This is a genomic window from Mycobacterium sp. NGS15 (assembly GCF_059813245.1).
Window position 1 is genome coordinate 55,154 of the sequence record NZ_JCALEF010000005.1, and the last position, 54,373, is coordinate 109,526.

Sequence of the window (54,373 nt, forward strand, 5' to 3'; positions counted from 1 at the left end):
TCCGATCGTGTGCAGATAGAGCTGCGTGACTATCGAGACGTGCAGGGACAATACGACGCTATTGTGTCGGTGGAGATGATCGAAGCGGTTGGATTCGATTTCTGGACAACGTATTTCCAAACCATCGAACGATTGCTTAAACCGGGCGGCCGATTGGCCCTTCAAGCCATCACCATGCCCCATGAGCGAATGCTGGCCAGTCGTAACACCCATACCTGGATGCAGAAGTACATTTTCCCGGGCGGCCTACTTCCCTCGGTGCGGGCGATCGCCGAAACGACCACTGGTACCACGGATCTGCGGACCGTGGAGACGATGTCTCTGCGACTCCACTATGCCGAAACACTGCGGTTATGGAGTCAACAGTTCGCGGCTCGGCGTGAGGCCGTGTCGGCGTTGAGCTTCGACGATGCGTTCTACCGCATGTGGCAGCTGTACCTGGCCTACTCGGAAGCCGGGTTCCGCTCCGGGTATCTCGATGTCCACCAATGGATTTTCCAGCGGGGCCAACAATGAACTTTCTGGTCGTGATGGCGTGCTCGCTGGGTGCCGTGGTCGTTGTGCACGGTGTGACTTTCGTTATCGGCTACCGCATCGGGCGCTACAACGTGGTCGACGTCGCATGGGGTATCGGTTTCATCGCCGTTGCCGCAGTCGGCACCGTACTCGGCGGCGGTGACTTGCAGCGGAGGGTTCTGCTGCTGGTGCTGATCGGAGTGTGGGGAGCCCGGCTGTCCTGGCACATGCTGGTGAAATCGGCTGGGAAAGGCGAAGACCCACGGTATCGCGACCTGCTCGGCGGCGACTTCTCGGTGCCGCACGTGCTACGCAAGATCTTCGTGATTCAGGCCGCCGCCACGTGGCTGGTATCCCTCCCCATTCAACGCTCGGCAGTCGAAGGGCCTACCCCTGACTCGCTACGCCCGGTCGTGGCTGTCGGCATCGGGTTATGGCTGCTCGGAATGCTTTTCGAAGCAGTGGGGGATTACCAGCTGCGCCGTTTCAAGCAGGACCCAGCCAACAAGGGCAAGATCATGGACCAGGGCCTGTGGGCGTGGACTCGGCACCCGAACTATTTCGGCGATGCGTGCGTGTGGTGGGGGCTGTGGTTGGTCACCATCACCGGTTGGCAATCGTTGGCAACAGTGCCGTACCCGGTGTTGATGACCTACTTCCTGGTACACGCGACCGGTGGTCGCCGCACCGAGAAGGTGATGGCCGGACGGCCAGGATTCACTGACTACCAACGGCGGGTGTCGTTTTTCGTGCCGCGTCGCCCGAAACGCGGATCATCATGAACATTCTCCGCGATGCGTTTAGGCTCACGGGCGTGACCGGCGACCTGGATGTCCTTTTGCGCCGTGTCGCCGACCGCGATACCGCGGCGTTTGCCGCTCTCTACGATCACACACGCGCACGCGTCTACGGTCTGGTGTTGCGTGTATTACGCGACCCCGGCTACAGCGAGGAGACAACGCAAGAAATCTACCTGCAGATCTGGCGTTCGGCCCAAAGCTATGACCCCACCGCGGGATCCCCCCTAGCCTGGATCATGACCTTGGCTCATCGTCGGGCCATCGACCGCGTGCGCTCAGAGCAATCTGCGGCCGACCGCGAGTCACGCTATGGCGCCGCCACGATCGAGCGAGCTGTCGACGAGGTCACCGAATCGGTGATCCGTAACGAAGAACAGCGGCAAGTCACCGTATGCCTCGAAACGCTCACGGACACCCAACGCCAATGCCTGCATCTGGCCTACTACGACGGTTTGACGTATAACCAAGTGTCGCAACGGCTTGCCGCGAATCTGGCAACCATCAAATCTCGGATGCGTGACGCAATCAAGGCGCTGCGCCGATGCCTGGGGACACCATGACTGAACCCAACGATCTCATCACCGCCGCCGCGCCCTACGCATTGCACGCGTTGCCCGATGATGAACGAGATCAGATCGACCACTGGCTGTCGGCCGGCGCGACCGAACAAACGCTCTCCTTTACCGAGGAGGTGCGTGCCACACGGGAAACCATGGCGGCCTTGGCGGCAAGCACCGCGGTCGAACCCCCGGCCCGGCTTCGCCCACGACTACTCAAGATAGTGGCCCGGGACGCCGAAAGAGTTTCCAGAACAACAGATATCAACCGCTGGCGGGCGCCCTTGGTGGCGGTTGCGGCCGCCACCGCTATCGGGCTGGCCGCCGCCGGAATCGGCATCATCCTGCGACCTCCGCCTCCGAGTGCGCAGCAAGTCTTCACCGCAACCGACGTGCGGACCGTCACTGGCGCCATTCCCACCGGTGGTACCGCTACCGTCGTCTACTCGCGGCAGAAGAACACCGCAGTGTTGGTGATGAACAATGTCGCACCACCACAACCCGGCACCGTGTACCAAATGTGGCTGATCGGCGACCGCGGGCCGCAGTCCGCGGGAACGATGGATGCCCAGGCAGTCTCACCCTCGACTACGGCAGTCATACCTCGCCTCAACGACTCCACCGCACTGGCATTCACTGTCGAGAACGGCCGAGGTTCGACCACGCCAACAGGCCCAGTCATCGCGCAATTGGCGCTGAACCAGTAGCGGGCCGCGCTGCGGTACTGCGTGTGGGCTCAGTTCTCGAGGTTCTAGCGAGCCTTCTCCGCATGCTGCGCCTTCAGGCGTCGCTCTTCACGCAGCACGTTCTGATAGCTCTCGCGTTCCGCAACCAGCCACTCTGGCTTCTCCTCGAGCAGCTGATTGATCTGCTCGGTGGTGAGCGCACCCTCGACGCCGCCGCGGGAGAGACCGGAGATCGAGACCCCTAGCTTGGCTGCCACAAGGTTTTTTGGGTGCGGTCCATTCTTGCGGAGGTCCTTGAGCCACTGCGGTGGGTCCGCCTGCAGGGCCGCGAGCTCGGCACGCGTGATCGGGTTCTCCTGGAACTCTGCGGGTGTCGCTTGCAGGTACACGTCCAGCTTCTTCGCCGCGGTAGCGGGTTTCATGGACTGCGCGTTCGGCCTGCTCATGGGTGCAGCCTATCGGTAGCCTGAGGCGGTGACCCCGCGCTCCCTCACCCTCGGGTACGTCCCCGGCGGGACACCCGCGAAGTGGGCTCGGACCTGGGCGCAGCGTCACCCCGAGGTCCCGCTGCAGTTGCGCGCTGTCACCGTAGCCGATGCGCCCGCCGCGGTGCGGGATGGGACCGTCGATGTGGCGTTGCTCCGGCCGCCGGCTGACACGGCGGGGCTGGCCGTCATTCCGCTCTACGAGGAGGTGGCGGTGGTCGTGGCGCCGACCGATCACGTTCTCAGCGCCTTCGATGCGATAACCGCCGCAGACCTCGACGGTGAGCCGATGCTGCTCCCACTCGATGACGTCCTCGCTTGGGCGGGTGCTCCCGGTAACCCGGTCGATCACCGGCCCGAAACCACCGAGGATGCGATAGAACTCGTTGCCGCAGGAATCGGCGCGCTTATCGTTCCGCAGTCACTGGCGCGGCTGTATCACCGCAAGGACCTCACGTACCGGCCGATCACCGACGCGCCCGCCTGCCCGGTGGCGCTCGCTTTTCCGGAAGGGCCGCAGCCGGAACTGGTCGAGGAGTTCATCGGCATTGTGCGGGGCCGCAAACCCGGGTCGTCGCGGGGGCAGGATCCTCCCGCGCAGAAGCGCACCGCACGGGAGAAGACTCTTGCGAAGCAGGCCGCGCGCGCCGCGGCGGGCAAGCGTGCCAGCAAGCCGGGACGGGCCGATCGCGGTCGACGCTGACGCACTGTCGTCCCTCGAGTCTGAATCTCACGACGTTTTGCGGCCCAAAACCGTCGTGAGATTCAGACTGGTCAGTGATCTAATGGGCGCGTGAGCCCCGACGAATGGCTGGAAGCACTGCGTAAAGGGATGGCCGCGGTCGCCGCGACCCCGCCCGAGTATCTGGACCGGGCGGCGCTGTCCTGCCCTGGTTGGACAGCGCGCGATGTCGTTGCCCATCTCGGCGGAGTGCACCGCTGGGCAGTGGGAGTCGTTATCGGTCAAAAGATTCCGTACACAGATGTCGACCCGGACGCCCCGGCGGGGGAAGCCGTCATCGATTGGTACGCCGATCGCGCGGACAATCTCGTTACCGCATTGACGTCGAAAGACCTTGATGCACCGACGAAGTCGCCGTTCGGTGAACGGCCGGTGCGGTTCTGGTATCGCAGGCAGGCCAACGAGGTGGCGGTACACCGATGGGACATTGAGCACGCCTACCGCGGATGGGATGCCGAACCCATCGACGCAGCCCTGGCGGCCGACGGCATCGGGGAGTGGTCGGAACTCTTCACGCCCCGGCGTATCGGGCGCGAGGGCGGTACCCCGGAAGGTCTTCGCGGAGCGCGAATCCTCCTGGCAGCCAGCGATGCCGGTGACTCCTGGCTGCTGCGTGTGGACGCCGATGCCATCGGCATCGTGGACGAAGACGCCGTGCCGGACGCCACGATCACCGCATCCACGTCTGATCTGCTGCTTGCGCTGTGGCACCGGGTTCCATTGTCACGCTTGACGATCGATGGAGATGCCGCCCGTGTCGAGCAGGTGCTGGGTCTAATCCGGATCTAATATCGGCGGCGCGGGGCCTGATCGGCGTACCAGCCACGTGGAGACCGTGGCGATGAGCAGGAGTGCGAACCCGACCCACAGGGCATCGAGTCCGATGCGGTGGTACGTCGCGGCACCCAACACGGCGCCGACGGTCAGACCCGCCCACAGCGTGATGTAGCGCAGCCACACCCAGCGGGGCCCGCCGAAGAACGCATCGACGAGCCGCTGTCCGGCTTTCACGACGGTGCCGGTGATATAGGTGAGGCCCACCTGGACCTCGCCGGAACGCTGGAAGACCGAGTTCATCGCACCCATGGCCTGCGCCGTGACCAGCAGCGCAGCCACGCCCGCGCCCAGTTCCTGGGTGATGGACGCCACGGCCACGGTTGTCGAGGCGACCGTCAGCACGGCGACCCGCTCGTGTTCGCCGCTGACACGTGACGCGACGGCACCGATCATCACGCCGATGAAGAACATGGCGATCAGGCCGGCCGCCTTGTAGGCGGATTCCCATTGTTCGGTGGCCGTCGAGGCGGCCATCCTCGTCGTGTTACCGCTCATGAATGAGAGGAAGTACCCGCCTAGGTGTACGAACCCGATCGCGTCAAGAAACCCTGCGGCACATGAGAGTCCGGTGGCGAGCACCATCTCGCGCCGCCGGATTGACCACACGGCGAATCAGTGCTTGTGGCCGGGGCCCTGGGCCCGCTTGTACAAGACCTTGAGCAGGTTGTCGCGGAACATCGAGTTGTCCATCAGCTTGATGCCCTTGTCGCACAGCCAGGGATTGCCCAACGCTCGGTGCATGATGCGGCCGCGCCGGTACTCCCGGCCCCAGGCATCGTTCATCCGCTGCTCGTAGTTCGTGAAGTCTTGCGGTCCGGCGTTCTGTAGCGCCGCCACCGCGCATTCGCCCGCCGCCAAACCTGATTCGAGCGCCTTGGAGATGCCGGCGCCACTGACGGGCTTACCCGCGCCCAGCGCGTCACCGGCGAACAGCACACCCGGGCGCCATGGCGGCCACGTGGTGAATCCCATCGGCAGGCGCCAGGCACGCACGCCCTTGTTCTTGCGCAGCTCGGCCAGATCGGGCAGCTCCCACTCCCGGGGCAGCTTCTTCATGTAGGTATCCAGCACCTGGGCGGCGTTGACGTCCTGCCACTTCTTGTAGCTGTTGACGTACCCGATGCCGATATTGATCCGCGCGGCGCCGAGCGGGAAAACCCAGCCGTAACCGATCAGCGCGTCATTCTTGTGGTGCAACCGCAGGTCGATGTCGAGCATGTTGGAGTCTTCGCGGTTGGCTTCCATCTCGGCGCGGATCGCGATCGCGGTGTAGCCCTTGACCTCCGAGTCGAGGTTCATCGCGCGCTTGATGGGGGAGTAGGCGCCGTCGGCCACGATCACGGCGTCGGCCGAGATGGTCTCGCGGGATCCGTTGGCGGTCTTGACCTCGATACCCCTGACCACGTTGCCATCGCCGATCGGGCCCACCGCCTCGGTGGACTGGCGCACCTCGGCGCCCGCGGACTCAGCGTGCTTGAGCAGCAGGGTGTCCAGCTCGGGCCGGCGCACCACATGCCCGTGATCGGGCATGCCGGGACGCTGGGGGAAGGTGAGCTCCCAGACGCTGCCGCTATCGACGCGCACACCATCGACGCGGTGGAACTGGGCGACCTCATGGGCCAGACCCATCTTCTGCAGGTAACTCACCGCGCGGGCGGTCAGCCCGTCACCGCATGGCTTATCCCGTGGGAACTCGGCCTTGTCGACGAGAACCACGCTGGCGCCCGTGCGGGCGGCCTGCCAGGCCGCGGATGACCCGGCCGGGCCTCCGCCGACTACCGCAATGTCGTAGTGCTTCTCGCTCACGTATCAAATAGTAAGGGCCGCGAGTGCGTCTATTCGCCCTCGGGTTTGGTCACACCCAGGCTAGAACCGGCACGGTTCTCGTACGCACTGCGTGCGTTGGTGTCGATGTCGAGGAACACGCGGTCGGTTCCGGTCTTCTTGCTCATGAATCGGCGGACCTTGGTGGGCAGTGAATTGACGATCGTGGTCACCGCACCGAGTGGCTTCGGGACGGTGAGCTGGATGCGCGGTTTCTCGATGATCCGCACCACGGCCGCCGCGATGTCTTCGGGTTCGACGGGTTTCTGCGCGCCCGTCGAATCAGTGCCTGCGATCAATTCGGTGTTGGTGAAGGTCGGTAATACGGCGCTGACCTGGACACCTTGCGGCTCGAACTCGTCGCTCAGCGCACGGGACAGGCCGACAACCCCGAACTTGGAGGCGTTGTACACCGCCATACCGGGTGCCGCCATGAGGCCGGCCACGGATGCGATGTTGACGATTTGACCGCTGCGGCGCGCCACCATCTCAGGAAGCGCCAGACGGCACCCGTTGATGACGCCGTACAGGTTGACCTCCAGCATCGACCGGATCGCGCCGTCGCTCGTGGACAGGAACGGCCCGATCGGCATGACGCCCGCGTTGTTGATGAGAACATCGACCGGTCCGCCGGCACCGGCAGCCTCCAGAAAACGCTTGAACGAGGCGGGGTCGGTCACATCCACGGGATGGGCATCGACGTTCCCTTCTTCCTTGAGGCCCTCGACTGCGGCGCCGAGTGCCTCGACATCGCGGTCGCCAATCACCACCCGAGCACCCCGGCGCAGCAGTGCGGTGGCGGTGGCATATCCGATCCCGCGTGCGGCACCGGTGATGGCGATAGTTTTCCCGTAGATCTTGTCCCTGGATGAGCCCATGACCACGGACTTTACACGTGTCAAGTTTGCGTCACTAGGAATTCTCGCGATTGGGCTCGACACGCTTAACCACAACACGTTGTGTTGCACCGTGATGTCTCACCCCAGGGGTAGTGTCTGTGACACAGTCAGCGAATCCCGCGAATCTGTTTGACGTTCTCCAGGAGTGGTCTCGTGAGTGAAAAACTTAAGCTGGTCAGCCGGGTCTCGGCGATCAACTGGAACCGGGTTCCCGATGAGAAGGATGCCGAGGTCTGGGACAGGCTCACCGGTAACTTCTGGCTGCCCGAAAAGGTGCCGGTATCCAATGACATCCCGTCGTGGAACACCCTTACCGATCTCGAAAAGCAGTTGACCATGCGGGTTTTCACGGGCCTGACGCTGCTGGACACCATTCAGGGCACTGTCGGCGCGGTCAGTTTGATCCCCGACGCGATCACTCCGCACGAGGAAGCGGTGTACACCAACATCGCGTTCATGGAGTCGGTGCACGCCAAGAGTTACAGCTCGATCTTCTCCACGCTGTGCTCCACGCGCGATATCGACGACGCGTTCCGCTGGTCGGAGGAGAACCCGAACCTGCAACGCAAGGCCGAGATCGTCATGGAGTACTACCGGGGTGACGAGCCGCTCAAGCGCAAGGTTGCCTCGACCTTGCTGGAGAGCTTCCTGTTCTACTCGGGCTTCTACCTTCCGATGTACTGGTCGAGCCGCGCCAAGCTCACCAACACCGCCGACGTCATCCGGCTCATCATCCGCGACGAGGCGGTGCACGGGTACTACATCGGCTACAAGTTCCAGAAGGGTCTGGAGCGCGTCGACGAGGCCACGCGCACCGAGCTCAAGGACTACACATATGAGCTGCTATTTGAGTTGTACGACAACGAGGTTGAGTACACCCAGGACCTCTATGACGAGGTGGGGCTCACCGAGGACGTCAAGAAGTTCCTGCGCTACAACGCCAACAAGGCCCTGATGAACCTCGGATATGAGGCCATGTTCCCGCGGGACGAGACCGATGTGAACCCGGCGATCCTGTCGGCGCTCTCGCCGAACGCCGACGAGAACCACGACTTCTTCTCCGGATCGGGCTCCAGCTATGTCATCGGCAAGGCCGTGAACACCGAAGACGAGGACTGGGACTTCTAATGCCACGGGGTGGGCAAACCTACACGAGGCGCTCTGCTCACCCCGTGCCCACATTTTGCCCACAGTCTCGGGCATTCACATTGGATAGGGGGAGTGCCGGGCGATCGAGCCGGAAGGAGCGACACGCACCCACAACACATTGTGTTGCGGCCACTTACGCGCACCGTCGCTTAGGCTAGAGACCAGGCGAGAATGACCGGACGTGTCACCAGGTTCGTGGACCGTCCGGTCATTCTCGGATTGGATAGCTAGTACAGTTCCGCCCCGGTTTGGCGGCCTGTCCTGGTGACCCGGTTGGGCGAAGTGGTTCGAACGTTGCGAGCGGCGGCCACTTCGCTCCCTTTTTAGTTTTCACGGCAACGTCTACTTTGTAGATGTTGTCCATAGGCTAGCCCACTGATCTAAAAACGTGGGGACGCGGCAAAACTGTGTCAAACCGTGTCAAACCGCATCAAACCGTGGATGTGGACACCACGGAGGCGTTCTCGTGTCGAACGGTTCCAAAAGACGGCTGCCTACGCGGGCGTTGAATGACGGCGCGCATCGTTCAATGCCCGCGCGACTGCCTCTAGATCATCATCGAATAGGTCGGCATAGACATCCAATGTCATGGCGGCGCTGGCATGTCCGAGCATCTTCTGAACGGCTTTGACGTTCGCGCCCGCCGACACCGCGAGACTGGCTGCGGTGTGACGCAGATCGTGTGGCGTCATCCGGGGCACTCGTGATGCGGTGACTGCCTTGGCGAACCATCCCGAGGTCGGGTGCGGGCGGCGCAGGTGCCTGCCGTCATCTCCGGGCCACAGCAGGTCGTCACGGGCCTTGCCTTCACATTGAGCGGCCAAGTAGGGCAACAGGAACTCAGGCAGGGGCACGGTCCGCTGTTTGTGGGCCTTGGGTGTGCCGACGTGGATCTCGCCGGCGGACTGGACGGCGTTCTCGGTGAGCCTAGCCCGCTTGCGCAGCACGTCCAGACCGCGCACGCGCAACCCGATGGCCTCACCCCACCGGACGCCCGTGTATGCCAGCGTCAGTACCAAACTCTCGTATTCGCCGCTGGCAGTCGCCAGCACGCCCACCTGCTCATGGGTGAGGTAGACAGGTGGCTTCCGTGTGGTGCGGGGGAGGGCCGCGCCCGCGGCAGCGTTGCGGGCGATGAGGTTGTCGCGCACAGCGTCAGCCAGGATGCGAGACAGCACGTAGTGCGTTCTCTTCACGACGCTTGCCCCGGCAGGTCTCATTGTCTCTGTGCCGCGCCCAATTTCCGCAATCCACTGTTGCACGGCAGTGGGTTTGACGTCACCGATTGCGACGCGGCCCCAACGTGGTTCCACCCGGAGTCGCCATGCAGCTTCCATGACGTTGTAGCCGCTCGGCTTTAGATGCCCCTGCTGGCGTTCTAGCCACGCTTGACCGAGTTCACCGACCGTCACTCTTGCATCGGCCGGCGCGACGTACTCGCCCCTGAGCTTGGATACCTCGACGGTTGACGCGAATGCCTCGGCGTCGCGTTTCGTCTTGAAGCCACGCTTGTCGGTCTGGCGATGGTCCGGGGTGCGGTACCGGACGCGGTAAAGCGTTTTACCCGAAGTTGTTTCGTACCTACTTATCGTCGCCATCGATCTCCGGTGCTGTCGGTTCCAGCAAGAAGGCGGAAGGCGGCAGGACCCGCTTGTTCTTCTCGAAGGCGTCCCACATTCGCTTACGTAGCCAGTCGGGCAGTGCTAGGGCCCAGAAATCCAATAACGAGGTGGTTCCTGGGAGGGGTTGTGCGGCCGTCAACCATGCCCAAACATGTTGGACCTCCCAGGGTTCCGACATCCCGGTTACCTCAACAGAGCAGTCGGCATGGGAGCTGTTTGGCATCAGCAGGGTTGCAGGGGAAACGCCAAGCGCCATAGCAAGAGCCGTCAGGTCATCCACTCCGACGCGCCGCTTTCCTTCCTCGATGTTCCTAAGGGCAACGGGCGTCAACTTCCATGTGAGCGCTTCGAGACGTTCTGACAGCTGAGTCCACGTCAGGTTTTGATTTGCGCGTAGGCGCTGGACGTTCTCGCGAACGGTCTCGGCGGTGTTTCCAGTTTCGGGTGCGCGGCCTGCCATCTCATCATGATGACACACAAAGTTTGACAGTCAATCACCGAACCTTGACAACGTGACCTCACTGTGATTATCTCTCGATTGAGTGACAAAGTTTGACACTCAATCGATAAAAGGAGTCATTGTGTTGGACGAAACAGCGACGGCCAGGGAAGTCGCCGCCTATTTGCACACCAGCGACGCTGGTCTAGCGCAGATGCGCTATCGGGGGCTCGGGCCGAAATTCGTCAAAGTCGGGCGCAAGGTCATCTATCGGTGGGCCGACGTCCGGAAGTACCTGGATGCCAACACCTGCCAGCGCACCGACGATCCGCGAGGTGCGGCCTAATGCGGGCCTATCCGCAGGACTGCCATGCGGATTTAGGTCTCATCGAGAACGACAACACCGATGAAATGCGAACTGCTCCAGCTGAATCCGGTGTTAGAGCACCGGGCCGGAGCAGTTCTGAACACCCACCCATCCGTTAAGTGAAAGGACGTTCGAAGATGACTTTACCTGCAACGACCGGCGGTTCGGTAGGCCCGACACCTTCTCCGTGGGGGAGACAGGCGCTGTGCTGCACGTGCGGAAATCTGCGTACGTGCCGACGGCCCCGGAATTACCGGCAGGAGAACTACTACCTTCGGGGCCCGGTGGATCGGGATTGGCATCGGGAGACTGCGGACCTCAAGTGCTCAGCGTGCGGCCGGGTCACTCGTCACGCTCTGCTGGTCCGCAACGATGTTTTTCGGGATCATGCCGAGGAGCTACAGCGGATCGCGTTGGGGGGTACGTCGAAGTCATGGGTCGAACCCGACCGTATTCGTGAGAAGTACCGTATGGGCAGGCAGGCAAATCCCTACCGCAGTCACCTGGCCTTCCAGTGCGACATCGAGAAGGCTGATCTGGAAGGCACTTTCGCGGTCACGGCACTCTGCGGCGAAATCGTTGATCGGTCGCCAACGAACAGGGCGCCCGTGGCGATCGATTTTCTGCCCAGACGAGTCAAAGACCTATCTGACTCCGGCGATAAACAGATCGAGCCACGTCTCGGCGAAGTACAGCGATACGACCAGGATTGCCCGCCGGAGGGTTGGGATGTTCTGGATTGCCCGGACTGCCTCCGGATAGCCAATGCTCAGCGTCTTAAGCGGCGTCGAGTAGCGCTGCTGTCCAAGCTCCTCGAGCTGTCGAGTCGCACCCTTGATTTGGACGCGTCTACGGTCGATCGGCTTCTTGGGATCACTGAGGAGCTGTCGTGACCGCCGACGCAGACCGCTGCCAGCGGTGCAATCGGCCGATCAAGGCCGCGCGGTCGGTCAGCCGCCAGTGTGGACCGGCCTGCTGGCGCCGGACAGCTGGGACCTTTTCATCGGAGCCGATAAAGAGCGAGGTAGATGGGTTGAGTTCTTCGGTCTACGCCGCGGAATCCCTATTCAGGGTTGACCCTGAAATGGCTGAACTGGAGGAACGTGCACGACGGGCTTTTGAGGCCTCGTGGTGAATGGCAAGGAGGTGGAGGCCCCGGTGATCGCGCCGGGGCGCTCGCCCGCCTCCTTTGAAGTCAGTTGGTGGGCCGTACACGAGTTCATCACCGCTGTTGTCCGGCAGGCGAATACCAGCTTGCCGATGGCAGGTACCCCGGCGTGGTGTGCCCTGGCCGATGGTGATCCGTGCAAGCTGCTGGCGCTGGCTGTCGCCGGTGAGCATCACGTGCTCCGTATCGAGCTCGGCCAGATCGCCTCATCTGAGGCGTCGAAATCTGTTTCCGCAGCTGCTGATTGGGGTCGCATTTCAAATGCAACCCTTGCCGGTCGCGGCCCGAACTACATCCCCCGGAAGAGGGCATCTTGAACAACGACGAGTTCTTCACCGCGACGACAGAACTGCAGACGATTCATCAGTGGGCGCGCGCTCGGTATGCCGCACCCTGGGCGGTGTTCGGTGCGGTGCTGCTGCGGGTGGCGGCCACCGCTGAACCGGACGTGCAGCTGCCGGGGTTGATTGGTGGACGCGCCAGTCTCAACCTCATGGCGGCGTTCGTGTCGGCTTCCGGTGGCGGTAAGGGCATCTCGGACAAGGTGGCCCGCCTGGCCTGGCCGGCGGACATCATGGAGCAGCCGATCGGATCCGGAGAGGGCCTGGCTGCCACGTTCAAGCGCCACGATAAGGAGGATGAGAATTCCGATCCGCCGACGACGCGCGCGATCCTGAACGTCCCTGAGATCGACACCCTGGCCGGGCTCGCATCGCGTCAGGGTTCGATCCTGCTGGCGCAGCTCAAGAGTGTGGCGATGGGCGAGCAGATCGGACAGGCCAACGCCTCAAAGGCCACCAGCCGCATCGTGCAAGCGCACTCCTACCGTTGCTGCCTGTCGCTGGGCGCGCAGCCCGGTCACTGCGGGGTGATCCTGGATGACACCACCGGCGGCACACCGCAACGGTTCCTGTGGTTCCCGACCACCGACCCCTCCATGCCCGCCGACGCACCCGCTGACCCGGAGCCGCTGAACACCCAGCTGCCCGCGTGGGGGCCAGATAGCGACGGCGTGGTCGAGATCATCTACGGGCCAACAGAGATCCGCCAGAGCGTCATCACAGCGCACCTGGCCCGCCAACGCGGCGACGCTGACGCTCTGGACGGGCACGCCCTGCTGACGCGGCTCAAGGTGGCCGCGACACTGGCGATCCTGCACCACCGCTCCGCAGTCTCCGAACTGGACTGGCAGCTCTCTGGTGCGGTGATGGCTGTATCGAATGCCACCCGCGACTGGATCGTGGAACAGGCCAAGGCTGCCCAGCGGGCAAAGGTACGTGACCGGGCGACGGCACGCGCCGCTGGTGACGCGATCTATGACGACCGCCTCCTCGATGGCGTCAAGCGATCCATCCTCAAGACGCTGGAGCGCGATGGTGAGCAGGCGGGCAATGTGCTGCGCAGTCGTATGGGCAAGCGTGATCGCCGCGACATGTTCGATCAGGCTATTGCTTTGCTGGAACATGGGGGTTTGGTGGTTGCCTGCGCCGTCGAGCGAGGGACTCGATACCGGCTTTCCGGAGTTCAGGGTGAACCACCGGTTCAGGGTCAATCACCGCAGGTCAAGAAGGGTGAACCGAAAGTTCAGGGTGAACCCAAAGACGTACCCGCCCAAAGGCAAACCGCCAGTTCATCACACCCAGACCGCCCGCCTGAGGGTGCGATCTCAAATCCGACCCCAACCCCCGAGGAGACCGTGAAACCGCCCCGTCCTACCACTTGTGAGCGTTGCTACGTTCAGCTCCCGGCGGCCGCTACCGCCGCCCTGTGCGACGACTGCGACGGCGCCCCCGCACCCGACGCATCGACGGACCGGCCCACCGATGCCCACGCGAAAGCCGAGAAAGATCGGATAGCGCTGCGCGTTGCACACGACGGCACCCACTCGGACGGATCATTCTCCACGCCAGCCGAGTACCGGGCTGCCCGCCAGCAGCAAGCGAAGGGCAAGACGGCGTGAGTGACGCGCGCACGGGCAGAGGCGAGCGTGAACCTCTCCGGAGATGACCTCCAAGCCGCGCTGTATTGCTGCAATGAGTTGATCGATCGACGTGCCCGCGCAGGTATCCCGGTCCCGTCATGGATGGCCCGCCTTGCCTGCCACCTCGACCTGGCCGCACTGGTGTCCGACACAGGACATGAAACCGGCAGTGATCCAACACTATTGGAGTCAGAGGAATTGATCGGCAGCGTGCAGGCCGCCCGGCTGCTCGGAATCTCGCCACGGCAGCTGCAACGCATCGCCACCGACCTAGAGGGCCAAAAGATATGCGGCCGATGGGCTTTCCAAGCCACAGCGGTCCGTGAGTATGTGAAAGGAAGAGACGATGGCAGACATCGCCGACGCGTTCAAGCAGCACCTATCGAGCCTGAGTGAGCAGGAGTGGTCGGCGCTGGTGGCCGAGGTACGCACCCCCGAAGCCGCGCACGGCAGTGGGCCGGGCGCAGACGGCAAGGCAGCCGCCAAGCGCCGCTTCGGCAGCAAGGAGGGACAGCGATGACGACACCACTTCTGGCCAGCACACCGTTCCTTCCTGATAACGAATACTTGGCCGCCGCCCTGCACCGGATCCCCGACCATGCGCGCCTGGTGACACTGCGCGCCAAGCTGATTGCTCATCAGGTGAGCTTGACCCCACCCACTGCGCCGGCGCCGCCCCACGAGGCCACCGACGACATCGACGGCTGGCTCACCGAAGTCAACCAGTCCGCGCATGCGCGGCGCCTCTGGCAAGAACAAGTCAACGCCCTGGCCGCGCAGGTGCAGCAGTGCAACATGGCGCTATCCAACGCTCCGCACGCACACGCCCATGTGCTGCTCTCGGCGCTTGCGGGCGAGTTCGATTCGGTAATCGTCCAAGCTGTTGCGATCACCGACCGTCTCCACGGCGCACGTACGGCAACCGAAGCCATCGCCGCCGGGGCCGCTGATGCCTGGCGGCAGCTCGCGCCCTTGCGCCAGGCATACGACCGGATCCGAGAGGGCCAACACACCCTCATGTACCGCATTGCCGATCCGCTCCTCTTGGGCAATGCGGTCTCCGAACACATCGATGACCCGATGGCGTCAGATCTGGTGCTGGCCAACCTCGATCACGTGCTGCCCGGCTGGCGCGGACCCCAGACCGGAGTCATCCGCTTGCAAGGCCCACCGCCCGACCGGCGCCCGTGGCCGGCCGATCCGATCGGCCAGCTGATCTGGCTCGCCACAAGCAAGGCGCGTCCATGGGTGCCGACCATGCAACAGCTCGAGGGACTGTGGACCGATCGCCGCCTGCGCACCGACCCGACACCGACACCCACCCGCACCATCCGCCCACTCGCGCGGGAAGCCACCGCGATCTTCGCCACCGACTAGGAGAACCTGATGCCCGATCTATCCGATGCCTTCGAGCAGCACCTGCGCGCCATGCCCGACACCGACTGGGACGCGCTGGTCAAACGAGTAAGGCCCGCCACCCGCGTCTCAACTATCCCGCTGGCCAACGAAAACCCCGGCAACGCCGAGAACTTCCGGCCCCGCAAAGCCAACGAAGGACTCGCCGAAGCCCGCCGACGCGGCTACATCACCGACTAGACAAGGACCCCATCTGATGAACACCCACCTGCCCGAAACATCCCCTGAGACAACCAATGTGCCGTTCCGTAGCCGCAACCATCCAGTGGCCGTACGGTCCCGGCACAACCCGCACCTGACCACCATGCTCGCCGATATCCCCGAGTACCTGGTGGCCACCGCCACCGCCGAACGCGCCGCCACACTCGCCGTCGAGATCGCCCAGAGAGCCGAGGCGCAGACCCCAGCGCTGCCGACCGCCCCCGAGCAGATCACCCCCGAATGGATCGACGGCGAGGTCGCACGCCGCCGCTACGGCACAGACTCAGCCGCACAGATCACACTGCTCGGCGAAGTCGAATTCGGTGCCCTGCAACAAGCCTGGCAGCACATCGAACAGCGCAGCACCACACTGATCGAACAACTCGCAAACCAGCTCCAAGACCTCATCGACCGCGCCACCGTGGCCGCCGGGCATCTTGGGGATGAAGTGGGCTGCGCCGCCGACGCTATCGACCACGGCCTCTCCAAACACTGGAAGACCCTCGCCGACGCGCGCCGCGACTACGACACCCTGCGCGACGCCCAGCGCACCGTGTACCGCTGCGACACTGTCCATTTCGACCGCGCTGCATGCGGGGACGAGAACCAACGCATCACCGACCCCGAGGCCCGCCTCTACTACCACCGCAACCTGTCCGCGGCCGCCCCCGGCTGGCGCGGGCACACCAGCACCGAGCGGATCGACCAATTCGGCGACACACCCTGGCCCACTGATCCCGTCGAGAAACTGCTCTGGTTCATCCGCAACGACACCGGCATCTGGTGCCCCACACCCCGACAAATCACCGACCTACTCGCCAGCGAGGAAGACCACCGCCCCCTCGCCCATGCCGCCCCTGCCCCCGGCACCGCACCGGCCGCGACCGACCTGTGGAACACACCACGGCACTGGTAGACCACGGCGGCACGGTGTCAAACCCTGAAATGCATCGGGCAGGGCAAGGCGACGCCACGACCCGACAGACAACCGGCCAGCGCCGACCTGCACCGTGCCGCCCGACAACCGATCTCGCGGAGAGTGCGCCGCGCACTACGAGCGCGAAACACCGATTCGCTGACCTGCCTCCCCGGTTTGAGCCGGCGGGTTGCGTAGGGTATGCGCATAACTCAATTGCCAGGGGGGCACTATGCGCGACATTTACAAACATGAGATGTGGAACGTTGAGGAACTACGGGGCGCTTCGGCGCGGCTGAAGAATCTGGAGGCTCAACTTAGGGCAGCGGATCCGACCGATGAGGAATTGGCACGACTGCTCTTCGGGGAGTTCTCGGCGGTCATTGCGGGCCTGGACTTGAGTAATGGGTTGCCTGCAACGCGACCGCTCGTAGACCTCTTCGCAGCAAACCAGAGTCCTGACCCACTACTGTCCGCCGACGTAGTCCGGATTTTTGGTGACGCATTCTGGGAAATTGCTCAGTCCTTCGACCAGACATTCTCTGGGATTAAACGTCGAATCGACCGCTTCAACGCAGGCCTACCGCTCTACTGAGTCTGCGGTTCAACGCATCTGCGCAGGGCCGCGCCACTGTGCCCGCACCGAGGACCGTGGGTGATTGTCGCCTAGGGCTGCCGGAATGGGCCCTCGCCGTTGAGCAGCTCCAGATTGCGAACCTGCTTGTACTTGCCTAGCGGCCTGGGAGCGCCGAAGATCCGTCGGAACAGTCTGGGGCCATGAGTACTTGCCCAACGCCGGAACCGTAGCCGATGCTGATGCCAAATGAACCATTGCCATTCGTACATTGCGGTGTCGGTGAGGACGAGACGCTGGCGCACGGCCTGCGTCCTGAGTCCTCCGTTGCGTGGCTCCTGCCAAGATAAGACACACCACGCCTTAGCGATGTCATTGACCGGCAGGTAGAACTGCCACGTCACAGTCTTGTCCGCACGAGTCAAGGTGGGCATGGTTGGAAAGGGCTTCGTGTCGTCCACCTGTTTGAGCTGCACCACGGCCCCATCGACCTCGACGTGAACGGAGACGGCCTCAAGGGTGCGGTTGCCGACGAGTTCTATGGTTGCCTCGCACAGTTCGTAAAGAACCCCGTCGGGTTCCTCGGAGTGACCTTCACGTCGCCACGCATTGAAGCTGAGTACTCGACCGGTAGCTTGGCGGCGCTCGAGAGTGAGTTGCCACCACGCAACGCCAAGAGCCAGGACCGTCGCCAACGAGACGATGTTCTCGACGGTCTTTCCTGCGAAGCCGGGCAGATGATCGGCAGACCAGTTCCAAAGGCTTGATGCCACGTGCCAGAGCCAGCTGATGGTCCCGATGAGTGCAGCACACATGGCTCGCATCCTCGCAGGAAACCTAATACCCAGGGCACCACCCCCTCCCCGGGCAGCCCTGGACAGCCGTAACGCTCTGTGAAATCCGCTGTGTACGGATCCTGATATTTTCCGGCATAAGCCAATCGGGGGGTATTCCGATGCCCCACAACAGCTTCCGCTATAGGCGTGTCAATACAATTGACATTGAGATTCCGGATTTACACAGGTCAGACGCCCCGTGCTAACGCGGGCATCGCCCCACGCGCTTTTTGCTGGTGCCGATAAAAAGCCCTTGACCAGTCTTTTTATGTGAACGGGGAAATGGGTCGGGCAGCAACAGGGTCACGCCGACTGCATGCGTACCAAGTAGAGGGTTGGATTGAGCGGGGCTCTCGTGCGTCTCATAACCGAATCACAGCCTGGTTGGTGTCCACTTTCCACCTGCGCCCGTTCATGTCGGTGTATTCGACTGCAACGTAATCAGCCGGAACATCCGGGATGCCTGAGGGAAACAAGACCAGCAACTTGTCCGGTTCAACCACTACGTTCGTGATGTTGGTGCCGGTGTAAAAGGTTCTCCTCTCGGATGGGTACAGATCGAAACCATTGACCTCCGCCAACTCCAAGGGAACGTCCTGCCCTTGCATCACAAACCGCGTCACCCTGATGTCAAAGATGCGGCTAATGCGACGATTTCGAATCCCTACGGCCGCGCGAAGCCTCGAGCCGGCCACGTGCCTCTGAGCTAGTTTCTCGGCTGTGACACGTACCAACCCAGCTTCGCGTGCCAAATCAGCATCGCGTTGCATATCGGCCTGACGGCGATCGGTGACAGCGATCCACAGCGCCACCCCGGCCGCAATCAGACTCCCCATAGCGCCCAGCCATTGACCAAAGCCCGTGTACCACTGAACATCCTGCCCAGCCCACTTGGCTATCTGGCTGCCCAGCCAAAGGAGCGACACCGAGCCCACGGCGATAACGGCGGCCCAGAACCACACACCGCGGGCGCGAATCAATTTTCGGGCCGCGCCGGTAATCCTGGCTGGGGGTGTCTCATCCATCCTCGCAATGTAGCGACCATGCGGGTGCGTCTTGGTTCTCAGCTACTCGTTGGAGCGCCACTGCTGATGAGCTGCACACGCCGCATGCCAGCATGATGGGCCACGGCGCCTCACATCTAGAGGTCCGCCCCATCCTCGAATTTCGTTGACCTGGTAGTAGGTCGGGTGTCCGTTGATGCACTTCTCGCCGGTGGGTTCTTGATAGCTCGTCATTCCCTCACCGTAGGACTCCAACTGGGGGCGCGTGGCTTCATGTTGCCCCCAATCTGACGGCTGCATGAACATCACATTCACCACCGGCCCGCAACGGGTTGGGGCGATGCCGCTTGTCCGGTGCGTCAAACTGAGTGGGGGGCGAATCCTGAAGGGGCTTGCCAACCTAAAGCGAGTGTAGATCGGCCCTGGTACAAGCGAAGTAGATCCTCTAGCAAGTGCATCGCTGGCATGGTTACGGCCAGTAGGCGTGTGTGGTCGGCGGTCAATCGAACAAGCGATACCCCAGAAATCTCAGTGGGCCGCTGCTCCATTTCGTTCATTACGAGGTTGGCCCATGGCCTGCCGTGAGCAAATCCGGAGCAGATTTGCCAGATCAGATACGGCCTCGACGCCGTTGAGTGGTCATCGGCATATGTCATTGCCTCTGTGCTGCTGTATCCGTTTCGGATCTTGGTCAGATCGCAGGCCGCTGCCTGTGCCAGCGCTTCGACGCGGTCGAGTTTGGCCGCTAGAGGAGGCCGGTTTGAAATTGTCTTTGTCGCGCGGTCTTGGTCTTTGAAGTTCGTGGTCCACCAACGAAGGCCATGTTCTATGCGTATGACGGGGTTGTCTGAATGAAGGATCCAGAACCCGGCGCCGAGGTTCTCAAGGGCTCCGCGGGCAAGTCCGTAGGAAGCAGCCGAGTGCAGTGTTTGGGCATCGACGATCAGCGTTTTTAGGGCGTGAAGGTGGTTGACGCCCGAGTTCAGGCACCACCGAGCGCTGTGCGACAAGTGGTAGGGGTCGGTTGCCCTGTCGTCGTCTGCCAGCACGGACTGCGGGGAAACTTGGAAGTCGGTCGGGTCTTGCAGACGGTCCATGACGGATTCGATGGCCGGTCCGATTTCGTTATGCCACTTGGCTGCTGCCATCTCTTCGGTAATCTCGGGTTGTTCGCTCACCGCCGGAATGTATCCGCACAGAGGCACCGGCGCTCCGTTTTGTTGCCAAGGCGCTGTCTCGCGAATGAATCGGGATTGGGGGTGTCGCCCCCTTGCGCTGGGGGTGGGTTAGACCGAACGGGGCGGCATCGGCCTCTGGTGGCGTGCCGGGCCCTGTGGTGAGGCGCCGGCCCTGGCAATGATTCAAGGCATCCAGGGCCGACACCTGGGGCTGACTTTGACAGATAGTCGGCTTCTGATTCTGGTCGTTGCCTAGATTGGGTACTGAGCCTGTAGTGTGCTGTGCATCACTGGGGTGTTTGCCGAAGGGGGGTGACGCGATGTCGGGCGATGAGAACGTGCTCAAGGTTGATCTTGCGGCGTTGGGGAAGCTTGGTCCGCATCTGCGGACGCTTGCCGGTCAGATCACGGGGAGCATTCCGGCCGGTGGTTCGGCGCCTGCTGGTGCTGATCCGGGGTTGGCGGCGCTGCATGGGGTGTCGAAGGCTATCGCGGATGTGAAGCGGATCGGGGCTGCCCGGTTGAACACGATCGCTGATTTCGCTGACGAGGCGCACCAGGATTTTACGATCACGGAGAGTTCACTGGGGACCGGCTACCGCAACCTGCCCAGCATCTATAAGCCGCCCATCCAAACGTAGGCGCGCGGTGACGACGCTCGATGAGTTCATGGCGGCCAAGGCCAATGCCTATATGGCGGTGGTGGATACCTGGCGACCGCAGACCACGCAATTCAAGGAAGCCTACGACGACTACAAGCGTTGGGCCGGTGCCCCCGCGGGCACGGAGTGGACGGGGCTTACCGCGAATGCAGCCTATGAGCGGGCGGCCATCGACTGTCACGGCTCCGATAACGCCGACGACACCGCCGAGGATGCCGTCAAGCTTGTCACCGCCACGATCACCTACGAGGTGGTGCCCAATCTGACTGGCGGCCAGAACCTCGTGGAAAGGGTGCTGGAGCAGAAGGATCGGGTGTCGATCGATCAGAGCTTCAACATGGACTATCACCCGGCCGAGGGCGAGAGTAACGAGTCGATAGCTCGAAACCGCGAGCACGTCAAGGAATCTGAGCGGCTGATCAAGGAGTATGTCGCCAAGTGGGAGAAGGGCTGTCAAACCCTCAAGGGCCAGGCCGATACCGCGGCCCAGGCAATCACTGGCTGCATCAACCCCAAGACAGCTTTCGCCGATGGACGCAAGGCCCTGCGTGATGCCGCCAAGCCCGGCGAGGGTCCAGCCACGGTGACCGCGACCAGCGTCAATTACAAGGAGCTGTACCCCAAGAAGACCGCGCCCGCCGGGACCGAACCGGCTGGCGCTGGCGGCAACGAGGCGATCGACTACAAGAAGCTGTACCCGAAAACCACGGTGGACGGGCACCAGATCGGCAGCCTGGGATCCATACCCGGGGTCGGCGACAGCACCAACAACGCCCCGCAGCCATCGGCGGCGACTCGTCCAGTGGGAGCGGTGCCGCCATTCGACCCGAACAGTCCAGCCACAAAGGCAGGACTTGGCGCGCTACGCAAGGACCTGGAGGCTAAGGGCTGGACCCCACAGCAGATCGACGCCGGACTCAACAGGGTGCTCACGCCGGGTAAGACCGTGGAGGAACCGTCGCCGTGGAAGAGTCCTGACGGAAAGGCGCCGCCACGCCCGGGCTTCGCCGAAGGGTTCGGGGACGGCTGGAACGGCTTCTTCGACAGGGTGCACAATCTCACTGGGCAAGAGGGCGTCGATAAGTTCATGGACGGCTGGAAAGACCTCGGCAAGGGCGTTGGCACAGAGGTATTCGAGCGGGCCGTCAATCCGATCGGTGCGGGCATTAGCGATGTCAAGGACGCCAGGGACTTGATCAACTCACCAAATCCGGGCTACACCTTCGGCCAGATAGCCGGGGAAACCGCACCCGGGCTAGCCACCTTGCCCTTCGGCGGCGAAGGTCTAGCAGTCAGGGCGGGCCTGCCCGCCGAGATCCTCACCGAGGGTGGGGCACCGGCAGCGATACTGCGAGACTGGAACCCGACCGGCGGTATGCCCTGGAAGGACTTTGAAAGCCAATTCGGTACACCCGGAGAGTCCCGGATCTGGCCGACCGAGAATCAGGGCTTCCCACCGGGATACGTCCCGCAGGAGGCGAACCTACCTGCGGGCACGATCATCGACAGGTTTGGCTCCGAGTTCGGCCGGTACCTCGCGCCTGATGGCACACCGTTCGCGGACCGCGCGTTAGCGCCGGAATCAGTTGGTGGAGCGTACAACCGGTACATGGTTACCGGAGAGTCGCTACCTCCCGGATGGCGAATCGTGGAGGGGCCACTCGAACCTTTCTACGGACAAACACCGTCACCAGGGACTGTTCAATACATGATCGAAGCGCCGGGTGACGTTCGGCCGACAGTATGGGAACTGGAACGATTGGGGATACTTAGTAAGGAAGGGCCGCCCCTTGGACGATAAATCGCGTGAGTTGCAACTGGAGATAGACCGGCTGTCACAGAAGCTAGATATCCGACCCATGACTGTCGGGCTGTTGACCAAGGATGGCCTGAATATCTTTGTGGCAGAAGATGGTACTTACCACTTCGCCTTCTATGAGCGCGGACAACTTGGGTTCGACAAGGCGGGCAGCCTCGACGACTTGCTCTATTGGTACTGCCAGAGCATCGTCACCCGTGAAGCCTCCGCGCGAGTAGGTGACCGAAAGGACAGATTCCGGTACGAGTACGACTGGCTCAGCGAGTTCGATACTGAGTGGGCCAAGCGAAACGTCAGGGAAACCGCGGACATGTTTCGCAGGTGGAAACCCCAGGATATTTCGCTGCTCCCCGACATAGGGGAACCGCTATAGGGGAGTGGCAAGCGCGTGCCCACATCGTGCCCACAATCTGCCCACAGTTACAGATAACCAACGTGAGTTACCGTGATGTATTTGGGCAGGTCGAGCCCCTCGCAGCCCCGTGAACTGGTAGCTGTTTAGAACCACGACTTCTTCTCCGGATCGGGCTCGTCGTATGTCATCGGCAAGGCCGTGAACACCGAAGATGAGGACTGGGAGTTCTAGGTCTCTCAACGCCACGAGACATGAAAGCCCCCGGCACGCCCAGCGTTCGGGGGCTTTCACGTCAGGTCGGCGGTAGTAGCAGATTCACAAATGAACGGCCGGTGAACTGTACTGATGTCACCTCGCGCTGTGAACCTGCTGCAGGGACACTGTTACCGTGACGAGCACATCGATTATCGGTTCGATCCTGTCCTGGCTGTCGGCCGGATACCCGGAGGGGGTTCCCCCCACGGATCGATTCCCGCTGTTGGCGCTGCTGCGCCGCACGCTGACCGAAGAGCAGGTCAAGGAAGTGGTCGCCAAGCTGACCGACCCCGAGTTGGGTGCGCAGGTGGACGGTGTGGTGAGCAAGGACGAGATCGAGAAGTTCATCTCGGATGTGACCAAGGATGAGCCGACCGCTCAGGACATTTCGCGTGTCGCCTCTCGCCTGGCCGCTGGAGGGTGGCCCCTGGCGGGTGTGGACGCCACCGCGCTCAACGCGTAACTAGAACGCCCAGTTGCATTCTGGGCTCAACACGAACCCGTGCGTACCGCGCACATCGTCAACTGAACACGCGATGGTTGTGGGCGCCGGGGTGGCACATACCAAGGTGGTCTGGCCACCGTCCTTGTTATACACGGGCGCGGCTATCTGCACGCGGTGATGGCTGGGTAGCACCGGAATGCCGGATAGGTAGGGGGTGTCCTGCGATTCGCCCACTGTTGCGGGGGCGCCGTTGTTGCGTGCGTAGGCACCCAGATCTATTTGTGCCGACCCGCTGCCCTTAGGTCCGGCGCAGGTCCACTGGAAATACGGGTTCCACCCGGCGCTCTCGCACACGACGCCATCGGGTGTGGCTAAACGATAGACCTTGACGTTGAAGTACTGCAGGGAATCGACTATGGGGAGCCCGCTGATGTCGGGGAATTCCGGTGGTGGTTCGGCAGCAGCGCGGCAAGCGTCCAGAGGCGTCAGGCATAGTGCCACAACGCATGTGATCAGCAGGGCTTTGCTGCCCCGGTTTTCCATGGAGGCAATCTATCGCCCCCGCGTAGGTGCCGACGCGGTGGACCCGGACGACGACGGGACAGTGGAGGGCCGGTCGATGATCGTCGAGAGCGGTCCGCCGATTCGGTACCTGGCGCCGCGGTGCTCCTCGGGCAACCGGTCGCCATTGCCCAGTAGCTTGTGGCGCAATGTTCCTGGGGTGTAGGCATTTTGGTATGCGCCACGTTCGGTCAACACGGGGGCCACGTACTCGATGAAGTCCTCGAAGGTGCCCGGTGTGATCGCGTAGGCCAGGTTGAAGCCGTCGACATCGGTTTCCTCCACCCACTCCTGCAGGGTGTCGGCCACCTCGGTGCCGGAGCCGACGACGCGCGGTCCCATACCGCCGATCTCGCCCCATTCGGCGATATCGCGCACCTTCCATTCCCGGCCGTCATCGGTGGCCGACTGAAACGCCGCGACCGCCGACAGGATCGCGTTGGAGTCGACATTGCCGATCGGCTCGTCCAGGCCGTAGCGGGCCAGATCGACCCCCATCCAGCCGGACATGAAGACCAGTGCGCCCTCGGCGCTGCCATAGCTCAATAACTCGCGGTGCTTGGCGTGTGCCGCGTCGGAATTCTCGCCGGTGACTACGGTGGTGAGGTTGAAGATTTTGGCGGAGTAGGGATCTCGTCCGGCTAGTTCCAGCTCACGGCGGATGGTGGTGACGGTCTGGCGCAACAGGTCCTTGGTCGGGGCCGCGGTGAAGACCGCCTCGGCGTTCTCCGCGGCGAAGCGCACCCCGCGCGGCGAGGATCCCGCCTGGTAGATCACCGGAGTCCGCTGCGGCGACGGTTCCACCAGATGGACTCCGGGAACGGTGAAATGTGTTCCCTCATGGCCGATGTGGTGCACCTTGTCGGGATCGGTGAAGACCCCGCGCGCGGCGTCGCGGACGACGGCGTCATCCTCCCAGGAGCCTTCCCACAGCTTGTAGAGCACCTCCAGGTACTCGTCGGCGTGGTCGTACCGGGCGTCGTGCGCGGGCTGGTCGGTTTGCCCCATGTTGCGTGCCGCGGCAGGCAGGTATCCGGTGACGACGTTCCATCCGACTCGGCCCCCGGTGAGGTGATCGAGTGTGGATAGCCTGCGCGCGAACGGGTATGGGTGTTCGAACCCGGTACCCGTGGTGACCCCGAAGCCGAGGTGCTCGGTGACCAGCGCCATCGCCGAGACCAAGAGTAGGGGGTCGGCCACCGGAATTTGCGCGGCCTGGCGGATGGCCGCCTCGTCGCTGGCGCCATAGATGTCGTACGTGCCAAGCACATCCGCGATGAACAGTCCGTCGAAGCGGCCACGTTCGAGTAGCTTGGCCAGATTTGTCCAGTAGGCCAGGTCTTTGTACCGCCAGGACTGGTCGTCGGGGTGCCGCCACAGGCCGGGGGATTGGTGTGCAACGCAATTCATGTCGAACGCGTTGAAACGGATGACGCGGGTCATCCCCTCAGCATCGGCACCCCGACGACATCAGTCACCGGTTGTACTCGGGATGAAACTTACAAAGTGGCGGTGTCGATGACGAAGCGGTATCGCACATCGCTGGCGATCACCCGCTCGTACGCCTCGTTGATGTAGTTGGCATCGATGACCTCGATCTCGGAGCCGATGTTGTGCTCGGCGCAGAAGTCAAGCATCTCTTGGGTTTCCGGAATCCCGCCGATGCCGGACCCGGACAGGCTGCGGCGGCCGAAGAGCAGCGGGAAGGCCGGAACCTCGATGGGGTTCTCCGGTGCACCGAGCTCGACCAGGGTCCCGTCAACATTGAGCAGACCGAGGTACTTGCCCATATCGAGATTGGCAGAGACGGTGTTGAGGATGAGGTCGAAGCCATAGCGCAGATTCTTGAAGGTGTCCGGATCGGATGTGGCGTAGTAGTGGCTGGCGCCCAGGCTCAGTCCGTCTTCCAGCTTCTTCAGCGACTGGCTCAAGACGGTGATCTCGGCGCCCATCGCGGCACCGAGCTTGACGGCCATGTGTCCGAGTCCACCGAGTCCGATGACCGCGACACGCTTGCCCGGACCGGCACCCCAGTGCCGTAGCGGCGAGTAGGTAGTGATGCCCGCGCACAACAGCGGGGCTGCCTTGTCCAGCGGCAGGCTGTCGGGGATGCGCAGCACGAAGTCCTCATTGACGACCACGGCTTGGCTGTATCCACCCTGCGTCTGGGTGCCGTCGCGGTCCTTGGCGCCGTAGGTGCCGACCATGCCGCCACCGCTGCAGTACTGCTGCAGCCCGGCCAGGCACTGAGGACACGTGCGGCACGACTCGACCATGCAGCCCACGCCGGCGTGATCGCCCGGCTTGAACTTGGTGACTTCCGAACCGACCGCGCTGACGACGCCGGCGATCTCGTGGCCGGGCACGATCGGATAGTTGGCACGTCCCCATTCGTCGCGGACGGTGTGGATGTCGGAGTGGCAGATGCCGGCGAACTTGATGTCGATGAAGACGTCGTGCGGACCGAGCTCACGGCGCTCGATTGTGATGGGGACCAGCGGTTCCTTGCCGGATGTTGCGGCGTAGGCAGAGACGGTGACCATATATGCGTCCTTTTGCGATAGTTAACGAAGCTACCGATCTCAGACTACTCGCCCCATGCATGGAGTGCGCTTAGACGGGTGACAGCGACCACCGGCCGTCGCCGAGTAGCTCCAGCTTCTGGGTGTGGTGCTGGTCAACGGTGCTGCGGTGACTGACGCTGAGGACAGTGCAATCGGGCACCTCGGTGCGGATGAGGCGGTAGAGCGCGAACTCCAGGCCCTCGTCGAGCGCCGAGGTCGACTCGTCCATGAAGACCACCTTGGGCTTGATGAGCACGATGCGCGCGAAGGCGACGCGTTGCTGCTCGCCGGGAGAGAGCACCTTGATCCAGTCTGATTCCTCGTCGAGGCGTTCCACGAGGTGCCCCAGAGACACCTTCTCGAGAGTCGCACGCAGTAGGTCGTCGGAGAAGGTTCCTGACTCGGCGGGGTAGGTCAGCGCATCTCGCAGATCGCCAAGGGGGATGTACGGCATCTGAGAGATGAACATGGTCTCGTGCTCACCGCCAGGTCGGCTCCAATGACCGTCCGTATAGGGCCACAGCTGTGCCAGGGAACGCAGCAGCGTGGTCTTGCCGCTACCCGAAGACCCCTTGATGACGAGGGCGTCGCCCGCATTTAACTCCAGGTTGACGTCATCGATGAGGTTGTCGCCATTGGGTTTCCGGACGTACACGTTCTCCAGGGTGACGCCGGAATCTTGGCTGCCGGGGTCAAGCGACGGCAGCTCGCGGGATTGCCTGTTGGCCTGCAGCAGTCCGTCGAGACGCATAACCGTTGCGCGATATGCCGCGAAGGTGTCATACGCGTTGCGGAAGAACGAAAGTTTGTCGTGTACTTGGAGAAACGCGTTGCTGCTTTGGCTTACGTCGCCATAGGTGATCTGGCCGGCGATGAGACGAGGAATCTGGATCATGGAGCTGAATGCCTGGGCAGACTGCGAAACCGCGAAGTTCCAGCCCGTGAAGCTGATGTTCCGATGAGTAAGTCGCCAAAAGTTGACGATTATGGAGTCGAACCGCCCCTTGAGCTGATGCGATTCGGCACGCTCGCCACGGTAGAACGCAACGCTTTCCGCCGTGTCACGCAACCGCACCAGTGCGTAGCGGAACATAGCGTTGAGCCGTTCGTTGAGGAAGAAGCGCCGAATCAGTGGGCGTCCGAGTCTAAACGCAATGAGTGTCGCGATAAGGACATAGATGTATGTGAGAAACACCAGTGCCCTGGGAATTGCGATACCGGCGACGGTAAGTGGCCCCGAGAGGTTCCACAGGATGATGGTGAACGAGGGCAGGGTGATGCAAGCGTTGACGGCACCGAAGGCAAGATGAGTCGTTGAGCTCTGGATCGAGTCAGGCGACGTCGACATGGTCACAAAACTGTTGATGTCGGCCTGAATTCGCTGATCTGGGTTGTCGATGGTGTTGTCGATGAACCGCGATCGGTAGAAAGCCTGGCCGCTGAGCCAATCTGTCATCACCCGGCCTGTAAGCCATACGCGCCAGCGAATGACGAACCACTGCACGACGTAGTAGTCGACCACCAACAGTGCGATGTTGATGGTGGCAAGGATGGCGAATCTGACTATGTTGTGCCAGAAAAAGGCCTTCGCGTCGGCCATCCCCTCGCCATCGCGAGCAAGTGCTTGCACGATGTACTGAATGGAAGCCGACATATCGTTGTAGTAGTAGGAAAAGACCACTGAGAGACGCACATGCGTTACTACCGTGAGCAATATTAGCGCGACTTGAGTCCATGGAATCAGATCGTTGCGATTGGTGTAGTAGCCGCGGGTAATCCGCCAGAACTGCCTGCCCCATTGGGTCAGCAATATGAGCGCGAATGCAATAAGCAGAAAGACCGCAACGGTGACGGGCCAGACCCAGGAAATCCACTTGATGGACTCGGTGAGGACGGTGCCCCAATCGATCGCTGTCTTGATCACTCATGCCCTCCGTGCTTGTCACTATCCAGTTGACCGCGGAGTGTACGGGCACAGACTGGGCACGTCCTGGCAAGCGGTAGAGCGGCCTATGCGACGGGTGTGAATCTCACGAAGGGGATCGACCGTCCGACCTCGCGATAGTCATCTGCGGAGCCGTCGACCTCAAAGCCCATCAGACGGCTCAGCTGCTTCGCCGATCGGGGACGTTGCATCGCATAGTGCGCCATGATGTCGCCGCCCTCTTCGGTGGACAGTGTGGTTGCCCGCGCACCGTGGACGCGGTTACCTACCTGAATGATCACCTCGGGTGTCTTGCGGATGTTCTTGTACCAATCCGCGGCCGCGCCAAACCCCGACGCCGTGACGATGCTGCCGTCGGCTCTGACCTCGATGACCTCCAGTGCGGCCTGACGAGGCAGGCCGGACGTCCGCCCGGTATGGGTCAGCAGCATGATCCGCTTGCCCACCAGGAATCCCAGGCGGGCCCGGAACAGCGTGATGGGCAGGCGCCAGAGCAGGCGCTGGAATCCCGTTGGGGGGTCCGTCTTCTGGGTCCTTTTCACGATGAGCTCCCTTCATGGCTGGTCCAACAGGCTTTCGAGCAGTGAAAATGCCTCGGCCGTCTCGATATGGGGATCGACGGAGTGATGCAGTACCAGGCCGTCCATGAACGCGATGATCAGTGTCGCCAGCCCGGCCGCGCGGCGCCGTGACCAGCCGGGGTGCCGTAGCCGCACATGGTCGGCGATCTCGGCACGCACCTCCCTGAGCTTGACGCCCAGCGCCGCACCCAACGCGGAATCGCGGGTCGCACCGGCGATGAGCTCCACGGCCAGGTGCATCGCGTTGTCATCGCTCGCGGTCTGGGGGAGCGCGTTGCGCATCGCGCGTAGCGCTGCGCGGGTGTCGGGCGCATCGAGGAAAGTGGTGACCAGAGGGCTGATTACCAGCTCGCAGGTCTGGCGTGCGACTGCACAGTGCAGGCCCGGCAATCCGCCGAAGTGGTAGTGGATAAGGCCGGGATTGGTCCCCGCGCGGGTGGCCACGGCCCTGGTGGTCACCGCCGGCCAGCCCCCCGCGCACAACAGCTCAACTCCGGCATTGACCAGCTGCTCGCGGCGGCGGCCACCGCGGGCTGAATTTGGTCGATCGACCAAATTGGTCATACGGCCAAATTATCACCTACCTCGTCGAATGTGGGCCCCGCCGTGGGACTCGGCGGGAATTAGGCGCCGGTTCTCACGGTTGGCGGGGAGTCTCGGCGTGAAGCGACCGCGACCACGATCGCGAGGATTCCGAAAAGCTCTGGTGTACTGGGAATCTGGTGCATGACGAGTATGCCGATCGCGGTCGCGGAGAGCGGTAGCAGGGCCAGGAGCACTGCGAAGTGGCTCCGCCCCGCCCGTCGCAGGATCACCTGGTCAAGCCCGTAGGGGATGACGTTTGAGAGCAGGCCCATCAGTAGCCCCAGCACGAGGATATGGACGACGGGTATCTCACCATGAGCACTGGAGATGCCGAAGGCCATGACCGGGACGGTCACGATCATGGCGACGGTGAAGCCGACGGCTAGTGAATCGGCCGGATTTCCCTGCAGCGCAACACGTTTTCCCAGAACAATGTATCCGGCCCAGAACAGCGCCGCGAGCAGCGCGAATGCCATCCCCGCGGGCTCGGCAGAGAGCTGCACATCGGCGATCAGGATGACGCCGACGAGAGCGGCCAGAACCGAGAATCCTTCGCGGATCGACCGCGACCCGATGGCCGCGACGCCGATCGGTCCCAGGAATTCGATTGCCACCGCAGTACCTAACGGCAGCCGGTCGATCGCCAGGTAGAACGACATGTTCATCAGCGCGGTAACCACTCCGAAGCTGCCTGCCCACCACAGTGCCCGGCCACGCCAGGCCGCACGCCCGGGCCGGGCGATGACGAGAAACACCAGCGCCGCACCGCATATCCGCAGCCAGGCCACGCTCGCCGGGTGGAGCCACTGGAAGAGGCTGACCCCGGCCGCTGCGCCCACGTACATCGAGGTGCCGCTGACAAGCATGAGGGCGGGGGCGGCGAGCCGGTGGCGCTCGGGTTCAGTCACCGTGACGCCAACAATGTGCGGACCGCCTCCGCCAGATCTTCTTCGAGCCACCCGGGCAGGCCGGGCATGTGGCGGCGTACTGCGGCATACGGCAAGTCCACCACGGCGCGCATCAACCGGTCGCGGCATCGCGCGTCAGTGCGGCCATAGATGGCCCGCGTCAGATCACGCATGGCGGCGAACAACGGCTCGTTCATCGTGTCCAGTGCGGTCACCGCGTCGGCTCCCAGGACATCGGCGCTACGCAAGGTGAACAGCAGCCGGGCGTCATCGGGATTGGCTCGTGCGAACAACGGCACCGAAAGAGCAAGTGCCACAGCAATATCAACAGGATTTGCGGAGGAACGGAGCGCGCGGAAGGCGTGTTCGTGGAAGCGCTCGACCGCACGCAGCCATGTCGCCGACATGATGGCCTCGCGGTTACCGAAGCGATGGTTCAGTGTTCCGGCCGGGGCGCCGGAGGCGCTCGAGATGGCCGCGATGGTTGCGGCTCGGGGGCCGCCGTCGAGCAGCAGTGATCGCACCGCGTCGAGGATGTCATCGCTGGTGTGCTTGCGTTCGGGCGCCATCTGGAATATCCGTCCTAATTCTGATAAACCTTAGATATGGAACATCCATCCTATATTGACGAGCATGCGATCCGTATCGACGCGCCGCGGGGGCGGGTGTGGGAGAGCCTGCGGCACTACATTGACGCGTTTCTGCGATCCGCTGAACGCAGTCCGCTGGGCGCCATATTGGGCACCAGTCCGCGTGCGGGCTTCGCTGTCGACGGCGTTGACCACGAACAGCGGCTGAGTTTGGCAGGGCAGCACCGTTTTTCGCGCTATGAGTTGGTGTTCGAGCTCGACGAGACGGGCGACGGTGGCACCCAGCTGCGCGCGCAGACATATGCGGATTTTCCTGGCCTGCGCGGCCAGATCTACCGTGCGCTGGTGATCGGCACGCGCGGCCACGTATTGGCGACCAATCATCTCCTGCGTTCGGTGAAACGACGTGCCGTGGGCGTGAGTTCGTGCTGAACCGGATCGCTACGCGTTCAGTTCACGCCGGGCAGATTCCGCGGCAAGCGCCCGCTGGAAGCTGCGGACAAACCCGATCTGGGTCTTCTTGAGCTGTCGCTCGAGGAGGCCGGGCAATCGGATCTTGAGATCCAGGGAGATGTCGGCAGTCAGCCGGGATTCGGGGTCGTCGGGGACAACGGTGAACCGGCTGATGTTATGGCGCAGGGTTTTGCTTTCCAGCAGGGTGAGTTGGCAGCCGTCGGGGTACCACTCGTACTCGGTCAGGGAATCATCCGAGATCCCGAGCGTGGAACTCACCGTTCGCACCAACCGTGGCGAGCCGTCGTCAAATGATTCGACGACGGTCATGGCGCTGGTGACAGGTGGCCACGTCGGTAGGTGTGGGCGCAGCCAACCATCGACGGACTCCACGTCCTTGAGCACCTCGAGGACGGTCTCGGGCCTAGCGGCGACGGCAATGTCGATGCGTTCTTGGATCACGTTCCAGCCTTCCGCGGACTGCGGGGAACGTTAGCCCATTGCGGCCAAAATGGAGGTATTTGTGGCAAATTGATTGTTAAATACCTGTTCAGTACCAGTACTATGGGTACGGGTACTGTTCGTTACGAATAGCTTTAAGTGGCGCGTTCGAGGACGAAAACCCTGATCTCACGCCCGGTACGGCCCTTGTAGGCGGAGTACACCTCGAGCATCGCCTCAAAGCGCCGGTAGTAGTCGTCGCGCTCTGCGCCCTGCACGAGGGTGGCGATCACGTCGAAGGTCTGCCCGGCCAGTGTCACCGTGGCGCGCGGGTTGGCGAGCAGGCTAGTGGTCCATGCGGGGTGCTTCTCCTGGCCGAAATTGCTGCCCACCAGTGCGATTCGATCGCCGTCGTGGAGGTACAGCAGCGGGGAGACGCGTGGCTGGCCAGATTTGCGACCCGTCGTGGTGAGAAGCAGCGTCGACAGGCCCAACGGGCCCAGCACGGTGTACCGGCTGCCGGTGCGCTCCATGACGGCCCGATCCAGTGGCGTCAGCTTGCGGATGGTCCACGAACCCGGTTTGGTGGCGGCGAACTTGGCCGCAACCCGGGACAGAGTGCTATCCGGGTTGCCCCAGCGATTCTCGGGAAATCCCTTGGTGCTCACGGAATTATCTCTGCTTTGCGACCCGCGTTGAACCCAATCCGGGTGTACTCGGCAACCCCGGCCGCGGTGTACGGATCGGCAGCGATCAGGGCCTCGGCGTCATGTGCACTGATGTCGCCGGTGACCAGTACGCCGCCGGTGCCCGCCTCGTTGCGGCCGCTGATCAGCAGATTGCCTGCCGCGATCTCGCCGTCGAGCCACTCCAGGTGTGCGGGGCGGACGCCGTCCACGACGTCGAGCGGTTGGGTATAGGTCAGCTGTAGCACGTGGTACATGCCGGGAGCGTAACGCCTGGAGCGGTGGACGGGCCCGGTGCGACTGAGGATCTACGCGACTGGGGGGATCTACTGGGGGATCTAGTTGATGGGTGCGTTGACCCACTGCAAGTCGTCGAGGATCCCGCGGGCCGCGACAATTCCGTCCCCGGTCTGCCAAACCTCGTTGTTGACGGCGAACACCCGGTTGTCGCGTGTGGCGCCGAGCGCCATCCAGGGCTTGGTGCCGAAAATCCGGGCAGCCCGAGCCTTGGCCGAAGGACTGGTGAACGAGACATAGACGATGTCGCCCTCGGCGGCCGAGAAATCCTCGGTGCTGATCTCGATGAACGGGGTGTCGGTAAACCGTTGGGTGGCAGGACGATCCAATCCCACGGTGGCGAACACCGAAGCGGGGAAGTTATTGGCGCCGTATACCCGCACCGTCTGATCGGTGAACTGGACGATCGAGGCCTGGAAATGTGTCGCGTCATTCTCGCGGCCCACCTTCTTGGCGGCGTCGACGAAGCCCGACCACAGTTTGTCGGTGTCCGCGGTTCGCCTGGTGGCCTTACCCACCAGGCGAACGTGCTCGGCGAGATCGTGCCCGGACACAATCACCGTGGGCGCGATGGCGCTCAGGTCGAGGTAGGAATTCTGCTCGCCCATCGAGCTGAGGATGAGGTCAGGTTGGGCGGCGCCGATCTTGGCCAGGTCCGGAGATGCCATCGGACCGATTGACGGCAGGTCATGGACCACAGTGCCCAGGTACGACGGGGGAGACGTCGCACGGTCCGCCAGGGCGACTCCGACAATGCGTTCCTGCAGCCCTAACGCACACAGCGTGTCAATGGCACCGGCGTCGAGGACCACGATGCGTTTGGCGTCCTCGGGTACTTCGGTCTCGCCCTGGGCGTGCCGCACCTCGCGCGGTGCGGCCGAGTCGACAGGCGCTGCATCCTTGGCGCAGGACTCGTCGGGCTTGCGCGCATTGCCCAACACACCTGCGCCGGCGATCTTGGTCGTGCTGGTGGCCAGGGTGCTCGGGGTCTCGTTGGTGGGTTTCTCGGTACAGCCGGACATCGTCGCCGTCACCAGCGCTGCCGACATCACGGCAGCGCCCCAGAACCTCGCTGTCTGCACCCGGTTGAACTTACCGCGCGGGTCCCCGAACACGCGGGTAGGACGCCGCGTTCACGTCCGTACGGACGTGAAACACCGTCAAGTACGACTCTCTGTAGGACCCGCTCCGCGATCGAGGGTGGCGCGGGCTAGGATTCACCCCAGACATGCAGTCACTGGAACGACTGCGCGCTACAAGGAATCGGAGGAGCCGTGACCGCCGAAGCACCCCCCATTGGTGGATTGCAGGCCAGCCGCCCGTTCCCGCCCCGCATGGGCGCGCGGGGCACTCTGATCTATCGCTTGATCACGACCACCGATCACAAGCTGATCGGCATCATGTACCTGGTCGCGTGCTTCGCGTTCTTCCTCATCGGTGGCTTGATGGCGCTCTTCATGCGCGCCGAGCTGGCGGTGCCGGGCCTGCAGTTCCTGTCCAACGAGCAGTTCAACCAGCTGTTCACCATGCACGGCACCGTGATGCTGCTGTTCTACGCGACGCCCATCGTGTTCGGCTTCGCGAACGTGGTGCTGCCGTTGCAGATTGGTGCGCCTGACGTCGCCTTCCCGCGTCTGAACGCCTTCTCCTTCTGGCTGTTCCTGTTCGGCGCCATGATCGGCATCGCCGGCTTCATCACCCCCGGTGGCGCCGCCGACTTCGGCTGGACCGCCTACACCCCGCTGACCGACGCCATCCACTCCCCGGGTGCCGGAGCCGACCTGTGGATCATGGGTCTGGCCGTCGGTGGTCTGGGCACCATTCTTGGCGCAGTCAACATGATCACCACGGTCGTGTGTATGCGTGCCCCCGGTATGACGATGTTCCGGATGCCGATCTTCACCTGGAACATCCTGGTGACCAGTGTGCTGGTGCTGCTGGCCTTCCCGCTGCTGACCGCCGCGCTGTTCGGGCTGGCCGCTGACCGGCACCTGGGCGCGCACATCTTCGATCCCGCCAACGGCGGTGTTCTGCTGTGGCAGCACCTGTTCTGGTTCTTCGGACACCCCGAGGTGTACATCATCGCGCTGCCGTTCTTCGGCATCGTCTCGGAGATCTTCCCGGTGTTCAGCCGCAAGCCGATCTTCGGATACACCACCCTGATTTACGCGACGCTCGGTATTGCGGCGCTGTCCATCGCGGTGTGGGCGCACCACATGTACGCCACCGGCGCCGTGCTGCTGCCGTTCTTCTCCTTCATGACGTTCCTGATCGCGGTTCCGACCGGTATCAAGTTCTTCAACTGGATCGGCACCATGTGGAAGGGGCAGTTGACCTTCGAGACCCCGATGATCTTCTCGGTGGGCTTCCTGGTCACCTTCCTCTTCGGTGGGCTGACCGGTGTGCTGCTGGCCATGCCGCCGGTCGACTTCCACGTCACCGACTCATACTTTGTGATCGCGCACTTCCACTATGTGCTCTTCGGCACCATCGTGTTCGCGACCTACGCCGGCATCTACTTCTGGTTCCCGAAGATGACGGGCCGCCTGCTCGACGAGCGTCTCGGCAAGTTCCACTTCTGGCTCACCTTCATCGGGTTCCACTCCACATTCCTGGTGCAGCACTGGCTAGGTAACCAGGGCATGCCGCGCCGGTACGCCGACTACCTGCCCACTGATGGCTTCACCTTTCTGAACTCGTTCTCGACGGTCGGTGCCTTCATCCTGGGTGCCTCCACGCTGCCGTTCCTGTGGAACGTGTTCAAGAGCTACCGCTACGGCGAGGTTGTCACGGTCGACGATCCGTGGGGCTATGGCAACTCCCTGGAGTGGGCCACCAGCTGCCCGCCGCCGCGGCACAACTTCTCCGAGCTGCCCCGGATCCGTTCGGAGCGCCCGGCATTCGAGTTGCACTACCCGCACATGTCCGAACGCATGCGCGCCGAGGCGCACGTGGGTGGCGGCCACAAGTAACCGGTGGCCCGAAACTTCACGGTCCTTGTCACCGTTACCGGGGCCGACAAGCCTGGTGTCACTTCGGTACTCATGGGCGTGCTGTCCCGCCACGGCGTCGAGCTGCTGAACGTTGAGCAGGTTGTCATCCGCGGGAAGCTCACGCTCGGTGTGCTCGTCAAGGCGCACGGCGGCAACCAAGCCGTGGAGTCCTTGCAGGACGAGCTCGAAGAGGCCATGCACACCCTCGGGTTCAACGTTGACGTCGAACTCGGCCGGGATAGCTCGGTAATCAGGGACCCGTCGACCCACACCATCGTGGTGCTGGGCAGGCCCGTCACTGCGAGGGCCTTCGGGGCTGTAGCGCGCGCACTGGCCCAGCTGGGGATCAACATTGACCTCATCCGGGGCATCGCCGACTATCCCGTGACGGGCCTGGAGCTGCGGGTCACGGTGCCGCAACAGCAGCTGACCGATCTCGACCTGCACACCGCCATGGCGCAGGTAACTGTCGACGAGCCGGTGGATATTGCCGTCGAGCACAGCAGCCTGGACCGGCGGGCCAAACGACTCATCGTCTTCGACGTCGACTCGACGCTGATCCAGGGCGAGGTCATCGAGATGCTTGCCGACCGTGCCGGAGCACGCGAACAGGTCGCGGCCATTACCGAGGCGGCCATGCGGGGCGAACTGGACTTCGCCGAGTCGCTGCATCAGCGGGTGGCCACGTTGGCGGGGCTGCCCGAATCAGTGCTCGAAGAGGTGGCCGAGGAGCTGGTGCTCACCCCGGGTGCACGCACCACCATCCGGACCCTGCGCCGCCTGGGGTACTCGTGCGGTGTGGTGTCGGGTGGATTCCGGCAGGTGATCGATCCGCTGGCCCACGACCTGGCGCTTGATTTCGTGGCTGCCAATGTTCTGGAAATCGTGGATGGCAAGCTCACCGGCCGGGTCATCGGCGAGATCGTGGACCGCGCGGGGAAGGCCAAGGCGTTGCGGCAGTTCGCCTATGAGGCGGGGGTGCCGCTGGCGCAGACGGTGGCGGTCGGTGATGGCGCGAACGATATCGACATGTTGTCGGCGGCCGGGCTCGGTGTGGCCTTCAATGCCAAGCCGGCACTGCGCGAGGTTGCCGATGCGTCGGTGAGTCAGCCGTATCTGGATGTGGTGTTGTTCATCCTCGGGGTGACTCGGGCCGAGATCGAGGCCGCCGACGCGGTCGATGGCGGAGTGCGCCGCGTCGAGATTCTCGACGATTAGCAGGCGCGTATCCGGCGGCTAACCCACCATCGCCGAATCGCCAAGCGGCGCAGCACCGGTCACGGTATGCCAAGCCTGGGCGAGCAGCTCCACACCGCGCAACAACTGATCGTCCTGCTGGGTGAAGGGCACCCGCACAAAACGTTCCAGCGAACCGCCGACTCCGAACCGTGGGCCAGCAGCAATGCGGACTCCTAGGCGCGCGGCGGCGGCCGCGAGCGCAGTACTCATCGGAGCGGGCAGCCGGGCCCAGATGCACAGTCCGCCTTCGGCTTCCTGCAGCTCCCAATCGGGGAGTCGCCGGTGAAGCTCGGCCACCACCAGAGCCCGCCGCGCGCGAAGGGTCTCGCGCTGCGTGGCCTCCACCTCGTCCGCGCGTTCCAGCAACTCGGCGGCGGCCAGCTGTTCGAGGATCGGTGTTCCGGTGTCCATGGCCGAACGCACCGCGGCGAGCCGGGCGATGGTGGTGCGATCGGCGCGGATCCAGCCGACGCGCATACCGCCCCAGAAAGACTTCGACATGGACCCGATGGTGACAACCAGATCGGGACGCGCCACCAGTGAGGCCATCGGCGCGGGCGTGGGTGTCTTGTGCCAGGATCCAACAAGCGACTCGTCTACGATGGTGCGGGTACGGGTCTGGGAGATGATGTCCGCCAATGCCTTTCGCTGGACAAGCGGCATGGTGAGGCCGGTGGGGTTGTGGTTGTCCAGCACCAGGTATGCCAGGTTTGGAGCCGTTTGACGGATGGTGGTTTCCATGCCGGTCATATCCCAGCCCGACTCGCGTTCGTGGGTGTGCATCGGTACCGCAACAGGCCGCCCACCACGTTGGGTGATCGCATCGAGCGCGCCGTGGTAACTCGGCTGCTCCACCAGGACTCTGTCACCGGGCTCCACGAAGGCGCCGAGGAGTAGCGCGATGGCCTGCTGGGCGCCGCACGTCACCATGATCTGGTCCTCGGTGGTGGGCAAGCCGCGTCGTGAGAAGTGCTCGGCGATCTGTGGGCGAAGCTCAGGAATGCCTACCAGCTCATGACCGATTCCCCGAAGGTGGGCAGGCAGTTTCGTCAGCGCCACCTGATACGCATCAAGTACGGCGGCAGCCGGTGCGGCGGTGGCGGCATTTTGCAGGTCGATCATTGCGCTCGCCAATCCCGTTGTGGCCGAATGTGAACGGTCGGGGCCGGGCAGGGCAGTGGTACTTCGTGCCCCCTGGCGGCCACGCAGGTATCCGTTCTCTCGCAGTTCTGCGTATGCAGCGGTGACGGTAGTGCGGCTGACGTGTAGGGCGCTGGCCAATGCTCGTTCGCTGGGGATACGAGCGCCGAGGGGTAGCCGTCCGTCGATGACGAGCAGCCGGATCGCGTCCGCCAGCGCTCCGTATGCAGGCCCGGCAGAGCCCGCCGTGCGCCATTGGCCGAGGTGACGGGCCAGAGTGTCGGCAATGACCACGCGATCAGACATAAAAGCCAGTGTGACGTAACTGGCTATTGAAAAACAAGCCAGTTGGCCAAGAAACTCGTTTGGTGACTGGGAAATGGATTGGATGGAGTGCGCGCGGCACCGCCCTGCTGGTGGGTCTGTACCTGTATGGGGCCTCGATGGCGCTGATGGTGCGTGCGGGGCTCGGATTGGATCCCTGGGACGTGTTCCATCAGGGGCTCTCCATGCGTACCGGGATGAGCATCGGACTGGCCTCGGCGGTCACCGGTGTCGTTGTACTTCTGGCGTGGATTCCGTTGCGTAACCGACCGGGTGTGGGGACTATCGCCAACATCATCGTCATCGCCATTGCTGTCGACTCCACGCTGGCCTGGCTGCCGGCGCCGTCGGCGATGGCCGTGCGGGTGGCGTTCCTGGTCGGCGGCGTACTGCTGAACGCGGTTGCCACGGTGCTGTACGTCGGCGCCGGGCTGGGCCCGGGGCCTCGTGATGGACTGACAACTGGACTGGTTCATCGCACCGGCCGGTCGGTGCGGCTGATCAGGACCACGATCGAGATCGTCGTGGTGGCCACTGGCTGGCTGCTCGGCGGAAACGTGGGCGCGGGGACGCTGCTCTACGCGCTGGGTATCGGGCCACTCATTCAGGTTGTGCTGCGGCTGATGCCCCGGCGGCTCCTGGCCGTCAGTGGCTGGGGTGCGGTGTTGAGCACGCAGCGCGACACAGCTGTGCTTGCCGTGCCGGCCGGATCACCTCAGGACGTAGCGGCCTGATTGCGTCGATCGAACGCCTCGGCATCGATGAGCAACTGCTCTCGAAGGGCTTCCGGGAGGTCGATCAGTGTGGATGTCAGCTCGGCCACCGCTGGGTTCTGGGCGAGCTCGAGTGTGGTCAAATCCGCGTCCAGCTCGTCCGCGTAGCCACTATCGGTGAAGTAACGGACATCGATGCGAAAAGCGTGCGCGATGCTCTCCAGCGCCTGTAGGGAGGGGCGCCCTCGCTGTCCGTTCCGCAACTGTGACAGATACGGCGCGGAGACGACGGTCCCCCCGGTTCGCATGAACACAAGGAATTCGCTATTGGAATACGGGCCGCGACCGGGTGTGTGCAGCACCGCGAACACCCGGTTAAGTCTGGCGACGAATTCCTCTTGTGATCGGGCATCTTTGAACGGGTAGAGGGCATTGCGGTTGCTATCGGTGACGGAATCAAGTTTTGATGTGCGAATATCGTCCGCTTTATCTGATCCTTGAATTCGCCGGTTGGCATCGATCAAGCGGCCCAGCGTCGTCGTATCGCGGCGTAGCTGAGACTGGAAGGCGTCGACTCGGCGACGCCACGCCTTGAGGTCATCCCATACCCACGATCGATCCTCGCCGTGAGCTGCACGTTGCTGAATTTGACTTGCTTCGGCATCGAGCTGCGCGATGAGTCGATGGTTGGCAAGCCCGATGTTATGCACTGTGTCCAGGTAGGGATCCGGATCAAGATCGTTTGTCATATGGTTGCCTAGAATTCCTTCCGAGCTTGCTGACGTACGACTGAGGATACGCGATAGAGGTCCGGGTGCATGGTCAGGACGGCGCGTGAGATGGCTCCCGCTCGCCGCTCCCTGGGCTCGATGCGGCACGATGATCCAGTGGCCGAAATTGATCCGGACCTTCTGCTCGATTTCCGCGATGTCCTCCTGCGCCGCAATCGCAAGGTGTTGGTAGGCCCGGTCAACTGGTCTGTCGAGCTCGACGAACGCTGGGTGGTTGTCGGTCCCAACGGAGCCGGCAAGACGTCATTGCTGCGGATCGCGGCCGCCATGGAGCACCCCACGTCAGGTCAGGCGGCAATCCTGGGCGAGCGGCTGGGTCGCGTGGACGTCTCGGAGCTCAAGGCCAGGATTGGACTGAGCTCCGCGGCACTCGCGCAGCGGATACCCGATAACGAAGTGGTCCGTGACCTGGTGGTCTCGGCCGGTTACGCGGTGCTGGGGCGTTGGCGCGAGGAGTATGAGGACGTCGATACGGCGCGCGCGGTGGATATGCTCGAGACCCTTGGCGCCGAGCATCTGGCCGAGCGCACGTACGGGACGCTGTCCGAGGGTGAGCGCAAACGAGTACTCATCGCGCGTGCGCTGATGACCGATCCCGAGCTACTGCTCCTCGATGAGCCTGCCGCCGGACTGGACCTGGGGGGGCGTGAGGAACTCGTGGCGCGGCTGGGTGAGCTTGCCGCCGACCCGGACGCGCCCGCGATGGTTTTGGTGACCCACCATGTGGAGGAAATCCCGCCCGGTTTCAGCCACGCGTTGTTGCTGTCCGAGGGAGAAGTCGTCGCTCAGGGTCTGCTGGCAGACGTGATGACCAGCGAGAACCTGTCCCGCGCGTTCGGCCAGTCGATCGTGGTTGAGATGATCGACGGGCGCTACTTCGCGCGACGTGCCCGGGCCCGGGCAGCCCACCGGGCGCATTAGCGCGCAAAGTCTAAGGAGCCCTCGCAGATGACACCTACCCCGAAGGATCCAGCCCCGAAGGATCCAGCCCCGAAGGATCCAGCCCCGAAGGATCCGGCCGCCAAAGATCCGGCGCAGCCGAAACCCGCGGCCACTGTCGTACTCATTCGCGACGGTGCCGTCGGTGTCGAGGCGTTTCTGATGCGTCGCGATAACGCGATGGCCTTTGCCGGTGGGATGACGGTGTTCCCCGGTGGCGGGGTGGACTCACGGGATCTGCGTGCCGACCTGCCGTGGGTGGGCCCGGATGTCGAATGGTGGGCAGAGCGATTGGGTGTGTCGCCCGAGCTGGCGTCGGCATTGGTCTGTGCCGCCGCCCGTGAGACCTTCGAAGAGTGCGGAGTGCTGTTCGCGGGCACCTCGGAGACCGCGATCGTGGGCGATGCGGCCGCCTACCGTCAGGCTCGCCATGACCTCTCCGACAAGACGCTGTCCTTCGGCGAGTTCCTGCAGCGTGAGGGGTTGTTCTTGCGGGCGGACCTGCTGCGGCCGTGGGCCAACTGGATCACCCCGGAGGCAGAGCCGCGTCGCTACGACACGTTCTTCTTCGTCGCGGCGTTACCGTCGGGGCAGGACGCCGACGGCGATAACACCGAGGCTGTCGCCTCGGGTTGGCAGACCCCCGAGGCCGCGATTTCGGCCTTTACCGAGCGGCGCAGCTTCCTGCTTCCTCCCACCTGGTCGCAGCTCGACGCGGTCTCATCGTCCGGCGCGACGGTGGCGGAGGTGCTGGCCTCGGCGCGAGAGATCGCGCCGATCATGCCGATCCTGACGGAGCAGGATGGTCGATGGTTCGTCCAATTCGACGATGTGGACCGCTACGAGGCGGCCCGTCAGGGCGCCGTGGAGATCCCCGAGCTGACTGGGCCGGAGCTGGCATGACCGCCCCAGAATTTGTCTCGGTGCGTACCACGCCCGAGCATCCCGGCATTGGCACCCTCGCGCTATCGCGTCCGCCCACCAATGCCCTTACCCGCCAGATGTACCGCGAACTCGCCCTGGCTGCCGCAGAGGCCAACGCGCGCGCGGACATCCGGGTTGTCATCGTCTACGGCGGGCACGAAATCTTTTGCACCGGTGATGATTTAGTCGAACTATCGGAGTTGACCCCTGACGAGATGTCGCGCAGCGCCGGCGACCGCCAGGCCGCGCTGACCGCGGTGGCGGAGCTGGCCAAGCCCACGATCGCCGCGATCACCGGGTATGCATTGGGCAGTGGCCTGGAGCTGGCCCTGGCAGCCGATTGGAGGATCGCCGGAGACAACGTCAAGGTGGGTTCGCCGGAGATTCTGGCGGGCATGATCCCAGGCGGTGGCGGAACAGTGCGGCTGGCGCGTGTCGTGGGGCTGAGCCGGGCCAAGGAAATGGTGTTCAGCGGCCGTCTGGTCGGCGCCAAGGAGGCCCTGCGGATGGGCCTGCTGGATCAGATGGTGGCGCCCGACGATGTATACAGCGAGGCCGCGGCGTGGGCTCGGCGCTTTGTCGACGGACCGCCCCTGGCTCTCGCCGCCGCCAAGCAGGCGATCGATCACGGCTTTGACAGTCCACTGGCCGGGGGGCTGGACAGGGAACGCGAGCTGTTTTGCCAGGTGTTCGCGACACAGGATCGTGCCGACGGGGTGGCCGCCCAGCTGGAGATCGGCCCGGGGACGGCCCGGTTCAGGGGAGCCTAACCAGGCGTTAGGCTGACGGCCATGACGGAGATTTCCGAGCCGACGACCAAGGCCACGGCGGAGCAGGTCGCTGCCGCTTTTGAGGACAACAAACTCGCCCAGATCCTCTATCACGACTGGGAAGCGGAGACCTACGACGAGAAGTGGTCCATCTCGTACGACCAGCGCTGCATCGATTACGCCCGCGGCCGCTTCGATGCCATCGTGCCTGTCGAGGATCAGCGTGAGCTGCCCTATGACCGCGCCCTGGAGCTCGGTTGTGGCACCGGCTTCTTCCTGCTGAATCTTATGCAGTCGGGCGTCGCGCGACGCGGTTCGGTCACCGACCTGTCGCCGGGCATGGTCAAGGTCGCAACCCGCACCGGCAAGGAGCTGGGCCTGGATGTCGACGGCCGGGTCGCCGATGCCGAGCGGATTCCGTATGACGACAACACCTTCGATCTGGTGGTGGGCCATGCTGTGCTGCACCACATTCCCGATGTCGAGCTGTCGCTGCGCGAGGTGCTGCGGGTGCTCAAGCCGGGCGGACGGTTCATCTTCGCCGGCGAGCCCACCACGGTCGGGAATCTGTATGCCCGCGCGCTGGCGAATCTGACGTGGAAGACCACGGTCCAGGCGATGAAGCTGCCCGGATTGGAGAGCTGGCGGCGTCCGCAGGAGGAACTCGACGAGAACTCCCGTGCGGCGGCCCTGGAATGGGTCGTCGACCTGCACACGTTTGATCCTTCCGACCTTGAGAAGATGGCTGCCAATGCCGGCGCGGTTGCGGTGCGGACCGCCAGCGAGGAATTCACCGCAGCCATGCTGGGATGGCCGGTGCGCACGTTCGAGTCGACGGTGCCGCCCGGCAAGTTGGGCTGGGGCTGGGCGAAATTCGCATTCGGCGGTTGGAAGGCGCTCAGCTGGGTGGACGAGAACGTGTGGCGTCATGTGGTGCCGAAGGGCTGGTACTACAACGTGATGATCACCGGGCTCAAGCCCTCGTAGTCACTCGATAACAGCCCGGTGTTCGAGCTTTCCGACGTCGCATACCTGTCGTCGGAGGCAGGTGGCGCGGACCTGGCGCGGGCGTCCGCGTTCACATTTTCGGCGGGCACCCTGGTGGCCGATACGGCGGCCCTGCGCACCACTTTCGGCGACCGCGCCGCAGTCCTGGCGCAGACCGTGCAGCTGCGCCGTAAGGCGTTGGCCAAGCTGGGCGACGTGCGTGACTGGCTGTTCACCGATGACGCCCTCCAGCAGGCGACGCCCGCCGCTGTGGCGCGACATCGGGCCGCGCGATTGGCCGGACGGGTGGTTCACGACGTCACCTGCTCGGTGGGGACCGAGCTCGCAGCCCTCGACGGGGTTGCCGCCACGGTCATCGGCAGTGATCTCGATCCGGTGCGAACAGCGATGGCGCGCCACAACATTGGCAGCCAGATTCTGGTGTGCCGGGCGGATGCGCTGGCGCCGTCTAGTCACGCCGAGGTGGTGATTGCCGATCCCGGGCGCCGCTCCGGCGGGCGCCGGCGGTTTGATCCGTCGGCCTACTCGCCACCCCTGGACGCGGTGCTGCGGACCTACGCCGATCGTGATCTGGTCGTCAAATGTGCTCCGGGACTGGACTTCACCGATCTACGTGAGCAGACCGGTTTTGCCGGCGAGGTCGAGGTAGTTTCGCTGGACGGGGGTGTCCGCGAGGCATGTCTGTGGTCGGCAGGGTTGGCTCGGGCGTGCCGGCGCGCCTCTGTGCTCTCCACGGCCGGCGGCAGCTACGAGCTGACCGATGCCGACCCCGAGGACTGCGTGGTGGCTGACGCGGGGGAATGGATCGTCGACCCCGACGGCGCGGTCGTGCGCGCAGGTTTGGTGCGGCAATACGCTGCGCGACATGGGTTGTGGCAGTTGGATCCCCGTATCGCCTACCTGTCAGGGGATTCTGTACCCGTCGGTGTGCAGGGCTATCGGGTACTCGATTCGCTGGCGTACAACGAGAAGCGGCTCCGCCAGGCGCTTGCCGCACGTGATTGCGGGTCCGTGGAGATCACCGTGCGCGGTGTCGATCTGGACCCGGCGGTGCTGCGCACCAGGCTGAAGCTGCGTGGTGGTGCGGCGCTGTCGGTCGTCATCACCCGGATGGGCAGTGGTGCAAGAGCATTCGTCTGTGAGGCTAGGTCCCCGGGCGGAATCCGTACACCAAGCCCTCGCTAAGCGTGACGATCACCCGCTGATCCGGTCCGATCGAGATGCCGACCGGAAAGCCGGTGGCATCGGGCAGCGGGTAGCGGTTGATGGTTGCGCCGTCCGGGGTGTTGAACACCACCAGGGCGAGGCCCTTCTCCCCGTCCTTCACCACGGCATATCCGACGTTTCCGGCAGCCTGACTCGATGTCGAGAGTGGCGCGAGATCATCGCGGCGCCAAGCGATTTCGCCCTTACTGCCGGAGTCCTTGATGCCCACCAGGGTGGCCTTGTCGCCGGTTCCGGCGATGATCGTCCCGTCCGGCGCGACCGAAGGCGGTGTCGCGGCATTGAACCCCAAGGGCACCGACCATTTCTGGCTGCCATCGAATGTATGCATCGCGTGCAGCGAACCCTTGCGGTCGTTGATGTAGACCGTCTCGCCATCCTGGGACATCACGGGGGAGCCGATCACGCCTTCATCGATGATTTTGTTGGCCCACTTGTGCTTCAGGGTGATGTTGCCGTCGGCGTCGTAGGTGATGCCCAGCAGTACCGGTACCGGCTTGCCCGGCTGCCACAGCGTGGTGACGATGGTGCCGGTCTCCGGATCGTAGGCAGGGGAGGCAGATACCGGGCATTGGGGCCTGGCGGCTTCGCAATCACCCAGGCCGCGCCGTGGGTCGGCCGGGTCGACCCCCTCGAGCAGATCCATTGGGGTACCGACGACCTCGCCGCGCTGCGCGTCGAAGATCAGTATCTGTCCGAGATGCGTGACGATGAGAAGCCGTCCGGGTTCGACGATCTTGGGGGTGGTCGGTGCGCCGATGACGGGCTTGCGCCACCGAATCCACTGAGTGGGCGGGAACGACACCACAGCGCCGGGCTGACCCATGTAGATGTTGTTGTAGCCGTCGGCGAGCGGTCCGGACCACGGGCTTCCGGTGACCATCCGGGTGCACCAGCGCTGGCGGGCGGCCCTGTTGTTCTCCCACTCCATGAGCGTGCAACCGGCTTCGGTGTCGGCGCTGACGGCGATGAAGTTGTCGATACCGATGGCCGCGGCACTGCGTATCTGGCCCTTGGTGTTCCGGCTCCACTCCAGGGTCAGCTCGCGAGCGCCCTCGGTGGGCGTGTAGCTGCTGTTGTGCGCGTCGGCGTAGGAGGCGGACCAGCCGGGTGCCGCCTTGATGTTGATCCAGGAATCATCGCCAGAACATCCGGTGACGGTGAGGAGTGTCGCGAAAGCGATGCTCGCGAGTACTCGTGCCCGGGAAAGCACGGTGAGGCACTCCTTCCTTAGGGGGCGGTCCGGCCCATCGCAGGGTAGCGTGCGCGCCTTGCCTCGTCCCGTAGGCTGTGCGGCCATGACGACGATGTGGGGCGCTCCCCTGCACAAGCGGTGGCGCGGACAGCGCCTGCGCGACCCAGCACAGGCCAAATTCCTGACCAAGGCTTCGTTGCGATGGGTGATCGCGAACAAGGCATATACGCCGTGGTACTTGGTGCGGTATTGGCGGCTGCTCAAGTTCAAGCTCTCCAACCCGCACATTGTCACGCGCGGCATGCTGTTCCTCGGCAAGAACGTCGAGATCCACTGCACACCCGAGTTGGCCAGGATGGAAATCGGCAGATGGGTGCACATCGGCGACGGAAACTCACTGCGCGCCCATGAGGGGTCCCTGCGTCTGGGCGACAAGGTGGTGTTCGGTAAGGACAACGTCGTCAACGCGTACATCGACATCGAGTTCGGCGACTCCGCCCTCATGGCCGACTGGTGCTATGTGTGTGATTTCGACCATCGCATGGACGACATCACCTACCCGATCAAGGACCAGGGCATTGCCAAGTCCCCGGTGCGCATCGGGCCGGACACCTGGATCGCCACCAAGGTGACGGTCCTTCGGGACACGATCGTCGGTCGCGGCTGCGTGCTTGGCGCCCATGCCGTGGTCAAGGGAGTGATCCCGGATTATTCGATCGCCGTCGGAGCACCGGCGCGGGTCGTCAAGAACCGGAAGGTGGCCTGGGACGCCTCGGCCGCGCAACGTGCGCAACTCGCTGAGGCGCTGGCCGATATTGAACGCAAGAAGGCGGCCGCTAGCTCACCGGAGTGAGAGTGAACAGCGGAAAGACCCGTGTGGTGCGCGTCGTGTACTCCGCGTAGGGAGGGAATGCCGCCACGGCGCGTTCCCACCACGCCGCACGCTGCGCCTCGTCCGTGATCTCGTCGGCGCGCACGGTCTGCACGTTCTCGCCGTCGCGCAGTTCGATGACCGGATTGGCCCGCAGGTTGGCGACCCAGGCAGGATTCTTCGGTGCCCCACCGATGGAGCCGACCGCCAGGTACACGCCCTCGTGCTCGACGCGCATGAGTGGCGCCTTACGGATCTGGCCCGATTTCGCCCCGGTGGTGTACAGGATCACCACGGGGATGCCCTCCAGCGTGGTGCCCTCGACGCCGCCACTGGATTCATAGACCTCGATCTGCTCCTCAACCCACTGCGGGTTGGCGGTGATGTACGCGAAAGTGAATTCGTTCGTCACCGTGGCTGCAACGCGCACAATGGACGCGCTATTTCAGCCCAGGTCGCGGAGCAGGTCCTCGATGCGGTCGTAACTGACCTGCATGCCCACTTCCATCCCGGATTCGATGTGGCCGTCCCGATGCTCCTGGGAGCGGTGCTGCACCAGAACCCGCATGGTGGTCACGCCGTCAGCCTCATCCAGGGTGGTGGAGACGAGCGCCTCGCCGTCGGGCACACCTTCGAACACCTCGGTGCTGACCAATCGGTGCGGTGCGTTGATCTCGCGGTACTCGCCATGGAAAGCGACCTCCATGTCGCGCTCGGACTGGCACGGTTGGCTGACCACGTACCGCCAGGCGCCACCGACTCGCAGATCGATGTCGCAGACCTGCCATTGTGCGGTCTCGAATCCCCACCAGCGCTTTACTAGCTCTGGCTCGGTGAGTGTCCGGAAGATCAACGCGGCAGGTGCGTCGAACGATCGGGTGATGAGAATCGTTGTGTTCGAGGGGAGTTCGACGGTGGCACTGCCGTACCGATTGCTCTTGGGATGGGAGGTCATTGCATTTCCTCTTTCTTGAGTTCGGTGAGTAGGTCGTCGAGCCGGTTGAGGTGCTGGTTCCAGGTGCGCTCGAACTCGGCCACCCAGTCGTGGATGGGCCGCAGGGCGGCGCCGTTGACGCGGTAGAAGCGCTGTCGCCCATGTGAGCGCACCTGCACCAGATCTACGGCGCGGAGCACGCCGAGATGCTTGGACACCTGCGGCTGTCCCATCCGGGTGCGCGACACGAGTTCGTTCACGGTGACTTCGCCGGCGCCGATGGCGCTGAGAAGGTCACGCCGGCCCGCCTCGGCGATCGCGTTGAACGCGTCAGCGGTCGTGCGGGTGCGGGCCATGAGTGAAACATATACCGATATAGGTATATGTCAAGGCCGGGGTCATCGGAATCTCGGCGAACTGCGGTACCCTGAGCGCGTTGGCGATGCCGACCGAAATCAGTCATTGCGGGGTAGTGGGAAGCTGAGTATGGACAGGCCGATCAAGACCCGCCGTATCAAGTTTCGCTACCAACCGGGTTCGCTGGATCGCCATTTTGTGCAGGGTGACCTGGTGTCGAGTCACATGATGGCGATGCTGTCGGCGGTGTTTCCGGAGGGTGAAGAGTTCTTCATCCGGTCAGTCCGGCGGTACTCGGACCAGATCACCGACCCAGAACTCAAGAAGCAGGTGGCCGGATTCATCGGCCAGGAGATGACCCACGGGCGCGAGCATCGGGAGCTCAATGAGCGTCTGCAGGAGATGGGATATCCCACCGCGTTCGTGGAGCGGCTGGCTCGCCGGATATTCAACTTCCAGACTCGGAACTATCCGCCGATCTACACGTTGGCCGTCACGGCCGCGTTGGAGCATTACACCGCAGTACTCGCGGAGACCCTGCTGACCGATCAACGTGCCTTGGACATGCTCGGGCAGAGCGAAGTGCGTTCCATGCTCCTGTGGCATGCCTTCGAGGAGGCCGAGCACCGCTGCGTCACATTTGACGTCTACCGGGCGGTCGGTGGTAGTGAACGGCTGCGCATCTGGGTGATGCGGCGCACCACCATCGCGTTCATCTACACCACATTCTTTGAGACGGTGATCTCACTGCTGCGTGACAAGGCCGCATACAACCCCATCCGGCTGGTGAAAAGCATTGCGGCATTACGGCACTTGCCGTTCCTGAGCCGCGAGGTGCGACGCCGCATCGGTGAGTACAATCGTCCGGGTTTCCACCCCAACGATTCCGATAACACCGAACTCATCGAGAAATGGCATGCCGAGCTCTTCGGTGAAAACGGGCAGCTGGCCGGACACCTCCACTAGGGAGCTGATCGTGGAACGGGACATCAAGACACGGCGCATCAAGTTCCGCTATCCGGCCGGTTCCATGCGGCGTCACTACGTGCAGGACGACTTGGGGATGAGTCACGTGGTATCGGTGCTGTCGGCGGCGTTCCCCGAGGGTGAGGCGTTCATGATTCGCTCGGTGCGCGCGGTCGCCGACCAGATCACCGATCCTGAGCTCAAGAAGCAGGTGGCCGGGTTCATCGGCCAGGAGGCGACACACAGCCGTGAGCACCGTGAGCTCAACGAGCGCCTGCAGGAGATGGGTTATCCGACCGCGTTCATCGATCGAGTGACGCGCAGGGGACTGGAAGCGCGCACCCGCTACTCCTCGCCGAAGTACTGCCTTGCGATGACCGCGGCGCTGGAGCATTACACCGCGATCCTGGCCGAGACACTCCTGACCGACGAACGCGCCCAACAGATGTTGGGGCAGGGTGAGGTTCGATCGATGCTGCTGTGGCACGCGTTGGAGGAGTCCGAGCATCGGACGGTGGCATTCGATGTCTACCAGGCCGTCGGTGGCACCAACCGCATGCGGGTATTTGTCATGTGGTTCACCACATGTGGATTCTTCACGCTCGCCGCGGTAGCGTCATTCATATCGTTGTTTCGGGACCGGGACTTTTACAACCCCAGGATCTTCTTTCGCAGCGCCGTTCGCTTGTTCCGCTCGCCCTTCTTCTCGCGCGAGGTGTTTCGACGGCTAGCATCGTACAGCCGCAAAGACTTTCACCCCGATGAGGTGGACAACACCGAACTCGTCGCGAAGTGGAACGCCGTGCTGTTTGGTGAGCAGGGGCAAATCGCCGACCACGTGCATTGATTTCAGCTCGTCAGGTACCGCGTCAACATGTTGACCAGTTGGTCCTCGAACGGACCGGGGTCGACGGGCCGTGGACCCGCCACCAGACGGTGTACCAGCGACTCGATGGTCCCCACCACCATCCTTGCGGCCATGGCTGTTTCGGTCACTCGGACATCGGGATGCGTCGCCAGAAGAGCCTCGGCCGCGGCGATGACGGCGTCCTCCGACTGATGCAGCATCGCCAAGAACTCGGGTGGGCGCGGCGCCTCTTCAAACAGCACCCTGTGCAGTCTCGGGTTGTCGCGATGGTTGTCGATGGCCGCTCTGACGAAGATGCGCAAGGTGTCTTCGATCGAATCGGGTAGTCCCGCAGCCAGATGCCGCTGGATGAGTGCGAATCCCTCCTCGGTGTGCACGGTCATGAGCTCGACGAGGATGGAGTCCTTGTTCGGGAAGTACTGGTACAGCGACCCGATCGAAATACCGGCCTGCTCGGCGATGCGATTGGTGGTCCCGGCGGCGTAGCCGAAGTCGGCGAAAACGTGAGCAGCCGCGTCCAGAATGCGCCGCCGGGTAGCTCCCGCGCGGACCTGTCGTGGCTGCTTGCGTGGCTGTAGGTGGGTGCTGGACATCGTGCTGACGCCTTCCTCAAAAGCGAGTACCGCTTATGCGAGTAATTGCTCATAATAGTGGTTGACCAGGCGCTATGTAAGGGGACGTGGATGAAGACGGTCTATCTGGAAACCGAGCTGCCCACTGATGCCGACCGGGTGTGGGGGGCCATGCAATATGCAGGCACCTTCCTCTACCTCTGTCGTGGTCTGTTCGGCATTCCCGCTCTAGTGGGGCGCACCGAGCCCATGCGGGTGGGCGAGCTGGGCACCGCGTGGCTATGGGGATTGCATCTGATCCCGCTGTATCGGCACACCATTCACGTCGTTGAGGTCGACGAGAAAACCCGCACGGTGCGGACCAATGAACGCGGCGGAATGCTGCGCACCTGGAACCACACCCTGCATGTGGAGCCGACTGGCGAAGGTCGTAGCCGATACAGCGACTCGATAGACATCGACGCTGGGGCGCTGACCGCGTTCGCCGCCAGGGGAGCAACGGCGATATTTCGTTACCGACAGCGGCGCTGGCACAAACTGGTGGACAAGCACCTGCTGCCGGAGGGGCCGGCGTACACGCGGCAGTAGACCTGTGTCACAACGACTTTCGTTGTCCGAGCGGGCAGGCCTGGATTCTTGAGATCAGGATCTGTTTTTTGCTTTTTTGGCTCCGCCCCACAGGGAACCAGGGTTGGCGCGGTCTGGGTAGAGAGCGAGCATGGCCTCGTAGAGTTCTTCGGCGGTGGAGGTTTGGGCCTCGAGTCGGTTGAAATCGGCGAGGTACCGGCTGGTATCGGTCAGGCTGCGGGGGTCATCGGGTAGTTCGGGACGTTTGTGTCCGGCGACTACATGGGTGGGGTTGAGAGCGGCGAGCTTGTCGGCCGCACGTATCCATTCTTGCCGGGTGGCGGTGTCGGCTTCGCCCATGTATTGGTGGATCCCGTTGTAACCGGCATCTCCGGCGACCACCAATCGTAGGTCGGGCACCCATAGCGCGGTGCTGTGATCGGTATCGGTGAAACCTGTTTCGATCACCTGCAATGCGTGACCTTCGAGAGTGAAGGTATCCCCATCGAGGGGTCGCGGGAAGACTTGCGGCTGTGGAACTTGTCCAGGAAATCGCGAGTTCCAGAAACTCTCCAGGAATTCGGGGGCACCCTCGCGTCGTGCCCTCTCGGCGGTTCCGGGCGACGAGATAGCTTTGGCGTTTGGGAAGGCTTCGAGGAGTTGTTTGACGCCGAAGAAGTGATCACCGTGGCCGTGGGTGATGTAGATGTAGACGAGGTTTCGGTCATATGTTTTGACCCAGTCGACGAGTTGTTGGTTTTGTTCAATGGTCAAAAATGTATCCACCAGGGCCGCATCGCGTTGCCCGTAGATCAGGGTCGCCGTGTTTGCGACCCATTCCAGGTCCTCCTTGCCCGGCGGCACGTCGGTGGTCAGGCCTGGGCGGCGAATGGATAGCGTTTCGTACTGCAAAGCACAAGTGGCTGGGGTCATCTCGGGCTCCTTCTCATAGGGCGACGCGTTATGGATGATCGGTCAGGTATGTCCGGAACCTGTAAAACCACACCGTCTTCGGCGGGGAACTGATCAAGCCACCGGACACGGTCAATCCTTACTTGTAGCCGTTCTAGCGTTGTATCTGATTGTTCCCCAGGAATTTTCGGCTGAAGGTAGCGGTCTTGGGGTTGTGGGATGTGAGTCGGTACAGACATATGTTGCGAATTCGGGAACAGTAAGATCTAGCGCTGGGAATGAGCAGCTACCCGCGCGGGTGCTTGCCCTTCAGACTGCAGTACCCCTCGCCCTTCATGGCGAGCTTGCCGTCCACCCACAGCTCGCATCGGAAGTTGGGATTCCACCAGATGTTTCGCACCGAGACGTAGGCGGCGTCTCCGTACGGGTCGTCCAGGGTGGTGGTCGCTTCCCAGGGGTTGTCGGGGCCGATCCAGAAGTTCTCATAGCGTGTTCCCGCCCAGTTTTCCGTCGGGGTGGCAATCCGGTAGTGGATGGTGATCTCGCGGTCGCCGTCCGCGGTCACCACGTAGCGGACGGTGTGGTCGACTTCGTCGGCGGATGCGGGGGCCGCTAGTACAGGCAGAAGCACCAGCGTGGCCGCTGCGATGCCTCCGAGTCTTGTTGCTATTGAACGTGTCACGGCGACTCCTCAGGCTTCTCTTGTGATCGCGAAAGTGGGATTCAGCTATCGCGCGGAGGAAGGCCACGTTTGCCTGCGCACTCGCCGTGGAGAACCGCGATCGTGTCGTCCACGGCCTGCACCTGGCTCGCCGCGGGATGTCCGTCGATCACGGTGTCCTGGAGATCGAACATCGCGGTCATCAGGTCGCGGGTCTGCGGGCGGATATCCGGGCTTCCCCAGACGTTGGGGTACCAGAAGGTTGCATAGCCGACGGTGTTGAGCTGCGGGATCACCTTCCCGTAGTAACTGACCAGTCTGTCGACGTCACGAGGCGAGTACTTGTCGCGCATCTTCTCCGACGCTACCGCGATTCCGGGGGCGTGCGTTTCGATGAGATCGCACCATGAGTCGTAGGCGCTCGCAACGGGTGCATATGTAATTCCGGCCGTCACCAGAGTGCCCGCAGTAATTCCCATCACCACACGTCTGCATGCTTTCACGGCAACCCTCCAAAGCGACGCTAATTTGTGTCATGACTGTAGCTGCCACCAACTTCGACTGCCAGCTATTACCCGTACCGGAATAATGCGGTCCTTCGTGTTGTCCGATGTATTTCGGTAGCTTAGAGTCGGTACGTGAAAGCCGATTCCACACCTGCTGCTCATAAACTGGAGCAATCCGAAAACTTGGGTTCAGATACGCGAAATAGCAGAACCTTCGGATCAAGTTTCGCAACGCTGGGGCGGACGGCGTTGCTGACAGGATCGGCCCTTCGGTATCTCGTCACCGATGTCACCCGGTTGAGATTGCCCGTTCGCGAGGTGATCCAGCAGGCCTGGTTCCTCTACACGGTCACGGCCATCCCCGCGGTGTTGATGGCGATTCCCTTCGGCGTGATCGTGAATCTTCAAATCGGGGGGCTGCTCAACGACGTCGGAGCCCAGTCGATGACCGGCGCGGCCGCGGGTATCGGAATCCTGCGCCAGGGCGCCCCGATCTGTGCCGCACTGCTGATGGGTGGTGCTGCGGCATCGGCCATCGCATCGGATCTCGGCACC

The 54,373-nt window shown here is 63.2% G+C and carries 65 protein-coding genes and 1 pseudogene (2 of these 66 cut by a window edge); 35 read left to right on the forward strand and 31 right to left on the reverse strand.

Going from position 1 to position 54,373, the window contains the following annotated elements; all coding sequences use genetic code 11:
- The 4 genes in view from AC5Y5C_RS14710 to AC5Y5C_RS14725 are tightly spaced (each overlapping or abutting the next) and all read left to right on the forward strand, a layout consistent with a single transcriptional unit that may run on beyond the window.
- Positions 1-516: the 3' end of a class I SAM-dependent methyltransferase gene (locus tag AC5Y5C_RS14710; protein ID WP_499974541.1), read on the forward strand. The gene continues 759 nt to the left of window position 1, outside the view; only the last 516 of its 1,275 coding nucleotides appear in the window; the start codon falls outside the window, past its left edge; the stop codon is at positions 514-516.
- A complete protein-coding gene (locus AC5Y5C_RS14715) occupies positions 513-1,298 on the forward strand; it encodes a DUF1295 domain-containing protein (RefSeq protein WP_499973400.1) in 786 nt (261 codons plus the stop codon). Before AC5Y5C_RS14710 ends, AC5Y5C_RS14715 begins: the two co-directional genes overlap by 4 nt.
- On the forward strand, positions 1,295-1,876 hold the full coding sequence (locus tag AC5Y5C_RS14720) for a sigma-70 family RNA polymerase sigma factor (RefSeq protein ID WP_191988456.1): 582 nt from the start codon (positions 1,295-1,297) through the stop codon (positions 1,874-1,876). Before AC5Y5C_RS14715 ends, AC5Y5C_RS14720 begins: the two co-directional genes overlap by 4 nt.
- Positions 1,873-2,580, forward strand: coding sequence for an anti-sigma factor (locus tag AC5Y5C_RS14725; RefSeq protein ID WP_499973402.1), 708 nt, complete (start codon positions 1,873-1,875; stop codon positions 2,578-2,580). The genes AC5Y5C_RS14720 and AC5Y5C_RS14725 overlap by 4 nt, the downstream gene beginning before the upstream one ends.
- 44 nt (positions 2,581-2,624) lie before the next feature.
- Here the strand turns inward: AC5Y5C_RS14725 and AC5Y5C_RS14730 are convergent, their stop codons facing one another.
- Positions 2,625-3,005: a DUF5997 family protein gene (locus tag AC5Y5C_RS14730; protein WP_078329654.1), complete on the reverse strand. Its 381-nt coding sequence runs from the start codon at positions 3,003-3,005 to the stop codon at positions 2,625-2,627.
- Between the two features lie 28 nt (positions 3,006-3,033).
- On the opposite strand from AC5Y5C_RS14730, the gene AC5Y5C_RS14735 reads away from it, so the two are divergent.
- The gene (locus AC5Y5C_RS14735) at positions 3,034-3,747 is read left to right on the forward strand and encodes a LysR family transcriptional regulator substrate-binding protein (protein ID WP_499973405.1); all 714 of its coding nucleotides are present in this window, start codon (positions 3,034-3,036) and stop codon (positions 3,745-3,747) included.
- Positions 3,748-3,837: 90 nt separating this feature from the next.
- Entirely contained in the window at positions 3,838-4,575 is a 738-nt protein-coding gene (locus AC5Y5C_RS14740) for a maleylpyruvate isomerase family mycothiol-dependent enzyme (RefSeq protein WP_499973407.1), read from the forward strand.
- Here the strand turns inward: AC5Y5C_RS14740 and AC5Y5C_RS14745 are convergent.
- The 3 genes from AC5Y5C_RS14745 to AC5Y5C_RS14755 are packed head-to-tail and all read right to left on the reverse strand — an operon-like array spanning position 4,561 to position 7,325.
- Complete coding sequence (locus AC5Y5C_RS14745; protein ID WP_499974543.1) at positions 4,561-5,205, reverse strand: YoaK family protein; 645 nt, start codon at positions 5,203-5,205, stop codon at positions 4,561-4,563. The two genes, AC5Y5C_RS14740 and AC5Y5C_RS14745, sit on opposite strands and share 15 nt — an antisense overlap.
- 30 nt (positions 5,206-5,235) lie before the next feature.
- Positions 5,236-6,429 (reverse strand): geranylgeranyl reductase family protein, encoded by a 1,194-nt coding sequence (locus AC5Y5C_RS14750; RefSeq protein WP_499973408.1) that lies wholly within the window; start codon positions 6,427-6,429, stop codon positions 5,236-5,238.
- A 29-nt stretch (positions 6,430-6,458) separates the two neighbouring features.
- A complete protein-coding gene (locus AC5Y5C_RS14755) occupies positions 6,459-7,325 on the reverse strand; it encodes an SDR family oxidoreductase (RefSeq protein ID WP_499973411.1) in 867 nt (288 codons plus the stop codon).
- A 174-nt stretch (positions 7,326-7,499) separates the two neighbouring features.
- On the opposite strand from AC5Y5C_RS14755, the gene nrdF reads away from it, so the two are divergent.
- A complete protein-coding gene (gene nrdF / locus AC5Y5C_RS14760) occupies positions 7,500-8,474 on the forward strand; it encodes a class 1b ribonucleoside-diphosphate reductase subunit beta (RefSeq protein ID WP_078329659.1) in 975 nt (324 codons plus the stop codon).
- A 515-nt stretch (positions 8,475-8,989) separates the two neighbouring features.
- On the opposite strand, the gene AC5Y5C_RS14765 is transcribed toward nrdF, so the two are convergent.
- Positions 8,990-10,093 carry a tyrosine-type recombinase/integrase gene (locus AC5Y5C_RS14765; protein ID WP_499973413.1) on the reverse strand — a complete coding sequence of 368 codons (1,104 nt, stop codon included), beginning with the start codon at positions 10,091-10,093 and terminating at the stop codon, positions 8,990-8,992.
- Positions 10,077-10,577 carry a helix-turn-helix domain-containing protein gene (locus AC5Y5C_RS14770; protein WP_499973414.1) on the reverse strand — a complete coding sequence of 167 codons (501 nt, stop codon included), beginning with the start codon at positions 10,575-10,577 and terminating at the stop codon, positions 10,077-10,079. The genes AC5Y5C_RS14765 and AC5Y5C_RS14770 overlap by 17 nt, the downstream gene beginning before the upstream one ends.
- 121 nt (positions 10,578-10,698) lie before the next feature.
- Between AC5Y5C_RS14770 and AC5Y5C_RS14775 the strand changes: the two genes are divergently transcribed.
- The 9 genes from AC5Y5C_RS14775 (at position 10,699) to AC5Y5C_RS14815 (ending at position 17,200) form a co-directional block, all read left to right on the forward strand.
- Positions 10,699-10,902, forward strand: coding sequence for a helix-turn-helix transcriptional regulator (locus AC5Y5C_RS14775; RefSeq protein ID WP_499973416.1), 204 nt, complete (start codon positions 10,699-10,701; stop codon positions 10,900-10,902).
- Between the two features lie 491 nt (positions 10,903-11,393).
- Complete coding sequence (locus AC5Y5C_RS14780; RefSeq protein ID WP_499973417.1) at positions 11,394-11,816, forward strand: hypothetical protein; 423 nt, start codon at positions 11,394-11,396, stop codon at positions 11,814-11,816.
- Between the two features lie 238 nt (positions 11,817-12,054).
- The gene (locus AC5Y5C_RS14785; protein WP_499973419.1) at positions 12,055-12,408 is read left to right on the forward strand and encodes a DUF2742 domain-containing protein; all 354 of its coding nucleotides are present in this window, start codon (positions 12,055-12,057) and stop codon (positions 12,406-12,408) included.
- Positions 12,405-14,051, forward strand: a complete 1,647-nt coding sequence (locus tag AC5Y5C_RS14790) for a hypothetical protein (protein ID WP_499973422.1) — start codon at positions 12,405-12,407, stop codon at positions 14,049-14,051. Before AC5Y5C_RS14785 ends, AC5Y5C_RS14790 begins: the two co-directional genes overlap by 4 nt.
- 367 nt (positions 14,052-14,418) lie before the next feature.
- Positions 14,419-14,592: a hypothetical protein gene (locus AC5Y5C_RS14795; RefSeq protein WP_499973423.1), complete on the forward strand. Its 174-nt coding sequence runs from the start codon at positions 14,419-14,421 to the stop codon at positions 14,590-14,592.
- The gene (locus AC5Y5C_RS14800; protein ID WP_499973426.1) at positions 14,589-15,449 is read left to right on the forward strand and encodes a hypothetical protein; all 861 of its coding nucleotides are present in this window, start codon (positions 14,589-14,591) and stop codon (positions 15,447-15,449) included. Before AC5Y5C_RS14795 ends, AC5Y5C_RS14800 begins: the two co-directional genes overlap by 4 nt.
- Before the next feature lie 9 nt (positions 15,450-15,458).
- Positions 15,459-15,668: a hypothetical protein gene (locus AC5Y5C_RS14805; protein WP_499973428.1), complete on the forward strand. Its 210-nt coding sequence runs from the start codon at positions 15,459-15,461 to the stop codon at positions 15,666-15,668.
- 16 nt (positions 15,669-15,684) lie between these two features.
- Positions 15,685-16,605, forward strand: a complete 921-nt coding sequence (locus AC5Y5C_RS14810) for a hypothetical protein (RefSeq protein WP_499973429.1) — start codon at positions 15,685-15,687, stop codon at positions 16,603-16,605.
- A 232-nt stretch (positions 16,606-16,837) separates the two neighbouring features.
- Positions 16,838-17,200 carry a hypothetical protein gene (locus AC5Y5C_RS14815; protein WP_499973432.1) on the forward strand — a complete coding sequence of 121 codons (363 nt, stop codon included), beginning with the start codon at positions 16,838-16,840 and terminating at the stop codon, positions 17,198-17,200.
- Positions 17,201-17,271: 71 nt separating this feature from the next.
- On the opposite strand, the gene AC5Y5C_RS14820 is transcribed toward AC5Y5C_RS14815, so the two are convergent.
- The 3 genes from AC5Y5C_RS14820 to AC5Y5C_RS14830 all read right to left on the reverse strand — a co-directional run bounded on the left by AC5Y5C_RS14820 (position 17,272) and on the right by AC5Y5C_RS14830 (position 20,197).
- Entirely contained in the window at positions 17,272-17,994 is a 723-nt protein-coding gene (locus AC5Y5C_RS14820; protein WP_499973435.1) for a hypothetical protein, read from the reverse strand.
- A 383-nt stretch (positions 17,995-18,377) separates the two neighbouring features.
- On the reverse strand, positions 18,378-19,040 hold the full coding sequence (locus tag AC5Y5C_RS14825) for a hypothetical protein (protein ID WP_499973437.1): 663 nt from the start codon (positions 19,038-19,040) through the stop codon (positions 18,378-18,380).
- Between the two features lie 338 nt (positions 19,041-19,378).
- Positions 19,379-20,197: a hypothetical protein gene (locus AC5Y5C_RS14830; protein ID WP_499973438.1), complete on the reverse strand. Its 819-nt coding sequence runs from the start codon at positions 20,195-20,197 to the stop codon at positions 19,379-19,381.
- Between the two features lie 320 nt (positions 20,198-20,517).
- Between AC5Y5C_RS14830 and AC5Y5C_RS14835 the strand changes: the two genes are divergently transcribed.
- The 5 genes and pseudogenes from AC5Y5C_RS14835 (at position 20,518) to AC5Y5C_RS14855 (ending at position 23,751) form a co-directional block, all read left to right on the forward strand.
- The gene (locus AC5Y5C_RS14835; RefSeq protein WP_499973440.1) at positions 20,518-20,838 is read left to right on the forward strand and encodes a hypothetical protein; all 321 of its coding nucleotides are present in this window, start codon (positions 20,518-20,520) and stop codon (positions 20,836-20,838) included.
- 7 nt (positions 20,839-20,845) lie between these two features.
- Positions 20,846-22,660 (forward strand): TNT domain-containing protein, encoded by a 1,815-nt coding sequence (locus AC5Y5C_RS14840; RefSeq protein ID WP_499973442.1) that lies wholly within the window; start codon positions 20,846-20,848, stop codon positions 22,658-22,660.
- Between the two features lie 58 nt (positions 22,661-22,718).
- The gene (locus AC5Y5C_RS14845) at positions 22,719-23,051 is read left to right on the forward strand and encodes an Imm63 family immunity protein (RefSeq protein ID WP_499974545.1); all 333 of its coding nucleotides are present in this window, start codon (positions 22,719-22,721) and stop codon (positions 23,049-23,051) included.
- A gap of 129 nt (positions 23,052-23,180) precedes the next feature.
- Positions 23,181-23,264 (forward strand): annotated as a pseudogene (locus AC5Y5C_RS14850) (hypothetical protein); the annotation flags it as partial.
- 157 nt (positions 23,265-23,421) lie between these two features.
- The gene (locus AC5Y5C_RS14855; protein ID WP_499973443.1) at positions 23,422-23,751 is read left to right on the forward strand and encodes a DUF3349 domain-containing protein; all 330 of its coding nucleotides are present in this window, start codon (positions 23,422-23,424) and stop codon (positions 23,749-23,751) included.
- Here AC5Y5C_RS14855 and AC5Y5C_RS14860 read toward each other — a convergent pair whose 3' ends face one another.
- The 8 genes from AC5Y5C_RS14860 to AC5Y5C_RS14895 form a co-directional block, all read right to left on the reverse strand.
- Entirely contained in the window at positions 23,752-24,276 is a 525-nt protein-coding gene (locus AC5Y5C_RS14860) for a hypothetical protein (protein WP_499973446.1), read from the reverse strand.
- 9 nt (positions 24,277-24,285) lie between these two features.
- The gene (locus AC5Y5C_RS14865) at positions 24,286-25,737 is read right to left on the reverse strand and encodes an LLM class flavin-dependent oxidoreductase (protein ID WP_499973448.1); all 1,452 of its coding nucleotides are present in this window, start codon (positions 25,735-25,737) and stop codon (positions 24,286-24,288) included.
- A gap of 56 nt (positions 25,738-25,793) precedes the next feature.
- Complete coding sequence (locus AC5Y5C_RS14870) at positions 25,794-26,837, reverse strand: NAD(P)-dependent alcohol dehydrogenase (RefSeq protein ID WP_499973449.1); 1,044 nt, start codon at positions 26,835-26,837, stop codon at positions 25,794-25,796.
- Positions 26,838-26,907: 70 nt separating this feature from the next.
- On the reverse strand, positions 26,908-28,779 hold the full coding sequence (locus tag AC5Y5C_RS14875) for an ABC transporter ATP-binding protein/permease (RefSeq protein WP_499974547.1): 1,872 nt from the start codon (positions 28,777-28,779) through the stop codon (positions 26,908-26,910).
- A gap of 89 nt (positions 28,780-28,868) precedes the next feature.
- The gene (locus tag AC5Y5C_RS14880) at positions 28,869-29,345 is read right to left on the reverse strand and encodes a nitroreductase family deazaflavin-dependent oxidoreductase (RefSeq protein WP_499973451.1); all 477 of its coding nucleotides are present in this window, start codon (positions 29,343-29,345) and stop codon (positions 28,869-28,871) included.
- 12 nt (positions 29,346-29,357) lie between these two features.
- Positions 29,358-29,948, reverse strand: coding sequence for a TetR/AcrR family transcriptional regulator (locus AC5Y5C_RS14885; protein ID WP_499973453.1), 591 nt, complete (start codon positions 29,946-29,948; stop codon positions 29,358-29,360).
- A 59-nt stretch (positions 29,949-30,007) separates the two neighbouring features.
- Positions 30,008-30,877, reverse strand: coding sequence for an EamA family transporter (locus tag AC5Y5C_RS14890; protein ID WP_499973456.1), 870 nt, complete (start codon positions 30,875-30,877; stop codon positions 30,008-30,010).
- Entirely contained in the window at positions 30,874-31,446 is a 573-nt protein-coding gene (locus AC5Y5C_RS14895) for a TetR family transcriptional regulator (RefSeq protein ID WP_499973458.1), read from the reverse strand. The genes AC5Y5C_RS14890 and AC5Y5C_RS14895 overlap by 4 nt, the downstream gene beginning before the upstream one ends.
- Before the next feature lie 36 nt (positions 31,447-31,482).
- On the opposite strand from AC5Y5C_RS14895, the gene AC5Y5C_RS14900 reads away from it, so the two are divergent.
- Positions 31,483-31,899, forward strand: a complete 417-nt coding sequence (locus AC5Y5C_RS14900) for a hypothetical protein (RefSeq protein WP_499973460.1) — start codon at positions 31,483-31,485, stop codon at positions 31,897-31,899.
- 9 nt (positions 31,900-31,908) lie between these two features.
- Here the strand turns inward: AC5Y5C_RS14900 and AC5Y5C_RS14905 are convergent, their stop codons facing one another.
- The 4 genes from AC5Y5C_RS14905 to AC5Y5C_RS14920 all read right to left on the reverse strand — a co-directional run bounded on the left by AC5Y5C_RS14905 (position 31,909) and on the right by AC5Y5C_RS14920 (position 34,393).
- Positions 31,909-32,382 carry an SRPBCC family protein gene (locus AC5Y5C_RS14905; RefSeq protein WP_499973462.1) on the reverse strand — a complete coding sequence of 158 codons (474 nt, stop codon included), beginning with the start codon at positions 32,380-32,382 and terminating at the stop codon, positions 31,909-31,911.
- A gap of 134 nt (positions 32,383-32,516) precedes the next feature.
- Complete coding sequence (locus AC5Y5C_RS14910; RefSeq protein ID WP_499973464.1) at positions 32,517-33,029, reverse strand: nitroreductase/quinone reductase family protein; 513 nt, start codon at positions 33,027-33,029, stop codon at positions 32,517-32,519.
- On the reverse strand, positions 33,026-33,304 hold the full coding sequence (locus AC5Y5C_RS14915; RefSeq protein ID WP_499973466.1) for a YciI family protein: 279 nt from the start codon (positions 33,302-33,304) through the stop codon (positions 33,026-33,028). Before AC5Y5C_RS14915 ends, AC5Y5C_RS14910 begins: the two co-directional genes overlap by 4 nt.
- 81 nt (positions 33,305-33,385) lie before the next feature.
- On the reverse strand, positions 33,386-34,393 hold the full coding sequence (locus tag AC5Y5C_RS14920; RefSeq protein WP_499974551.1) for an ABC transporter substrate-binding protein: 1,008 nt from the start codon (positions 34,391-34,393) through the stop codon (positions 33,386-33,388).
- A gap of 225 nt (positions 34,394-34,618) precedes the next feature.
- On the opposite strand from AC5Y5C_RS14920, the gene ctaD reads away from it, so the two are divergent.
- Entirely contained in the window at positions 34,619-36,316 is a 1,698-nt protein-coding gene (gene ctaD, locus AC5Y5C_RS14925) for an aa3-type cytochrome oxidase subunit I (protein ID WP_499973467.1), read from the forward strand.
- Positions 36,317-36,319: 3 nt separating this feature from the next.
- Complete coding sequence (gene serB, locus AC5Y5C_RS14930) at positions 36,320-37,555, forward strand: phosphoserine phosphatase SerB (RefSeq protein WP_499973469.1); 1,236 nt, start codon at positions 36,320-36,322, stop codon at positions 37,553-37,555.
- Between the two features lie 18 nt (positions 37,556-37,573).
- Here the strand turns inward: serB and yczR are convergent, their stop codons facing one another.
- Positions 37,574-39,022 carry a MocR-like transcription factor YczR gene (gene yczR, locus AC5Y5C_RS14935; protein WP_499973471.1) on the reverse strand — a complete coding sequence of 483 codons (1,449 nt, stop codon included), beginning with the start codon at positions 39,020-39,022 and terminating at the stop codon, positions 37,574-37,576.
- Between the two features lie 62 nt (positions 39,023-39,084).
- Between yczR and yczE the strand changes: the two genes are divergently transcribed.
- Positions 39,085-39,774 (forward strand): membrane protein YczE, encoded by a 690-nt coding sequence (gene yczE / locus AC5Y5C_RS14940; protein ID WP_499973475.1) that lies wholly within the window; start codon positions 39,085-39,087, stop codon positions 39,772-39,774.
- Here yczE and AC5Y5C_RS14945 read toward each other — a convergent pair.
- Positions 39,756-40,502 carry a helix-turn-helix domain-containing protein gene (locus AC5Y5C_RS14945; protein WP_499973480.1) on the reverse strand — a complete coding sequence of 249 codons (747 nt, stop codon included), beginning with the start codon at positions 40,500-40,502 and terminating at the stop codon, positions 39,756-39,758. The genes yczE and AC5Y5C_RS14945 overlap by 19 nt on opposite strands.
- 120 nt (positions 40,503-40,622) lie before the next feature.
- Here AC5Y5C_RS14945 and AC5Y5C_RS14950 point away from each other — a divergent pair, with 120 nt between their 5' ends.
- The 5 genes from AC5Y5C_RS14950 to AC5Y5C_RS14970 are packed head-to-tail and all read left to right on the forward strand — an operon-like array spanning position 40,623 to position 45,370.
- Positions 40,623-41,465 (forward strand): ABC transporter ATP-binding protein, encoded by an 843-nt coding sequence (locus AC5Y5C_RS14950; RefSeq protein ID WP_499974554.1) that lies wholly within the window; start codon positions 40,623-40,625, stop codon positions 41,463-41,465.
- Between the two features lie 27 nt (positions 41,466-41,492).
- Positions 41,493-42,386, forward strand: coding sequence for an NUDIX hydrolase (locus tag AC5Y5C_RS14955; protein WP_499973482.1), 894 nt, complete (start codon positions 41,493-41,495; stop codon positions 42,384-42,386).
- Complete coding sequence (locus AC5Y5C_RS14960; RefSeq protein ID WP_499973483.1) at positions 42,383-43,177, forward strand: enoyl-CoA hydratase; 795 nt, start codon at positions 42,383-42,385, stop codon at positions 43,175-43,177. Before AC5Y5C_RS14955 ends, AC5Y5C_RS14960 begins: the two co-directional genes overlap by 4 nt.
- Positions 43,178-43,198: 21 nt before the next feature.
- Positions 43,199-44,164, forward strand: coding sequence for a class I SAM-dependent methyltransferase (locus AC5Y5C_RS14965; protein WP_499973485.1), 966 nt, complete (start codon positions 43,199-43,201; stop codon positions 44,162-44,164).
- Positions 44,165-44,182: 18 nt separating this feature from the next.
- Positions 44,183-45,370: a THUMP-like domain-containing protein gene (locus AC5Y5C_RS14970; protein ID WP_499973486.1), complete on the forward strand. Its 1,188-nt coding sequence runs from the start codon at positions 44,183-44,185 to the stop codon at positions 45,368-45,370.
- Here AC5Y5C_RS14970 and AC5Y5C_RS14975 read toward each other — a convergent pair.
- Positions 45,330-46,622, reverse strand: coding sequence for an outer membrane protein assembly factor BamB family protein (locus AC5Y5C_RS14975; protein WP_499973487.1), 1,293 nt, complete (start codon positions 46,620-46,622; stop codon positions 45,330-45,332). The genes AC5Y5C_RS14970 and AC5Y5C_RS14975 overlap by 41 nt on opposite strands.
- Before the next feature lie 85 nt (positions 46,623-46,707).
- Here AC5Y5C_RS14975 and AC5Y5C_RS14980 point away from each other — a divergent pair, with 85 nt between their 5' ends.
- On the forward strand, positions 46,708-47,457 hold the full coding sequence (locus tag AC5Y5C_RS14980) for an acyltransferase (protein WP_078294627.1): 750 nt from the start codon (positions 46,708-46,710) through the stop codon (positions 47,455-47,457).
- Here the strand turns inward: AC5Y5C_RS14980 and AC5Y5C_RS14985 are convergent.
- The 3 genes from AC5Y5C_RS14985 to AC5Y5C_RS14995 are packed head-to-tail and all read right to left on the reverse strand — an operon-like array spanning position 47,441 to position 48,765.
- On the reverse strand, positions 47,441-47,887 hold the full coding sequence (locus tag AC5Y5C_RS14985) for a nitroreductase family deazaflavin-dependent oxidoreductase (RefSeq protein ID WP_499973489.1): 447 nt from the start codon (positions 47,885-47,887) through the stop codon (positions 47,441-47,443). The genes AC5Y5C_RS14980 and AC5Y5C_RS14985 overlap by 17 nt on opposite strands.
- Before the next feature lie 33 nt (positions 47,888-47,920).
- Positions 47,921-48,430, reverse strand: a complete 510-nt coding sequence (locus tag AC5Y5C_RS14990; RefSeq protein ID WP_499973490.1) for an SRPBCC family protein — start codon at positions 48,428-48,430, stop codon at positions 47,921-47,923.
- Complete coding sequence (locus tag AC5Y5C_RS14995; protein ID WP_499973492.1) at positions 48,427-48,765, reverse strand: ArsR/SmtB family transcription factor; 339 nt, start codon at positions 48,763-48,765, stop codon at positions 48,427-48,429. The genes AC5Y5C_RS14990 and AC5Y5C_RS14995 overlap by 4 nt, the downstream gene beginning before the upstream one ends.
- A gap of 130 nt (positions 48,766-48,895) precedes the next feature.
- Between AC5Y5C_RS14995 and AC5Y5C_RS15000 the strand changes: the two genes are divergently transcribed.
- Positions 48,896-49,732 carry a metal-dependent hydrolase gene (locus AC5Y5C_RS15000; RefSeq protein WP_499973494.1) on the forward strand — a complete coding sequence of 279 codons (837 nt, stop codon included), beginning with the start codon at positions 48,896-48,898 and terminating at the stop codon, positions 49,730-49,732.
- 10 nt (positions 49,733-49,742) lie between these two features.
- Positions 49,743-50,579, forward strand: a complete 837-nt coding sequence (locus AC5Y5C_RS15005; protein ID WP_499973495.1) for a metal-dependent hydrolase — start codon at positions 49,743-49,745, stop codon at positions 50,577-50,579.
- A 2-nt stretch (positions 50,580-50,581) separates the two neighbouring features.
- On the opposite strand, the gene AC5Y5C_RS15010 is transcribed toward AC5Y5C_RS15005, so the two are convergent.
- A complete protein-coding gene (locus tag AC5Y5C_RS15010) occupies positions 50,582-51,193 on the reverse strand; it encodes a TetR/AcrR family transcriptional regulator (protein ID WP_499973496.1) in 612 nt (203 codons plus the stop codon).
- 90 nt (positions 51,194-51,283) lie between these two features.
- Here AC5Y5C_RS15010 and AC5Y5C_RS15015 point away from each other — a divergent pair, with 90 nt between their 5' ends.
- A complete protein-coding gene (locus tag AC5Y5C_RS15015; RefSeq protein ID WP_499973499.1) occupies positions 51,284-51,760 on the forward strand; it encodes an Rv1443c family protein in 477 nt (158 codons plus the stop codon).
- Between the two features lie 54 nt (positions 51,761-51,814).
- Here the strand turns inward: AC5Y5C_RS15015 and AC5Y5C_RS15020 are convergent, their stop codons facing one another.
- The 3 genes from AC5Y5C_RS15020 to AC5Y5C_RS15030 form a co-directional block, all read right to left on the reverse strand.
- Complete coding sequence (locus AC5Y5C_RS15020; protein WP_499973503.1) at positions 51,815-52,672, reverse strand: MBL fold metallo-hydrolase; 858 nt, start codon at positions 52,670-52,672, stop codon at positions 51,815-51,817.
- Positions 52,673-52,937: 265 nt separating this feature from the next.
- A complete protein-coding gene (locus AC5Y5C_RS15025) occupies positions 52,938-53,333 on the reverse strand; it encodes an Rv2576c family protein (protein ID WP_499973505.1) in 396 nt (131 codons plus the stop codon).
- Positions 53,334-53,374: 41 nt separating this feature from the next.
- Positions 53,375-53,815, reverse strand: coding sequence for a hypothetical protein (locus AC5Y5C_RS15030; protein ID WP_499973506.1), 441 nt, complete (start codon positions 53,813-53,815; stop codon positions 53,375-53,377).
- 135 nt (positions 53,816-53,950) lie between these two features.
- On the opposite strand from AC5Y5C_RS15030, the gene AC5Y5C_RS15035 reads away from it, so the two are divergent.
- Positions 53,951-54,373 carry the 5' end (the start) of an MlaE family ABC transporter permease gene (locus AC5Y5C_RS15035; protein WP_499973508.1) on the forward strand. 432 nt of this gene lie beyond the right edge of the window, so the window shows 423 of its 855 coding nt (coding positions 1-423); it begins with the start codon at positions 53,951-53,953; its stop codon lies beyond the right edge, outside the window.

Coding starts and splice junctions, on each gene's coding strand:
- AC5Y5C_RS14715 (WP_499973400.1), top strand. CDS start 513: ATGAACTTTCTGGTCGTGATGGCGTGCTCGCTGGGTGCCGTGGTCGTT.
- AC5Y5C_RS14720 (WP_191988456.1), top strand. CDS start 1,295: ATGAACATTCTCCGCGATGCGTTTAGGCTCACGGGCGTGACCGGCGAC.
- AC5Y5C_RS14725 (WP_499973402.1), top strand. CDS start 1,873: ATGACTGAACCCAACGATCTCATCACCGCCGCCGCGCCCTACGCATTG.
- AC5Y5C_RS14730 (WP_078329654.1), bottom strand. CDS start 3,005: ATGAGCAGGCCGAACGCGCAGTCCATGAAACCCGCTACCGCGGCGAAG.
- AC5Y5C_RS14745 (WP_499974543.1), bottom strand. CDS start 5,205: ATGGTGCTCGCCACCGGACTCTCATGTGCCGCAGGGTTTCTTGACGCG.
- AC5Y5C_RS14755 (WP_499973411.1), bottom strand. CDS start 7,325: ATGGGCTCATCCAGGGACAAGATCTACGGGAAAACTATCGCCATCACC.
- AC5Y5C_RS14765 (WP_499973413.1), bottom strand. CDS start 10,093: ATGGCGACGATAAGTAGGTACGAAACAACTTCGGGTAAAACGCTTTAC.
- AC5Y5C_RS14770 (WP_499973414.1), bottom strand. CDS start 10,577: ATGGCAGGCCGCGCACCCGAAACTGGAAACACCGCCGAGACCGTTCGC.
- AC5Y5C_RS14780 (WP_499973417.1), top strand. CDS start 11,394: ATGGGCAGGCAGGCAAATCCCTACCGCAGTCACCTGGCCTTCCAGTGC.
- AC5Y5C_RS14795 (WP_499973423.1), top strand. CDS start 14,419: ATGGCAGACATCGCCGACGCGTTCAAGCAGCACCTATCGAGCCTGAGT.
- AC5Y5C_RS14800 (WP_499973426.1), top strand. CDS start 14,589: ATGACGACACCACTTCTGGCCAGCACACCGTTCCTTCCTGATAACGAA.
- AC5Y5C_RS14805 (WP_499973428.1), top strand. CDS start 15,459: ATGCCCGATCTATCCGATGCCTTCGAGCAGCACCTGCGCGCCATGCCC.
- AC5Y5C_RS14810 (WP_499973429.1), top strand. CDS start 15,685: ATGAACACCCACCTGCCCGAAACATCCCCTGAGACAACCAATGTGCCG.
- AC5Y5C_RS14815 (WP_499973432.1), top strand. CDS start 16,838: ATGCGCGACATTTACAAACATGAGATGTGGAACGTTGAGGAACTACGG.
- AC5Y5C_RS14820 (WP_499973435.1), bottom strand. CDS start 17,994: ATGTGTGCTGCACTCATCGGGACCATCAGCTGGCTCTGGCACGTGGCA.
- AC5Y5C_RS14825 (WP_499973437.1), bottom strand. CDS start 19,040: ATGGATGAGACACCCCCAGCCAGGATTACCGGCGCGGCCCGAAAATTG.
- AC5Y5C_RS14835 (WP_499973440.1), top strand. CDS start 20,518: ATGTCGGGCGATGAGAACGTGCTCAAGGTTGATCTTGCGGCGTTGGGG.
- AC5Y5C_RS14845 (WP_499974545.1), top strand. CDS start 22,719: ATGACTGTCGGGCTGTTGACCAAGGATGGCCTGAATATCTTTGTGGCA.
- AC5Y5C_RS14860 (WP_499973446.1), bottom strand. CDS start 24,276: ATGGAAAACCGGGGCAGCAAAGCCCTGCTGATCACATGCGTTGTGGCA.
- AC5Y5C_RS14865 (WP_499973448.1), bottom strand. CDS start 25,737: ATGACCCGCGTCATCCGTTTCAACGCGTTCGACATGAATTGCGTTGCA.
- AC5Y5C_RS14870 (WP_499973449.1), bottom strand. CDS start 26,837: ATGGTCACCGTCTCTGCCTACGCCGCAACATCCGGCAAGGAACCGCTG.
- AC5Y5C_RS14885 (WP_499973453.1), bottom strand. CDS start 29,948: ATGACCAATTTGGTCGATCGACCAAATTCAGCCCGCGGTGGCCGCCGC.
- AC5Y5C_RS14895 (WP_499973458.1), bottom strand. CDS start 31,446: ATGGCGCCCGAACGCAAGCACACCAGCGATGACATCCTCGACGCGGTG.
- AC5Y5C_RS14900 (WP_499973460.1), top strand. CDS start 31,483: ATGGAACATCCATCCTATATTGACGAGCATGCGATCCGTATCGACGCG.
- AC5Y5C_RS14915 (WP_499973466.1), bottom strand. CDS start 33,304: ATGTACCACGTGCTACAGCTGACCTATACCCAACCGCTCGACGTCGTG.
- AC5Y5C_RS14920 (WP_499974551.1), bottom strand. CDS start 34,393: ATGTCGGCAGCGCTGGTGACGGCGACGATGTCCGGCTGTACCGAGAAA.
- yczR (WP_499973471.1), bottom strand. CDS start 39,022: ATGTCTGATCGCGTGGTCATTGCCGACACTCTGGCCCGTCACCTCGGC.
- AC5Y5C_RS14945 (WP_499973480.1), bottom strand. CDS start 40,502: ATGACAAACGATCTTGATCCGGATCCCTACCTGGACACAGTGCATAAC.
- AC5Y5C_RS14950 (WP_499974554.1), top strand. CDS start 40,623: ATGCGGCACGATGATCCAGTGGCCGAAATTGATCCGGACCTTCTGCTC.
- AC5Y5C_RS14955 (WP_499973482.1), top strand. CDS start 41,493: ATGACACCTACCCCGAAGGATCCAGCCCCGAAGGATCCAGCCCCGAAG.
- AC5Y5C_RS14960 (WP_499973483.1), top strand. CDS start 42,383: ATGACCGCCCCAGAATTTGTCTCGGTGCGTACCACGCCCGAGCATCCC.
- AC5Y5C_RS14965 (WP_499973485.1), top strand. CDS start 43,199: ATGACGGAGATTTCCGAGCCGACGACCAAGGCCACGGCGGAGCAGGTC.
- AC5Y5C_RS14980 (WP_078294627.1), top strand. CDS start 46,708: ATGACGACGATGTGGGGCGCTCCCCTGCACAAGCGGTGGCGCGGACAG.
- AC5Y5C_RS14990 (WP_499973490.1), bottom strand. CDS start 48,430: ATGACCTCCCATCCCAAGAGCAATCGGTACGGCAGTGCCACCGTCGAA.
- AC5Y5C_RS14995 (WP_499973492.1), bottom strand. CDS start 48,765: ATGGCCCGCACCCGCACGACCGCTGACGCGTTCAACGCGATCGCCGAG.
- AC5Y5C_RS15000 (WP_499973494.1), top strand. CDS start 48,896: ATGGACAGGCCGATCAAGACCCGCCGTATCAAGTTTCGCTACCAACCG.
- AC5Y5C_RS15010 (WP_499973496.1), bottom strand. CDS start 51,193: ATGTCCAGCACCCACCTACAGCCACGCAAGCAGCCACGACAGGTCCGC.
- AC5Y5C_RS15015 (WP_499973499.1), top strand. CDS start 51,284: ATGAAGACGGTCTATCTGGAAACCGAGCTGCCCACTGATGCCGACCGG.
- AC5Y5C_RS15020 (WP_499973503.1), bottom strand. CDS start 52,672: ATGACCCCAGCCACTTGTGCTTTGCAGTACGAAACGCTATCCATTCGC.